The organism is Ottowia sp., from assembly GCF_035325765.1.
In the GTDB taxonomy this organism is placed as follows: Bacteria; Pseudomonadota; Gammaproteobacteria; order Burkholderiales; family Burkholderiaceae_C; genus Ottowia.
In genome coordinates, this window is record NZ_DAOKZG010000008.1 from 1 (window position 1) to 57,193 (window position 57,193).

47 protein-coding genes and 1 tRNA gene (1 of these 48 cut by a window edge) are annotated in these 57,193 nt (G+C 69.8%); 26 read left to right on the forward strand and 22 right to left on the reverse strand.

Annotated elements, in window-relative coordinates; genetic code table 11:
* Positions 1–566 precede the first annotated feature (566 nt).
* The 3 genes from guaA to PKA16_RS04665 all read right to left on the reverse strand — a co-directional run bounded on the left by guaA (position 567) and on the right by PKA16_RS04665 (position 4,665).
* Entirely contained in the window at positions 567–2,183 is a 1,617-nt protein-coding gene (guaA, locus tag PKA16_RS04655) for a glutamine-hydrolyzing GMP synthase (RefSeq protein ID WP_324400886.1), read from the reverse strand.
* Positions 2,184–2,260: 77 nt separating this feature from the next.
* The gene (gene guaB, locus PKA16_RS04660) at positions 2,261–3,730 is read right to left on the reverse strand and encodes an IMP dehydrogenase (RefSeq protein ID WP_324400888.1); all 1,470 of its coding nucleotides are present in this window, start codon (positions 3,728–3,730) and stop codon (positions 2,261–2,263) included.
* 107 nt (positions 3,731–3,837) lie between these two features.
* Entirely contained in the window at positions 3,838–4,665 is an 828-nt protein-coding gene (locus PKA16_RS04665) for an SDR family oxidoreductase (RefSeq protein WP_324400890.1), read from the reverse strand.
* Positions 4,666–4,925: 260 nt separating this feature from the next.
* Between PKA16_RS04665 and PKA16_RS04670 the strand changes: the two genes are divergently transcribed.
* The 9 genes from PKA16_RS04670 (at position 4,926) to PKA16_RS04710 (ending at position 19,302) form a co-directional block, all read left to right on the forward strand.
* Positions 4,926–5,438, forward strand: a complete 513-nt coding sequence (locus PKA16_RS04670; RefSeq protein ID WP_324400892.1) for a DUF4124 domain-containing protein — start codon at positions 4,926–4,928, stop codon at positions 5,436–5,438.
* Between the two features lie 339 nt (positions 5,439–5,777).
* Positions 5,778–7,193, forward strand: coding sequence for a type I glutamate--ammonia ligase (gene glnA, locus PKA16_RS04675; protein WP_324400894.1), 1,416 nt, complete (start codon positions 5,778–5,780; stop codon positions 7,191–7,193).
* 12 nt (positions 7,194–7,205) lie between these two features.
* Entirely contained in the window at positions 7,206–8,042 is an 837-nt protein-coding gene (dapF, locus tag PKA16_RS04680) for a diaminopimelate epimerase (protein ID WP_324400896.1), read from the forward strand.
* Position 8,043: 1 nt separating this feature from the next.
* Positions 8,044–9,261, forward strand: a complete 1,218-nt coding sequence (locus PKA16_RS04685; RefSeq protein ID WP_324400898.1) for an LL-diaminopimelate aminotransferase — start codon at positions 8,044–8,046, stop codon at positions 9,259–9,261.
* Positions 9,262–9,361: 100 nt separating this feature from the next.
* Positions 9,362–10,558, forward strand: a complete 1,197-nt coding sequence (gene glnL / locus PKA16_RS04690; RefSeq protein ID WP_324400900.1) for a nitrogen regulation protein NR(II) — start codon at positions 9,362–9,364, stop codon at positions 10,556–10,558.
* The gene (gene ntrC, locus PKA16_RS04695; protein ID WP_324400902.1) at positions 10,555–11,949 is read left to right on the forward strand and encodes a nitrogen regulation protein NR(I); all 1,395 of its coding nucleotides are present in this window, start codon (positions 10,555–10,557) and stop codon (positions 11,947–11,949) included. Before glnL ends, ntrC begins: the two co-directional genes overlap by 4 nt.
* A gap of 44 nt (positions 11,950–11,993) precedes the next feature.
* Complete coding sequence (locus PKA16_RS04700; protein WP_324400904.1) at positions 11,994–12,662, forward strand: transposase; 669 nt, start codon at positions 11,994–11,996, stop codon at positions 12,660–12,662.
* Positions 12,663–13,010: 348 nt separating this feature from the next.
* The gene (locus tag PKA16_RS04705; protein WP_324401020.1) at positions 13,011–17,777 is read left to right on the forward strand and encodes a glutamate synthase-related protein; all 4,767 of its coding nucleotides are present in this window, start codon (positions 13,011–13,013) and stop codon (positions 17,775–17,777) included.
* 49 nt (positions 17,778–17,826) lie between these two features.
* Entirely contained in the window at positions 17,827–19,302 is a 1,476-nt protein-coding gene (locus PKA16_RS04710) for a glutamate synthase subunit beta (protein WP_324400906.1), read from the forward strand.
* A 115-nt stretch (positions 19,303–19,417) separates the two neighbouring features.
* On the opposite strand, the gene PKA16_RS04715 is transcribed toward PKA16_RS04710, so the two are convergent.
* On the reverse strand, positions 19,418–19,747 hold the full coding sequence (locus PKA16_RS04715; RefSeq protein WP_324400908.1) for an RnfH family protein: 330 nt from the start codon (positions 19,745–19,747) through the stop codon (positions 19,418–19,420).
* A 12-nt stretch (positions 19,748–19,759) separates the two neighbouring features.
* Complete coding sequence (locus PKA16_RS04720; RefSeq protein ID WP_324400910.1) at positions 19,760–20,212, reverse strand: type II toxin-antitoxin system RatA family toxin; 453 nt, start codon at positions 20,210–20,212, stop codon at positions 19,760–19,762.
* An 83-nt stretch (positions 20,213–20,295) separates the two neighbouring features.
* Here PKA16_RS04720 and smpB point away from each other — a divergent pair, with 83 nt between their 5' ends.
* On the forward strand, positions 20,296–20,778 hold the full coding sequence (gene smpB, locus PKA16_RS04725) for an SsrA-binding protein SmpB (RefSeq protein ID WP_324400912.1): 483 nt from the start codon (positions 20,296–20,298) through the stop codon (positions 20,776–20,778).
* A gap of 9 nt (positions 20,779–20,787) precedes the next feature.
* On the opposite strand, the gene typA is transcribed toward smpB, so the two are convergent.
* The 8 genes from typA to PKA16_RS04765 all read right to left on the reverse strand — a co-directional run bounded on the left by typA (position 20,788) and on the right by PKA16_RS04765 (position 32,229).
* Complete coding sequence (gene typA, locus PKA16_RS04730) at positions 20,788–22,626, reverse strand: translational GTPase TypA (RefSeq protein ID WP_324400914.1); 1,839 nt, start codon at positions 22,624–22,626, stop codon at positions 20,788–20,790.
* Positions 22,623–23,609, reverse strand: coding sequence for a tRNA pseudouridine(55) synthase TruB (gene truB / locus PKA16_RS04735; protein WP_324401022.1), 987 nt, complete (start codon positions 23,607–23,609; stop codon positions 22,623–22,625). Before truB ends, typA begins: the two co-directional genes overlap by 4 nt.
* Positions 23,609–23,986 (reverse strand): 30S ribosome-binding factor RbfA, encoded by a 378-nt coding sequence (rbfA, locus tag PKA16_RS04740; protein ID WP_324400916.1) that lies wholly within the window; start codon positions 23,984–23,986, stop codon positions 23,609–23,611. The genes truB and rbfA overlap by 1 nt, the downstream gene beginning before the upstream one ends.
* Before the next feature lie 182 nt (positions 23,987–24,168).
* On the reverse strand, positions 24,169–26,949 hold the full coding sequence (gene infB / locus PKA16_RS04745) for a translation initiation factor IF-2 (protein WP_324400918.1): 2,781 nt from the start codon (positions 26,947–26,949) through the stop codon (positions 24,169–24,171).
* Between the two features lie 23 nt (positions 26,950–26,972).
* Positions 26,973–28,457, reverse strand: coding sequence for a transcription termination factor NusA (gene nusA / locus PKA16_RS04750; RefSeq protein ID WP_324400920.1), 1,485 nt, complete (start codon positions 28,455–28,457; stop codon positions 26,973–26,975).
* Between the two features lie 48 nt (positions 28,458–28,505).
* Positions 28,506–29,099: a ribosome maturation factor RimP gene (gene rimP / locus PKA16_RS04755; RefSeq protein ID WP_324400921.1), complete on the reverse strand. Its 594-nt coding sequence runs from the start codon at positions 29,097–29,099 to the stop codon at positions 28,506–28,508.
* Positions 29,100–29,387: 288 nt separating this feature from the next.
* Positions 29,388–31,007: a dipeptide ABC transporter ATP-binding protein gene (locus tag PKA16_RS04760; protein ID WP_324400923.1), complete on the reverse strand. Its 1,620-nt coding sequence runs from the start codon at positions 31,005–31,007 to the stop codon at positions 29,388–29,390.
* Positions 31,008–31,134: 127 nt separating this feature from the next.
* Entirely contained in the window at positions 31,135–32,229 is a 1,095-nt protein-coding gene (locus PKA16_RS04765; protein WP_324400925.1) for an ABC transporter permease, read from the reverse strand.
* A gap of 163 nt (positions 32,230–32,392) precedes the next feature.
* Here PKA16_RS04765 and PKA16_RS04770 point away from each other — a divergent pair, with 163 nt between their 5' ends.
* Positions 32,393–33,175 (forward strand): FAD-binding oxidoreductase, encoded by a 783-nt coding sequence (locus tag PKA16_RS04770; protein WP_324400927.1) that lies wholly within the window; start codon positions 32,393–32,395, stop codon positions 33,173–33,175.
* On the forward strand, positions 33,172–33,759 hold the full coding sequence (locus PKA16_RS04775) for a cob(I)yrinic acid a,c-diamide adenosyltransferase (protein WP_324400928.1): 588 nt from the start codon (positions 33,172–33,174) through the stop codon (positions 33,757–33,759). The genes PKA16_RS04770 and PKA16_RS04775 overlap by 4 nt, the downstream gene beginning before the upstream one ends.
* Before the next feature lie 9 nt (positions 33,760–33,768).
* Here PKA16_RS04775 and PKA16_RS04780 read toward each other — a convergent pair whose 3' ends face one another.
* A complete protein-coding gene (locus PKA16_RS04780) occupies positions 33,769–34,803 on the reverse strand; it encodes an ABC transporter permease subunit (protein WP_324400930.1) in 1,035 nt (344 codons plus the stop codon).
* A gap of 46 nt (positions 34,804–34,849) precedes the next feature.
* On the opposite strand from PKA16_RS04780, the gene PKA16_RS04785 reads away from it, so the two are divergent.
* Positions 34,850–35,614, forward strand: a complete 765-nt coding sequence (locus tag PKA16_RS04785; RefSeq protein WP_324400932.1) for a metallophosphoesterase — start codon at positions 34,850–34,852, stop codon at positions 35,612–35,614.
* 10 nt (positions 35,615–35,624) lie between these two features.
* Here the strand turns inward: PKA16_RS04785 and PKA16_RS04790 are convergent, their stop codons facing one another.
* Positions 35,625–37,442, reverse strand: a complete 1,818-nt coding sequence (locus PKA16_RS04790) for an extracellular solute-binding protein (RefSeq protein WP_324400934.1) — start codon at positions 37,440–37,442, stop codon at positions 35,625–35,627.
* Between the two features lie 37 nt (positions 37,443–37,479).
* On the opposite strand from PKA16_RS04790, the gene fabI reads away from it, so the two are divergent.
* Together fabI and PKA16_RS04800 are read left to right on the forward strand one after the other, a co-directional pair.
* Positions 37,480–38,283 carry an enoyl-ACP reductase FabI gene (gene fabI / locus PKA16_RS04795; protein WP_324400936.1) on the forward strand — a complete coding sequence of 268 codons (804 nt, stop codon included), beginning with the start codon at positions 37,480–37,482 and terminating at the stop codon, positions 38,281–38,283.
* Positions 38,284–38,511: 228 nt separating this feature from the next.
* Positions 38,512–39,732: a hypothetical protein gene (locus tag PKA16_RS04800; protein WP_324400938.1), complete on the forward strand. Its 1,221-nt coding sequence runs from the start codon at positions 38,512–38,514 to the stop codon at positions 39,730–39,732.
* A gap of 360 nt (positions 39,733–40,092) precedes the next feature.
* Here the strand turns inward: PKA16_RS04800 and pcaF are convergent, their stop codons facing one another.
* Positions 40,093–41,295 (reverse strand): 3-oxoadipyl-CoA thiolase, encoded by a 1,203-nt coding sequence (gene pcaF / locus PKA16_RS04805; RefSeq protein ID WP_324400940.1) that lies wholly within the window; start codon positions 41,293–41,295, stop codon positions 40,093–40,095.
* A 525-nt stretch (positions 41,296–41,820) separates the two neighbouring features.
* Entirely contained in the window at positions 41,821–42,603 is a 783-nt protein-coding gene (locus PKA16_RS04810; protein ID WP_324400942.1) for an alpha/beta fold hydrolase, read from the reverse strand.
* A 555-nt stretch (positions 42,604–43,158) separates the two neighbouring features.
* Here PKA16_RS04810 and egtB point away from each other — a divergent pair.
* From egtB to PKA16_RS04825, 3 genes are read left to right on the forward strand one after another with little or no spacing between them, the layout of a single operon-like run.
* Positions 43,159–44,346, forward strand: coding sequence for an ergothioneine biosynthesis protein EgtB (gene egtB, locus PKA16_RS04815; RefSeq protein ID WP_324400944.1), 1,188 nt, complete (start codon positions 43,159–43,161; stop codon positions 44,344–44,346).
* The gene (gene egtD / locus PKA16_RS04820; RefSeq protein WP_324400945.1) at positions 44,343–45,326 is read left to right on the forward strand and encodes an L-histidine N(alpha)-methyltransferase; all 984 of its coding nucleotides are present in this window, start codon (positions 44,343–44,345) and stop codon (positions 45,324–45,326) included. Before egtB ends, egtD begins: the two co-directional genes overlap by 4 nt.
* Positions 45,323–45,604, forward strand: coding sequence for a DUF427 domain-containing protein (locus PKA16_RS04825; RefSeq protein ID WP_324400947.1), 282 nt, complete (start codon positions 45,323–45,325; stop codon positions 45,602–45,604). The genes egtD and PKA16_RS04825 overlap by 4 nt, the downstream gene beginning before the upstream one ends.
* Before the next feature lie 79 nt (positions 45,605–45,683).
* Here the strand turns inward: PKA16_RS04825 and PKA16_RS04830 are convergent, their stop codons facing one another.
* Both PKA16_RS04830 and PKA16_RS04835 read right to left on the reverse strand, forming a co-directional pair.
* On the reverse strand, positions 45,684–45,917 hold the full coding sequence (locus tag PKA16_RS04830) for a DUF465 domain-containing protein (RefSeq protein WP_324400948.1): 234 nt from the start codon (positions 45,915–45,917) through the stop codon (positions 45,684–45,686).
* Positions 45,918–45,990: 73 nt separating this feature from the next.
* Positions 45,991–48,267 carry an arginine/lysine/ornithine decarboxylase gene (locus tag PKA16_RS04835; RefSeq protein ID WP_324400950.1) on the reverse strand — a complete coding sequence of 759 codons (2,277 nt, stop codon included), beginning with the start codon at positions 48,265–48,267 and terminating at the stop codon, positions 45,991–45,993.
* A gap of 141 nt (positions 48,268–48,408) precedes the next feature.
* Between PKA16_RS04835 and PKA16_RS04840 the strand changes: the two genes are divergently transcribed.
* The 3 genes from PKA16_RS04840 to PKA16_RS04850 all read left to right on the forward strand — a co-directional run bounded on the left by PKA16_RS04840 (position 48,409) and on the right by PKA16_RS04850 (position 49,939).
* Positions 48,409–48,834 carry an NfeD family protein gene (locus PKA16_RS04840; protein ID WP_324400952.1) on the forward strand — a complete coding sequence of 142 codons (426 nt, stop codon included), beginning with the start codon at positions 48,409–48,411 and terminating at the stop codon, positions 48,832–48,834.
* Between the two features lie 39 nt (positions 48,835–48,873).
* Positions 48,874–49,794 carry a slipin family protein gene (locus tag PKA16_RS04845; RefSeq protein ID WP_324400954.1) on the forward strand — a complete coding sequence of 307 codons (921 nt, stop codon included), beginning with the start codon at positions 48,874–48,876 and terminating at the stop codon, positions 49,792–49,794.
* Positions 49,795–49,848: 54 nt separating this feature from the next.
* Positions 49,849–49,939 (forward strand) — tRNA-Ser (locus tag PKA16_RS04850).
* Positions 49,940–49,975: 36 nt separating this feature from the next.
* Here PKA16_RS04850 and PKA16_RS04855 read toward each other — a convergent pair.
* Positions 49,976–50,221: a hypothetical protein gene (locus PKA16_RS04855; RefSeq protein WP_324400956.1), complete on the reverse strand. Its 246-nt coding sequence runs from the start codon at positions 50,219–50,221 to the stop codon at positions 49,976–49,978.
* Here PKA16_RS04855 and PKA16_RS04860 point away from each other — a divergent pair.
* Positions 50,220–50,666 (forward strand): hypothetical protein, encoded by a 447-nt coding sequence (locus tag PKA16_RS04860; RefSeq protein ID WP_324400958.1) that lies wholly within the window; start codon positions 50,220–50,222, stop codon positions 50,664–50,666. The genes PKA16_RS04855 and PKA16_RS04860 overlap by 2 nt on opposite strands.
* 154 nt (positions 50,667–50,820) lie before the next feature.
* Here the strand turns inward: PKA16_RS04860 and PKA16_RS04865 are convergent, their stop codons facing one another.
* Positions 50,821–52,002, reverse strand: coding sequence for an MFS transporter (locus tag PKA16_RS04865; RefSeq protein WP_324400960.1), 1,182 nt, complete (start codon positions 52,000–52,002; stop codon positions 50,821–50,823).
* A 37-nt stretch (positions 52,003–52,039) separates the two neighbouring features.
* Positions 52,040–53,539, reverse strand: a complete 1,500-nt coding sequence (gene rmuC / locus PKA16_RS04870) for a DNA recombination protein RmuC (RefSeq protein ID WP_324400962.1) — start codon at positions 53,537–53,539, stop codon at positions 52,040–52,042.
* Positions 53,540–53,799: 260 nt separating this feature from the next.
* Here rmuC and PKA16_RS04875 point away from each other — a divergent pair, with 260 nt between their 5' ends.
* The 4 genes in view from PKA16_RS04875 to PKA16_RS04890 are tightly spaced (at most 12 nt apart) and all read left to right on the forward strand, a layout consistent with a single transcriptional unit that may run on beyond the window.
* Positions 53,800–54,768 (forward strand): hypothetical protein, encoded by a 969-nt coding sequence (locus PKA16_RS04875; protein WP_324400963.1) that lies wholly within the window; start codon positions 53,800–53,802, stop codon positions 54,766–54,768.
* Positions 54,769–54,779: 11 nt separating this feature from the next.
* Entirely contained in the window at positions 54,780–56,045 is a 1,266-nt protein-coding gene (locus PKA16_RS04880) for a lysozyme inhibitor LprI family protein (RefSeq protein WP_324400965.1), read from the forward strand.
* Positions 56,042–56,938 (forward strand): hypothetical protein, encoded by an 897-nt coding sequence (locus tag PKA16_RS04885; RefSeq protein ID WP_324400967.1) that lies wholly within the window; start codon positions 56,042–56,044, stop codon positions 56,936–56,938. Before PKA16_RS04880 ends, PKA16_RS04885 begins: the two co-directional genes overlap by 4 nt.
* 12 nt (positions 56,939–56,950) lie before the next feature.
* Positions 56,951–57,193: the start of an SHOCT domain-containing protein gene (locus PKA16_RS04890; protein ID WP_324400969.1), read on the forward strand. Its footprint extends 591 nt past the window's final position; the window shows 243 of its 834 coding nt (coding positions 1–243); the start codon lies at positions 56,951–56,953; its stop codon lies beyond the right edge, outside the window.

Sequence of the window (57,193 nt, forward strand, 5' to 3'; positions counted from 1 at the left end):
GTGTCTCAAGCCTCTCCGGGCTGGGGACTTACACCACGCGATGGGACACGATCCCTTGACCATGTCCGTCCTCCGTCCAGCGGGCGTCGCACCCGTTTATTTCTCGATCAACGGATGAATAATAATGATGCTGTCATGGGTATTCAACAGTTTTCCGCAGCTTCCGTCACGCAATCCAGACCGTGTTGCGCAATGACCATGCGGGATCGAACCCAGACGCTGCACCTCTGGTTCAGGCAATGTTGAGCCGCCCTTTATCCCCTATTGGGGCCTGTTCGTTCGCGTATTGCGCCCAGCTGCCCCCAGGGGAGCGCGCGATCGGCCTTTGCGTCAGACCAGGTGGATCGAACCAATCACCTGGGACGTTTGCTGTCGACTTGCAACTGCTGGTCCGCGCTGACTGTTCCAGGCACGAATCCGTGTTCACGCACGACGGGCCAGCGGCGTGCCGGTATCCGCTCCAGACGGCGACGCCTGTTGATTGGCGATGAGACCCCGATCCGCCCGTGCCGGATCGCCGCTGCGGGAAGCGACCTGGCCGCGCTCCACCGGCGGGCGCCCCCCGGCTACTCCCACTCGATCGTCGCCGGCGGCTTGCTTGAGACGTCGTAGGTGACGCGGTTGATGCCGCGCACCTCGTTGATGATGCGGGTCGAGACCTTCTTCAGCAGGCTGTAGGGCAGCTCGGCCCAGTCGGCTGTCATGAAGTCGGTGGTCTGCACGGCGCGCAGGGCGACGACGTAGTCGTAGGTGCGGGCGTCGCCCATGACGCCGACGCTCTTCACGGGCAGGAAGACGACGAAGGCCTGGCTGGTCAGCTCGTACCAGCTCTTGCCGCTGGCCGGATCGCGGGTGGCGCGCAGTTCCTCGATGAAAATGGCGTCGGCCTGGCGCAGCAGGTCGGCGTATTCCTTCTTCACCTCGCCCAGGATGCGCACGCCCAGGCCGGGGCCCGGGAACGGGTGGCGCTGCACCATCTCGGGCGGCAGGCCCAGCGCCAGGCCGAGCTCGCGCACCTCGTCCTTGAACAGGTCGCGCAGCGGCTCCAGGAGCTTCAGGCCCAGCTGCTCGGGCAAGCCGCCGACGTTGTGGTGGCTCTTGATGGTGACGGCCTTCTTGTCCTTGCCGCCACCCGACTCGATGATGTCGGGGTAGATCGTGCCCTGGGCCAGCCATTGCACGCCCTGCCCCGCGGCATCCCCGGCGATCAGCTTGGCGGCCTCGGCCTTGAACACTTCGATGAACTCGCGGCCGATGGTCTTGCGCTTGGTCTCCGGGTCGCTGATGCCCTTGAGCTGGCCCAGGAACTGGGCGCCGGCGTCCACGTGCACGACCTTGGCATGCAGCCGGCCGGCAAACATCTCCATCACCATCCGGGCCTCGTTCAGGCGCAGCAGGCCGTGGTCGACGAAGACGCAGGTGAGCTGGTCGCCGATGGCGCGGTGGATCAGCGCCGCCGCCACGCTGGAATCGACGCCGCCCGACAGGCCCAGCAGCACGCGTTCGCCGCCGACCTGGTCGCGGATGGCCTGCACCGCTTCCTCGACGTGCTGGCGCATGTCCCAGTCGGCATGGGCTCCGCAGATGTCGCGCACGAAGCGCGCCAGGATGGCGCTGCCCTGCGGCGTGTGCGTGACCTCGGGGTGGAATTGCAGGCCGTAGAAGCGCCGCGTCTCGTCGGCCATGCCGGCGATCGGGCAGGACTCGGTGCTGGCCATCAGCTTGAAGCCCGGTGGCAGTTCGGTCACCTTGTCGCCATGGCTCATCCAGACCTTGAGCATGCCGTGGCCCTCGGCCGTGGTGAAGTCGGCAATGTCCTTGAGCAGAGCCGTGTGGCCGCGGGCGCGCACCTCGGCGTAGCCGAATTCGCGCGTCTGGCCGCCTTCCACCTTGCCGCCGAGCTGCTGCGCCATGGTCTGCATGCCGTAGCAGATGCCGAGCACCGGAACGCCCAGCTCGAACACCGCCGGCGGCGCACGGTCGTCGACCTCGTAGACGCTGGCGTGGCTGCCCGACAGGATCACGCCCTTGAGGCGGCCGTCGGCCGCGTATTGCCGCACCCACTCGTCGCTGACGTCGCAGGGGTGGATTTCGCAGTACACGCGCGCCTCGCGCACGCGGCGCGCGATGAGCTGGGTGACCTGCGAGCCGAAGTCGAGGATCAGGATCTTGTCGTGTGGCATGGATTTCGGGGCGGATTCGGTCGTTTGCGCCCGCGGCCCAGGCAAGGGCTGCGATTGCGGGCACGTGAGGCGGCGCGTCAATCAGCCCGGTAGTTGGGCGCTTCCTTGGTGATCTGCACGTCGTGCACGTGGGACTCGCGGATGCCGGCGGCGGTGATCTGCACGAACTCGGCGCGCTCGCGCATGTCCTCGATGGTGGCGCAGCCGCAGTAGCCCATGGCAGCGCGCAGGCCGCCCGACTGCTGGAAGATGATGGCGACGACGCTGCCCTTGTAGGGCACGCGGCCTTCGATGCCCTCGGGCACCAGCTTGTCGGCGTTCGGGTTGCCGGTGCTGCTTTCCTGGAAGTAGCGGTCGGCGCTGCCCTGCTGCATGGCGCCGATCGAGCCCATGCCGCGGTAGCTCTTGTAGCTGCGGCCCTGGAACAGCACGACCTCGCCCGGCGCCTCCTCGGTGCCGGCAAACATGCCGCCCATCATCACGCTGTGGGCGCCCGCCGCGATCGCCTTGGCGATGTCGCCCGAATAGCGCACGCCGCCGTCGGCAATCAGCGGCACGCCGCTGCCCTCGAGCGCGCGCGCGACATCATGGATGGCGGTGATCTGCGGCACGCCGACGCCGGCCACGATGCGCGTGGTGCAGATGCTGCCCGGGCCGATGCCGACCTTGACGCCGTCGGCGCCGGCATCGGCCAGAGCGCGCGCGGCCGCGCCGGTGGCGATGTTGCCGCCGATGACATCGACCTGCGGATAGTTCTTCTTGACCCAGCGCACGCGCTCGATCACGCCCTGGCTGTGGCCGTGCGCGGTATCGACCACGATGGCGTCGACGCCGACGCCGACCAAGGCCTCGACGCGCTCCTCGGTGCCGCCGCCCACGCCGACGGCGGCGCCGACGCGCAGGCGGCCGTGATCGTCGCGCGCGGCATTGGGAAAGGTGGTCTGCTTGGTGATGTCCTTGACGGTGATCAGGCCCTTCAGGCGATCCTGGCCGTCCAGGATCAGCAGGCGCTCGAGCTTGTGCTTGTTCAGCAGCTGTTTGGCCTCGGCGTGGCTGGTGCCCTCGGGCACGGTGACGAGGCGCTCGCGCGGCGTCATGATCTCGCGCACCGGCAGGTCGTAGCGCGTCTCGAAGCGCAGGTCGCGCCCGGTCACGATGCCGACCACACGGCCGTGGTCGATCACCGGAAAACCGCTGATGTCCAGCTCGTCCGACAGCTGCATCACCTGCAGCACGGTGTGCTCGGGCGTGATCACCACCGGGTCGCGCAGCACGCCGCTTTCATAGCGCTTGACCTTGGCCACCTGTGCCGCCTGTTCCTCGGCCGTGAGGTTCTTGTGCACGATGCCGATGCCGCCCTCCTGGGCCATCGCGATCGCCAGGCGCGCTTCGGTGACGGTGTCCATGGCTGCCGAAACCAGCGGCAGGTTGAGGCGGATGTTGCGGGTCAGCTGGGTGGCAAGCGAGGCGTCCTTGGGCAGGACTTGCGAATATGCGGGGACCAGCAGAACATCGTCGAAGGTCAGCGCATTGCCGATCAGGCGCATGTTTGGCTCCAAAAGGCGAATTGTATCGACGCGCTGCACGCCGCCCGGGCGCGGCACGGGTCGCGGATGCTGCCTGAAGGCGCCGGGCCGGCATGGCCCGGGCGCTGTCAGTTCGACAGCGCGGCGCGCTGGTGGATCACGCCGAGCAGGGCCTCTTCGCCCACCTCCCGGCGCAACTGCATGACGGCCAGGGCGTCGTCACCGACCACGTAGCGCACCTGCGGGCTGCCGTCAGTGGCGGCGCCGAACAGGGCTTGCCCCAGTTGCTCGGGCGTGGCGGTGGCCCCGGAGGCCCGGTTGGCCGCGAAGGCGGCGGCCGCTTGCCGGATCAGCCCGGCGTAGGCTCCGCCATCGCCCTCGAAGGTGCGCGCCATGGAGCGCCCCGAAAACGCGGTGGCCACGGCGCCACGGGCGAACACCTTGACCCGGATGCCCAGCGGCGCCAGCTCGTGGCTGAGCGACTCGGAAAAGCCGACCACGGCGAACTTGGATGCGGCGTACAGCGAATACAGGGGCATCGCCACCAGGCCCGACAGCGACGCCACGTTGATGATGACGCCGCTGCCCTGGGCGCGCAGGATCGGCAGCACCGCGCGCGTGACGTCGAACAGGCCGAACACATTGGTCTGGAACTGGCGCTCGATCGACTCGGGCGATGCCGTCTCGAAGGGACCGAACAGGCCGTAGCCGGCATTGTTGATGAGCACGTCGATGCGCCCGAAGCGGGCCATCACCTGCCCGATGGCGGCATCGATCGACGACCGGTCGGTCACGTCCAGCGCGAAGGCCTCGATCGTCCCGCGGTCGGACTCGAAATGCGTGGATTCGGGCCGGCGCAGCGTTGCCGCCACGTTCCAGCCCTCGGCGGCGAACGCCTGCACGGCCGCCGCGCCGATGCCCGAGGAGCAGCCGGTGATGAGAACAGTGGATGGCATGAGTGCCTGCCTCACCCACGGCCCGGCACGCGCCCCGCGGATGGGCCATGTCATGGTATGCCGATCCGGCGCGCGCTTCCAGTCGCGATCTTGCGGTGCGGCGCGCGGCGCTCGGGGCGCAACGCGCCAGTGCGATCCGTGCGCGCGAGCGCCCGCGCCGGCTGCGGGGACAGTGCAAGCGTGCGAAATCGGACGCTGAGTGTCGGTTTCTCGTCACATGTTGTCACAAAACCGCGAGGAGCGATTACACTGCCCTTCCCATGAAAGTCGCTCGTCTGCTCCTCATCGGCTGCGCGTTGACCGCGAGCTTCGCGGCCTGCGCCCAGTATCAGTGGATCGATGCCGACGGACGGCACGTGTTCAGCGATCGCGCGCCGCCCGCCGGCGTGCCCGCGGACAAGATCGTGTCGCAGCCGCGTGCCGGCAGCGTGCGCGCGCCCGCTGCGCCCGCGGCAGGCGACGCAGCGACGCCCGCACCCGCCACCGCCGAGGTCGCCCCCCGCCCGGCGGCCGAGACCGTGGACAAGACCCTGGAAGCACGCAAGAAGCAGGCCGAGGCAGACCAGGCCGCCCAGGAGCAGGCTGCGCAGGCACGCGAGGCGGCAGCGCGCGCCGACAACTGCAGGCGCGCACGCAACGCCAAGGCGGCGCTCGAGTCGGGCCAGCGCATGGCGCGCACCAATGACAAGGGCGAGCGCGAAGTGCTCGACGACACGCAGCGCGCGGCCGAGCTCAAGCGCGTCGAGCAGATCATCGCGTCGGACTGCCGCTGACCTCCGGCTGGGGGTCTCGTTCGCAGACTAGGATCGGCCCGCCAGCGGCCGGCCCAGGGCTGGCCCGCAGGTGGACGCGCGCCAGCCACCGGCGCACCGGGCGGCACCGCCCCGATCCGCCACCCCAGATCCCTGAAAGACCGGCGTCGATGCGCACGATCGCGGCGCATCGCCATGCCCCGACCTGGTGCACGGGCGGCGTCATATCGCACCGGATTGGTGCGGCCGATCACCTTCGACGGTGAAAACCACCCGCTCGCGCCATGGAGACGGGCGAACAACCGACCTGGCATGGTTTCTGCTGGATGAGGGCAACCCAATCGCAGATGGAGTGTGCAAATGACTCGAACCGTGGCAGACGTGATGAAGCTCGTGCAGGAAAGCGGCGTCCAGTTCGTCGACCTGCGTTTTACCGACACGCGCGGCAAGGAGCAGCACGTGACCGTGCCGGCGTCGGCCTTTGGCGAGGACCAGTTCCACGCCGGCCACCCGTTCGACGGCTCGTCGATCGCCGGCTGGAAGGGCATCGAGGCTTCGGACATGCTGCTGATGCCGGATCCCGCCACCGCCAACCTCGACCCGTTCTTCGAGGCGCCGACGCTGATCCTGACCTGCGACGTGCTGGAGCCCGGCGACGGCCTGCCCTATGAGCGCGACCCGCGCTCGCTGGCGCGGCGTGCCGAGGCCTACCTCAAGAGCAGCGGCGTCGGCGATACCGCGTATTTCGGACCCGAGCCGGAGTTCTTCGTGTTCGACAGCGTGCGCTGGCAGGCCGGGCTGTCGGGTTGCATGGTCGAGATCGAGTCGGAGGAAGGCGCCTGGAACAGCGACCGCGCCTATGCCCATGGCAACCGCGGGCACCGCCCGGGCGTCAAGGGCGGCTATTTTCCCGTGCCACCGGTGGACAGCTTCCAGGACCTGCGCTCGGAGATGTGCCTGCGCCTGGAGGCCCTGGGCGTGCCGGTCGAGCTGCACCACCACGAGGTCGGCACGGCCGGCCAGATGGAGCTGGGCACGCGCTTTTCCACCCTGGTGCAACGTGCCGACTGGCTGCAGCTGCAGAAGTACGTGATCCACAACGTCGCGCACGCGCACGGCAAGACGGCGACCTTCATGCCCAAGCCGATCGTCGGCGACAACGGCTCGGGGATGCACGTGCACCAGTCGGTCTGGAAGGACGGGCGCAACCTGTTCGCCGGCAACGGCTACGCCGGCCTGAGCGAATTCGCACGCCACTACATCGGCGGCATCATCAAGCACGCGCGCGCGCTCAACGCCATCACCAACCCGGGCACCAACAGCTACCGGCGCCTGGTGCCGCACTTCGAGGCGCCGGTCAAGCTGGCCTACTCCAGCCGCAACCGCTCGGCTTCGATCCGCATTCCCTACGTCACGACGCCCAAGGGCCGACGCGTCGAGGTGCGCTTTCCCGATCCGACCGCCAATCCCTACCTGGCGTTTGCCGCCCTGCTGATGGCGGGCCTGGACGGGGTGCAGAACCGCATCGACCCGGGCGAGCCGCTGGACAAGGACCTGTACCACCTGCCGCCCGAGGAGGACGCGCAGATTCCGACCGTATGCGCCAGCCTGGACCAGGCGCTGGAGCACCTGGACCGCGACCGCGGCTTCCTGACCCAGGGCGGTGTGTTCAGCGACGCCATGATCGACGCCTACATCGAACTCAAGATGGCCGAGGTGACGCGCCTGCGCATGACGACGCACCCGATCGAGTTCGACATGTACTACAGCCTCTGAAGGTCGGCCATCATGAAGTTCACCAAGATGCACGGCCTGGGCAACGACTACGTCTACGTCAACACCTTCGAGGAGGCGGTGGCCGATCCCCGGGCGCTGGCGGTGGCCCTGTCGCGCCCGCACTTCGGCGTGGGCTCCGACGGGCTGGTGCTGATCGGGCCGTCGGACGACGCCGATTTCGCGATGCGCATGTTCAACGCCGACGGCTCGGAGGGCGAGATGTGCGGCAATGCGGCGCGCTGCATCGGCAAATACGTGCACGACCGGGGCCTGACGCGCAAGACCCGCCTGACCCTGGCCACGGGGAGCGGCGTTCGCACGCTCGCGCTCGAGCTGCGCGCCGGCTCGGTCGACCGCGTCACGCTGGACCTGGGCGCGCCGACGCTGAATCCGGCGGAGATTCCGGTGGACCTGCCGGGCGAGCGCGTGCAGGCGCATCCGCTGCCGATCCAGGGGCACACCTGGCCCATCACCTGCGTCGGCATGGGCAACCCGCACGCCGTGACCTTCGTGGATGACCCGCAGGCCATCGACGTCGCCGGCGTCGGCACGCAGATCGAGCGGCACCCGCTGTTCCCGAATCGCACCAACGTCGAGTTCGTGCGCGTGGCCGGACCCGATCGCCTCGAAATGCGGGTGTGGGAGCGCGGCAGCGGCGAGACCCTGGCCTGCGGCACCGGCGCCGCCGCCAGCCTGGTGGCCGCGGTGCTGGAAGGCCGCTGCGCGCGCAACGCCACCGTGGCGCTGGCCGGCGGCGAGCTCCAGGTTGCCTGGGACGCGACGGACGGCCACGTCTACCAGACCGGGCCCGCCACCTTCGTCTTCGACGGCACCTGGCTCGGGGACTGACATGCGCCTGAACCCCCACCTCGCCGCCATGCCGGGCGGCTACCTGTTCGGCGAGATCGCACGCCGCGTCCAGGCCTACGAGCCGGCGGCGCCGCGGCCGATCATCCGCCTGGGCATCGGCGACGTGACCCAGCCGCTCGCGCCGGCGATCACGCAGGCCCTGGTCGACGCGGCGCGGGAGATGGGCACGCCCGAGGGTTTCCACGGCTATCCGCCGGACCAGGGCTACGCGTTCCTGCGGCGCGCCATCATCGATGCGGACTACGCGCCGCTGGGCGTCGGCCTCGAACTGGACGAAGTGTTCATCACGGATGGTGCCAAGACCGACACCTCGGCCCTGCCCGAGCTGCTCGCGGCCGACGCGCGCGTCGCGGTGACCGACCCGGTCTATCCGGCCTACGTCGACGCCAACGCCATGGCGGGCCGGCTGGGGCACTACGAGAAAGGCGCCTGGAGCCGCCTGGTCACCCTGCCCTGCCATGCCGACAACGCCTTCGTGCCCGAGCTGCCGCGCGAGCGCGTCGACCTGCTCTACCTGTGCTACCCGAACAACCCCACGGGCACCGTGCTGACCCAGGCCCAGCTGGCGCGTTTCGTGGCCTACGCGCTCGAAACCGACACGCTGATCCTGTTCGACGCCGCCTACAAGGCCTACATCACGGATCCCGCCATCCCGCGCTCGATCTACCAGATCCCGGGCGCCGAGCGCGTCGCGGTGGAGTGCTGCTCGTTCTCGAAATCCGCCGGCTTCACCGGCACGCGCTGCGCCTACACCGTGATTCCGAAGGCGCTGCAGGGCCGGGTGGACGGTCGCATGGTGTCGCTCAACGCGCTCTGGGCGCGCCGCGTGGCGTGCCGGCAGAACGGCGTGTCCTACCCGGTCCAGCGCGCCGCCGCGGCGGCGCTCTCGCCCGCCGGGCAGGCCCAGGTCGCGGCCCAGGTGCAGGCCTACATCGACAATGCGCACGCCATCGTGGCGGCGCTGCAGGGCGCCGGGCTGGAGGTGTTCGGCGGCATCCACGCACCCTACGTCTGGCTGCGCATTCCGGGCGGCCAGAGCGCCTGGGACTTCTTCGACCACCTGCTGCACCGGGCCCAGGTGGTGGGCACGCCCGGCTCGGGCTTCGGTCCCGCCGGCGAGGGCTACCTGCGCCTGACGGCCTTCAACACGGCCGAGCGCACGCGCGAGGCGCTGGCGCGCATCCTGGCCGTGCTGTGATGCCGGTGTCGGCTGGGTTTGATGGATGCACATTAAACTGACGCGCGGCACCCGTTGCCGCAGCACGCCACCGCCGAGCCGCCTCATGCCCGCTGTTCCCATGCGCGATCGCCCACCCGCCCGGCGCGCGCCGCCGCCCAGCACGCGACGTGCATCGACAGCGCCCGGCGCCGACGCGCAGGACCTCAGCTTCGCGCCGCAGGACCAGGAAGCCTACGACCGACTGGCGACGATGGTGGCGGTGGTGCGCGCCGACGGGCGCTGCCTGCTGGCCAATGCCGCGCTGGAGAACGCCATCCGCCAGTCGCGCCGCCGGCTGGTGCGCGGCCGGGTGACCGACTGGTTCGAGGACCCGGCGCCGCTGCAGGCGGCGCTGCAGCACGTGGCGGGGCGCCACCTGGTGGTGAGCCGCTTCGAGGCGCTGCTGCGCTGCCAGCCACCCGGGACGCACGCGCTGCCGGTGCGCGTGATTGCCAGCCCGATCGGCCGCGGCGGGCCGGACGCGGCGCTGATGCTGGAGATGATCGAAATCGAGCGCCAGGTGCAGCTCGATCGCGAAGCCCGCATGCACGACCTGGTGCAGGCCCATCGCGAGCTGCTGCGCAACCTCGCTCACGAGGTCCGCAACCCGCTGGGCGGCATCCGCGGCGCGGCCCAGTTGCTGGCGCTGGACGCCGTCTCGCGCGACCTGGCCGACTACACCGACGTCATCATCCGCGAGGCGGACCGGCTGCAGGCGCTGGTGGACCGGCTGCTGGCGCCACACCGCGGCGCGCCGGCGTGGCGCGCGGTCAACGTGCACGAAGTCTGCGAGCGCGTGCGGATCCTGGTGCTGGCCGAGTTTCCGGCCGGCCTCGAGGTGCGGCGAGACTACGACACCTCGCTGCCCGAGCTGCGCGGCGACCCCGAGCGCCTGATCCAGGCCCTGCTCAACATCGTGCGCAACGCCGCGCAGGCCCTAGCCGTGCGCATCGCCAGCGGCGACGCCTGCATCGTGCTGCGCACGCGCGTGGCGCGCCAGGTCACGCTGGACGGCCGGCGCCACCGGCTGGCAATCGAGCTGCAGGTCGAGGACAACGGGCCGGGCGTGCCGGCGGCCCTGCTCGAGCAGGTCTTCCAGCCCCTGGTGTCGGGCGACCCGGGCGGCCACGGGCTCGGGCTGACGCTGGCGCAGGCCCTGGTGCAGCAGCACGGCGGCACCATCGCCTGCGAAAGCCGCCCGGGGTGCACGCGCTTCACCCTGCTGTTCCCGCTGGCGCAGGACGCAGGCCCGCCGACCCGGGAGCCGGCACCATGAAGCCGGTCTGGATCGTCGACGACGACCCCTCGATCCGCTTCGTGCTGGAGCGTGCGCTGGCGCGCGCGGCGCTGCCGGTGCGGGCGTTTGCCGATCCGCACGCGGTGCTGGTGGCGCTCGACGCCGGCGAATCGGCGCAGGTGCTGGTGAGCGACATCCGCATGCCGGGCGCCAGCGGCATCGAGCTGCTGGCCGAGGTCCGGCGCCGCCAGCCGGAGCTGCCGGTGATCATCATGACCGCCTACACCGACCTGGACAGCGCGGTGGCGGCGTTCCAGGGCGGCGCCTTCGAATACCTGCCCAAGCCGTTCGACGTCGAGCAGGCGGTGGAGCTGGTGCGCCGCGCCGCGAGCGAGCACCCGGCGGCCGCGCCGGCCCTGGCGGCCGTCGCCGAGCTGCCGCCGATGCTGGGCCAGGCGCCGGCCATGCAGGAGGTGTTCCGCGCCATCGGACGCCTGAGCCAGAGCGAGGCGACGGTGCTCATCACCGGCGCCAGCGGCACCGGCAAGGAGCTGGTGGCGCACGCGCTGCACCGCCACAGCCCGCGCGCCGCAGGCCCGTTCGTCGCCATCAATACGGCAGCGATCCCGAAGGACCTGCTGGAAAGCGAGCTGTTCGGCCACGAGCGCGGTGCCTTCACCGGCGCCCAGGCCACGCGTCCGGGCCGCTTCGAGCAGGCCGCTGGCGGCACCCTGTTCCTGGACGAGATCGGCGACATGCCGCTGGAACTGCAGACGCGCCTGCTGCGCGTGCTGAGCGACGGCCGGTTCTACCGCGTCGGTGGCCAGCAGCCGCTGCGCGCCAGTGCGCGCGTGATCGCCGCCACGCACCAGGACCTGGAACAGCAGGTGCACGCCGGGCGCTTTCGCGAAGACCTCTACCACCGCCTGAACGTGATCCGCCTGCGCCTGCCGTCGCTGCGCGAGCGGCGCGCGGACATCCCGCTGCTGGCGCGCTTCTTCCTCGACCGCAGCGCGCGCGAACTGGGCGTCGAGGCCAAGCGCGTGAGCGACGCGACACTCGAGCGGCTGGCACGCGCCGACTTCCCCGGCAACGTGCGCCAGCTGGAGAACCTGTGCCGCTGGCTCACGCTGATGGCACCGGGGCGCAGCATCGAGCCCGAGGACCTGCCGCCGGAGCTTGCGCCCGCGCCCGCGCCGGAGCCCGCCGCCGGCGACTGGCTGGCGCCGCTGGCGCACGAGGTGCGCGCGCGCCTGCAGGCGGGCGAGGCCGATGTCTGGAAGCAGCTCGCCGACCGCTTCGAGCGCACCCTGATCGACACCGCTCTCGAACTCACCCAGGGCCAGCGCCAGCAGGCCGCGCAGCGGCTCGGCATCGGCCGCAACACCCTCACGCGCAAGGTGCAGGAGCGCGGCGATTCCGATGCCTGAGCGTCGCGCCAGCCCGGGCACACGGCCGCGCTGAGGCCCGCGCCATGGCACGCCTGCGCCGTCTCGTCCTGGCCGACCAGCCGCACCTGGTGCAGCTGCGCACGCTCGACGGCCGTGCCGCCTTCGCCGACGCGGCGGACCGCGCGGGCTTCATCGACATCCTGCGCGAAGGCCTGGCGGTGGAGCGGGTGCGCCTGCACGCCTACCTCCTGGGCACGGACGAAGTGCGCATGCTGGTCACGCCCGCGGCGGCGCCGGCGCTGGGGCGCCTGGTGCAGGCGCTCGGGCGGCGCTACGTGGTCGCCTACAACCGCCGGCACGGGCGCCGCGGCACGCTGTGGGAGGGCCGCTTTCGCGCCTGCCCGGTGGAGCCGGGCGCATTCGTGCTGGCGGCCATGGCCTGGATCGAGCAAGGCGGCGAAGCCAGCCCGGCGAGCAGCGCGGCGCACCACCTGGGCGTGCAGCACAACCGCCTGCTGAGCGACCCTCCGGCCTACTGGGCGCTCGGCAACACGCCGTTCGAACGCGAGGCGGCCTGGCGCCGGCGCCTGGAGGCCGGGCTGGCAGACGCCGTGCTGGCGCAACTGCAGCGTGCCCTGCGCGGCGGCTGGGCGCTGGGCGCGCCCGCCTTTGCCGCATCGATCGGACGCGCCGACCGCCCGGCAGCCCCGCGCCCGGCGGGTCGGCCGCCCCGCGCGCGCCCGGCAGCTTAGAACGACGCTGAATCACCATGGGCACCGTTCGCGCATTGCGGACGACGTTCCGCCCGCGCCTGACCGGTCCAGGATCAAAAAAATTCAGGCTACGGCCGGATCCGGAAAACCCCCGATCGGCCGCATGCAGTGTTCACGCGACTGCCGTTGGAATTGCCTTTTATGCACGAATTCACGCCACTTAGTGCTTCTGATTTGATATGTCCCTAATTTAATAAAACAATCAAATGAAAGATAAATAATAGGTTCCGACCCCGTTTTATTTTTCTTGCGACAGCCCGCGCACGGGCGTAATCTTCCTGCCCCGACGCACCTTCACCGAGGCTTCACTTGCACCGCCCCCTGCCCCTGCCGACCGCCGAAGAGATCCAGGTGGCCACCGAGCGTGGCCTTTATGACCCGCGCTTCGAGTACGACGCCTGCGGCGTCGGCTTCGTGGCCCACATCCAGGGCCACAAGAGCCACGCGATCGTCACCCAGGCGCTCGACATCCTGTGCCACCTGAACCACCGCGGCGCGGTCGGTGCCGACCCGCTGATGGGCGACGGCGCCGGCATCCTGATCCAGCTGCCGGACGCGCTCTACCGCGCCGAAATGGCGGCGCAGGGCGTGACGCTGCCGCCACCGGGCGAATACGGCGTCGGCATGCTGTTCCTGCCCAAGGAGCACGCCTCGCGCCTGGCCTGCGAGGAGGAACTCGAGCGCGCCATCCGCGCTGAGGGCCAGGTGCTGCTGGGCTGGCGCGACGTGCCGGTCGACCGCGAGCTGCCGATGTCGCCCACCGTGCGCGCCAAGGAGCCGGTGATGCGCCAGGTCTTCATCGGCCGCGGCACCGACGTGATCGTGCAGGATGCGCTGGAGCGCAAGCTCTACGTGATCCGCAAGACCGCCAGCGCCGCCATCGAGGGCCTGGGACTGAAGTACGGCAAGGAGTACTACGTCCCAAGCATGAGCAGCCGCACCGTGATCTACAAGGGCCTGCTGCTGGCGCACCAGGTCGGCGCCTACTACCGAGACCTGCAGGACGAGCGCTGCGTCTCGGCGCTGGGCCTGGTGCACCAGCGCTTCTCCACCAACACCTTTCCCGAGTGGCCGCTGGCCCACCCGTATCGCTACGTGGCGCACAACGGCGAGATCAACACCGTGCGCGGCAACTACAACTGGATGCGCGCGCGCGAGGGCGTGATGAGCTCGCCCGTGCTGGGCGCCGACCTGGTCAAGCTGTATCCGATCAGCTTCGCCCACCAGTCGGACACCGCCGTCTTCGACAACTGCCTGGAGCTGCTCACCATGGCCGGCTACCCGCTGGCGCAGGCCATGATGATGATGATCCCCGAGCCCTGGGAGCAGCACCGGGCAATGGACGAACGCCGCCGCGCGTTCTACCAGTACCACGCCTCGATGCTGGAGCCCTGGGACGGCCCGGCGGCGATCGTCTTCACCGACGGCCGCCAGATCGGCGCCACGCTGGACCGCAACGGCCTGCGGCCGGCGCGCTACTGCGTCACCGACGACGGCCTGGTGGTGATGGCGTCCGAGTCCGGCGTGCTGCCGATCCCCGAGCACAAGATCGTGCGCAAGTGGCGCCTGCAGCCGGGCCGGATGTTCCTGATCGACCTGGACCAGGGTCGCCTGGTGGACGACGACGAGATCAAGGCCAGCCTGGCCGGCGCCAAGCCCTACCGGCGCTGGATTGACAACCTGTGCGTGCGGCTGGACGACGTGATGCAGCCGGTGGCCGGCGCCGACGCGCACGAACTGCCGATGGCCGCGACCGAGCCCCAGAGCGCCGGCATCGAGGCCGCCTCGCCCGACCTGCTGGACCTGCAGCAGGCCTTCGGCTACACGCTGGAGGACATCAAGTTCCTGCTCAGCCCGATGGCCGTGCACGGCGAGGAAGCGATCGGCTCGATGGGCGACGACAGCCCGCTGGCCGTGCTGTCGGGCCAGGACAAGCCGCTCTACAACTACTTCCGCCAGATGTTCGCCCAGGTCACGAACCCGCCGATCGACCCGATCCGCGAGGCCATCGTGATGAGCCTGGTGACCCACATCGGCCCGAACCCCAACCTGCTCGACATCAACCAGGTCAACCCGCCGATGCGGCTGCAGGTCAGCCAGCCGATCCTCGACGCGACCGACATGGACAAGCTGCGCGACATCGAGCGGCGCACGCACGGCAAGTTCCGCTCACAGGTGATCGACATCACCTACCCGCTGGCCTGGGGCGCCGAAGGCGTCGAGGCGCGCCTGGCCAGCCTGTGCGCGCAGGCGGTGGATGCCATCCGCGGCGGCCACAACGTGCTGATCCTGAGCGACCGCGGCGTCGGCCGCGAGCGCGTCGCGATTCCCGCGCTGCTGGCGCTCTCGGCCGTGCACCAGCACCTGGTGCGCAGCGGCCTGCGCACCAGCGCCGGCCTGGTGGTCGAGACCGGCAGCGCGCGCGAGGTGCACCACTTCGCCGTGCTGGGCGGCTACGGCGCCGAGGCGATCCACCCCTGGCTGGCGCTGGAGACGCTGCGCGCCATGCACCACGGCCTGCCCGGCACGCTCGGCACCGACGAGGCGATCCAGCACTACATCAAGGCGATCGACAAGGGGCTCTCGAAGGTGATGTCCAAGATGGGCGTTTCCACCTACATGAGCTACTGCGGCGCCCAGCTGTTCGAGGCGGTGGGCATCGACAGCACCACCATCGACCGGTATTTCACCGGCACCTCCAGCCGCGTCGAAGGCATCGGCGTGTTCGAGATCGCCGAGGAAGCGCTGCGCTGCCACCGCGCCGCCTTCGGCGACGACCCGGTGCTGGCGCGCAGCCTGGCCACCGGCGGCGCCTACGCCTGGCGCGTGCGCGGCGACGAGCACATGTGGACGCCCGACGCCATCGCCAAGCTGCAGCACGCCACGCGCGCCGGCAATTTCGCCACCTACAAGGAATACGCCCAGCTCATCAACGACCAGTCCGAGCGCCTGATGACGCTGCGCGGCCTGTTCGCCTTCAGGGTCGACCCGGCGCGCGCGATCGCGGTGGACGAGGTCGAGCCGGCCAGCGAGATCGTCAAGCGCTTCGCCACCGGCGCCATGTCGCTGGGCTCGATCTCGACCGAGGCGCATGCCTCGCTGGCGATCGCCATGAACCGCCTGGGCGGCAAGAGCAACACCGGCGAAGGCGGCGAGGACCCGCGCCGCCACCGCGAGCCGATCACGGTGCACCGGCGCAAGACGCTGGCCGGCGTGATCGGCGCCGACGTGGTCGAGGTGGACCAGCCGCTGGAGGCCGGCGACAGCCTGCGCAGCCGCATCAAGCAGGTGGCCTCGGGGCGCTTCGGCGTCACCACCGAATACCTGGTCAATGCCGACCAGATCCAGATCAAGATGGCGCAGGGCGCCAAGCCGGGCGAAGGCGGCCAGCTGCCCGGCGGCAAGGTCACCGACTACATCGCCCGCCTGCGCCACAGCGTGCCCGGCGTCGGCCTGATCAGCCCGCCGCCGCACCACGACATCTACTCGATCGAGGACCTGGCCCAGCTCATCCACGACCTGAAGAACGTGGCGCCGCACGCCAGCATCAGCGTCAAGCTGGTGAGCGAGGTCGGCGTCGGCACCGTGGCCGCGGGCGTGGCCAAGTGCAAGGCCGACCACGTCGTGATCGCCGGCCACGACGGCGGCACCGGCGCCTCGCCCTGGTCGTCCATCAAGCACGCCGGCAGCCCCTGGGAAATCGGCCTGGCCGAGACCCAGCAGACCCTGGTGCTCAACCGCCTGCGCGGGCGCATCCGGGTGCAGGCCGACGGCCAGATGAAGACCGGCCGCGACGTCGTCATCGGCGCCCTGCTCGGCGCCGACGAGTTCGGCTTCGCCACCGCGCCGCTGGTGGTGCAGGGCTGCATCCAGATGCGCAAGGGCCAGCTCAACACCTGCCCGGTCGGCATCGCCACGCAGGATCCGGTGCTGCGCCGCCGCTTCACGGGCAAGCCCGAGCACCTGATCCACTACTTCCTGTTCGTCGCCGAGGAAGTCCGCCAGATCATGGCGCAGCTGGGCGTGCGCCGCTTCGACGAGCTGGTCGGCCGCGCCGACCTGCTCGACCTGCGCCGCGGCATCGCCCACTGGAAGGCCCAGGGGCTGGATTTCTCGCGCCTGTTCGCGCAGCCGCCGGTGCCGGCCGAAGTGCCGCGCCGCCATTGCGAGCAGCAGGACCACAGCCTGGCGCAGGCCTTCGACCACCGCCTGCTGGCGCAGGCGCGCCCGGCCATCGAGTCCGGCCAGCGCGTGCGCATCCTGGACAGCACGCGCGGCGGCAACCGCTCGGTCGGCGCCCTGCTCTCGGGCGCCGTGACCCAGGCCCATCCCGACGGCCTGGCCGACGACAGCATCCGCATCCAGCTCGAGGGCACGGGCGGCCAGAGTTTCGGCGCCTTCCTGTGCCGCGGCATCACCCTGGTGCTGGTCGGCGACGCCAACGACTACACGGGCAAGAGCCTGTCGGGCGGCCGCATCGCGGTGCGGCCCAGCCTGGACTTCCGCGGTGCCTGGCACGACAACATCATCGTCGGCAACACCGTGCTGTACGGCGCCACCAGCGGCGAGGCCTACTTCGCCGGCGTCGCCGGCGAGCGCTTCGCGGTGCGCCTGTCGGGCGCCACCACGGTAGTCGAAGGCACCGGCGACCACGGCTGCGAATACATGACCGGCGGCACCGTGCTGGTGCTGGGCACCACCGGCCGCAACTTCGCCGCCGGCATGTCGGGCGGCATCGCCTACGTCTACGACGAGGACGGCCAGTTCGCCAGCCGCTGCAACCACGCCATGGTGCAGCTCGAGGCGGTGCTGCCGGCAGCCGAGCAACTGGCAGGCGAGAGCGTCGCCAGCCTGCACCGCGGCCGCAGCGACGAGGAGCAGATTCGGGCCCTGCTGGACGAGCACCTGCGCTGGACCGGCAGCCGCCGCGCGCGCGAGCTGCTCGACCACTGGCACGCCGCGCGCGGGCGCTTCGTCAAGGTGTTCCCGAACGAATACCGGCGCGCTCTGGCCGAGCTGGCGACGCGTGCGGCGGCGCCCGCGGCAGCCGCAGCCGGCACCGGCACCGAAAAGCCGGTTTCATCCCATTCCTGATACGGCCCGCCCGGCAAGCAGCCCCACACCCTGAAGCAGACCTCGCACCATGGGCAAGATCACCGGTTTCCTGGAATTCGACCGCATCGAGGAGCCGCACGCGCCGGTCGCCGAGCGCGTCGGGCACTTTCGCGAATTCGTCAGCACGCTGACAGCCGACGCGGCGCGCCAGCAGGCGGCGCGCTGCATGGACTGCGGCGTCCCGTTCTGCAGCCACGGCTGTCCGGTCAACAACATCATCCCGGACTTCAACGATCTCGTGTACCGGGACGACTGGAAGAACGCCTTCCACGTGCTCGACTCGACCAACAACTTCCCCGAGTTCACCGGCCGCATCTGCCCGGCGCCGTGCGAGGCGGCCTGCACGCTCAACATCAACAGCGCGCCGGTCGGCATCAAGTCGCTCGAGCGCGCCATCATCGACCGCGCCTGGGCCGAGGGCTGGGTGCTGCCGCGGCCGGCCCCGCGGCAGACCGGCAGAGCCGTCGCGGTGGTCGGCTCCGGACCCGCCGGCCTGGCGGCGGCGCAGCAGCTCGCGCGCGCCGGCCATGCGGTCACGGTGTTCGAGAAGAACGACCGCCTGGGTGGCCTGCTGCGCTACGGCATCCCCGACTTCAAGCTGGACAAGTCGCACATCGACCGGCGCATCGCGCAGATGCAGGGCGAAGGCGTGGTGTTCCGCCCCGGCGTGCTGGTGGGCGACTGGCCGGCCGAGGGCGCCGCCAGCAGGGTCACCAACCTGGCGCGCGAAACCATCCTCCCCGACCAGCTGCTGCAGAACTTCGACGCCGTGCTGCTGGCCGGCGGCTGCGAGCAGTCGCGCGACCTGCCGGTGCCTGGGCGGTCGCTGCGCGGCATCCACTTCGCCATGGAAATGCTGCCGCAGCAGAACCGCATCGACGCCGGCGACCGTGTCCGGGACGCGATCTCGGCCAAGGGCAGGCACGTCATCGTGATCGGCGGCGGCGACACCGGCAGCGACTGCGTCGGCACCTGCAACCGCCAGGGCGCCGCCAGCGTGACGCAGTTCGAGCTCATGCCCATGCCGCCGCTGCACGAGGACAAGCTGCTCACCTGGCCCTACTGGCCGATCAAGTTGCGCACCAGCGACAGCCACGACGAGGGCGTGCAGCGCGAGTTCGCCATCGCCACGCAGGGGTTCATCGGCCGCAGCGGCCGCGTGCGAGCCCTGAAGACCGTGCAGATCGAGATGCAGGGCGGCCAGCCCACCGAACGGCCCGGCACCGAGCGCGAATGGCCGGCGGACCTGGTGCTGCTGGCCATGGGATTCACCAACCCGGTCGCCGCCGTGCTGGCGGGCTTCGGGGTCGACACCGACCGCCGCGGCAACGCCAGGGCCGGCACCTCCGAGGCCAGCGGCTACCGGACCAATGCGCGCGCCGTGTTCGCGGCGGGCGACATGCGGCGGGGACAGAGCCTGGTGGTGTGGGCGATTCGTGAGGGCCGTCAGGTGGCGCGGGCCATCGACCAATATTTGATGAGTCGCAGCGACCTGCCGCGCTGATCACTGATGCGAAGTTGCGCTCAAACCAATGACGAATGACCTCGCTGCGCTTCGATGACAAATGACAGGCACAGTCATTTGTCATGCCGGCTGCAGCCGGCGGTCATTTGTCATTTCAATACCCGGGCTTGGCGCCCGGTCGGCGCTGCGCAAACAGGCCGGCGCTGCGCGCGCCCTGGCGGCCGAAGCGCTCGCGCCGTGCGCGTTTGGGATCGACACGCAGCGGCCGGTAGAGCTCGACGCGATCGCCGTCGCGCAGCACCTGCCCGACTTCGGCCTTGCGGCCCCACACGCCCAGCAGGCCCGGCGCCGGCTCGTCAAGCCCGGCGGCCACGAGCGCGGCGGCCAGCGTGCTGCCGGCCGGCAGTTGCAACTGACGCGATTCGACCTGGCGCGGCCCGGGCGACCAGGCCACGGTGACGGTGATGCCGGGGCCCGTCGCCATCGTCGAAGCGACTCAGGCAGCCGCCGCGCCGTAGACCTGCTCGGCGCGCTGGACGAAGGCATCGACCAGGCTGCCCGCGATGCGGTCGAACACGGGACCCACCACGGTGGCCAGCATGGTGCTGGAGAAGCCGTAGTCGAGCACCAGGTCGACCCGGCAGGCGCGCTCGCCCTCGGCACCGACCGGGGCGAACGTCCACGTGCCCTCGAGCGTGGAAAACGGCCCCTTCACCAGGTGCAGCCGCACCTCGCGCCCCGCCACGTGCTGGTTGTGCGTGGTGAAGCTCTGGCGCACGCCCTTGAAGGCGATGCCGACCTCGGCCGTCATGCCGTCCTCGCCTTGCTCCAGCACCCGCGCATGGTCGCACCAGGGCAGGAACTCGGGATAGCGCGCGACATCCGTCACCAGCGCGTACATCTCGGGTGCGCTGTACCAGATCAGGACGGACTTGTGGACGGATTTCATAGAATGCCCGTTTGCCCTGGATTGTAGGCAAGGCCCCGGCGCCTGCAGCTTGCATCCGCCGCGGCGCGCCTCATATTGCCAGAATGGCCACGAAAAAGCCCAAACCCGCCAGCAACCCGGTCATCGCGCAGAACAAGAAGGCCGCGTTCAACTATTTCTTCGAGGAGCGCTTCGAGGCCGGCATGGTGCTGCAGGGGTGGGAGGTGAAGGCGCTGCGCGCCGGCAAGGCGCAATTGACCGACGGCTACGTCGTGATCCGCGGCGGCGAACTGTTCGTGATCGGCTGCCAGATCAACCCGCTGGGCACCGCCAGTTCGCACGTGCAGCCCGACGCCGTGCGCACCAAGAAGCTGCTGATGAAGAAGGACGAGATCCAGCGCCTGATCGGCAAGGTCGAGCAAAAGGGCTATACCCTGGTGCCGCTGAGGCTCTACTGGAAGAGCGGCCGCGTCAAGTGCGAGATCGCACTGGCCAAGGGCAAGGCCACGCACGACAAGCGCGAGACGATCAGGGAGCGCGAGGGCAAGCGCGAGGTCGAGCGCGCCCTGAAGCAGCGCGTGCGCTGAGCGGCGGCCTCAGCCGGTCGCTGCCACGCGGCTGGCGCGCTTGCGCTCGTGCTCGCTCAGGTGGCGCTTGCGCAGGCGAATGCTTTTGGGCGTGATCTCGACCAGTTCGTCGTCCTCGATGAACTCCACGCCGTACTCCAGCGTCAGCTCGATCGGCGGCGTGATCTTGATCGCGTCCTCCTTGCCGCTGACGCGGAAGTTGGTGAGCTGCTTGGTGCGCGTGGCGTTCACCACGATGTCGTTGTCGCGGCTGTGGATGCCGACGATCATGCCCTCGTACACCGGGTCGCCCGGCCGCACGAACATGCGCCCGCGGTCGTCCAGCTTGCCCAGCGCGTAGGTGATGATCTCGCCGTTGTCCATGCTGATCAGCACGCCGTTCTTGCGCCCGCCGATCTCGCCCTTGTAGGGTTCGTAGCCGTCGAACAGGTTGCTGATCAGGCCGGTGCCGCGCGTCAGATTGAGGAATTCGTTGGAGAAGCCGATCAGGCCGCGCGCCGGGATGCGGTACTCCAGCCGCACGCGGCCGCGTCCGTCGGGCTGCATGTCCAGCAGCTCGCCCTTGCGCTCGCCCAGCGCCTGCATCACGCTGCCCTGGTGCTGCTCCTCGATGTCGGCGGTGACCAGCTCGATCGGCTCGCACTGCACGCCGTCGACCTCGCGCAGCACCACGCGCGGCTTGGAGACGGCCAGCTCGTAGCCCTCGCGCCGCATTTCCTCCAGCAGGATGGTCAGGTGCAGCTCGCCGCGCCCGGAGACCTCGAACACGCCGTCCTCGCTGGTTTCCTTCACGCGCAGGGCGACGTTGGAGCGCAGCTCGCGCTGCAGCCGGTCCCAGATCTGTCGGCTGGTGACGTACTTGCCCTCGCGCCCGGCCAGCGGCGAGGTGTTGACGCAGAAGTTCATGGTCAGCGTCGGCTCGTCGATCTTCAGCATCGGCAGCGGCTGCGGGCTGGCCGGGTCGGTCAGCGTCTCGCCGATGTTGATGTCCTCGATGCCGCTCGCCAGCACGATGTCGCCCGGCCCGGCCTCGGCCACCTTGATGCGGTCCAGGCCCTGGAAGGTGAGCACCTCGCCGACGCGCGCCTTGTAGCTGGCGCCATCGGGCCCGGCCATCACCAGCACGTCCTGCCCAGGCCGCAGGGTGCCGGTGTTGATGCGGCCGACGCCGATGCGGCCGACGAAGGTGGAAAAGTCCAGCGCCGACACCTGCAGCTGCAGCGGCGCCGCCGGATCGCCCTCGTGCGGTGGCACGTGCTGCAGGATGGTCTCGAACAGCGCCGACATGTCGGGCCCCCACTGCTCGCCCGGCTCGCCCTCGGTGAGCGAGCTCCAGCCGTTGATGCCCGAGGCATAGACCACCGGGAAGTCGAGCTGCTCGTCGCTCGCGCCCAGCTTGTCGAACAGGTCGAAGGCGGCGTTGATCACCTTGTCGGGGTTGGCGCCCGGCTTGTCGACCTTGTTCACCACCACGATGGGCCGCAGGCCCAGCGCCAGCGCCTTCTTGGTGACGAAGCGCGTCTGCGGCATCGGGCCTTCCTGCGCGTCGATCAGCAGCAGCACGCCGTCGACCATCGACAGCGCGCGCTCGACCTCGCCGCCGAAGTCGGCGTGGCCGGGCGTGTCGACGATGTTGATGTGGGTGCCGTTCCAGCTCACGGCGCAGTTCTTGGCCAGGATGGTGATACCGCGCTCGCGCTCGATGGCGTTGCTGTCCATCACGGTGTCGACCACCTTCTGGTGCGCGGCAAAGGTGCCGGACTGGCGCAGCAGCTGATCGACCATGGTGGTCTTGCCGTGGTCGACGTGGGCGATGATGGCGATGTTGCGGATCTGTCTTGCGGTCATGATGGCTGTTGCGGCACGGCGGCCGCGTTCGAGAGTGGGATTTGCAGGATCTGCCCGATTTCCAGCGGGCTCAGCAGGCGGCCGGGAATCAGCTCGCCGGCCTTGACGTGGGCGGTGCCCAGCAGGGCGCGCGGCTCGCTGCCGAACACGGCCACGCGCGCGCTGTCGGGCCAGGGGCCGCGGCGCCGCTGTCCGCTCAGGAAGCGGCCGGCGTCATCTGGCGCCAGGGTGACGGCCTCGTGGTCAGCCAGCAGAGCCTCGGGCGGCAGCAGCCGCGCCAGGCGTTGCGGCTCGTCCAGCGCCTCCAGGGCATCGAGCGTGATGCATCGATCGATGCCGAAGGGCCCGGTGGCGACGCGGCGCAGCGCGCTCAGGTGGCCGCCGCAGCCCAGCGCCGCCCCCAGGTCCTCGCCCAGGGTGCGGATATAGGTGCCCTTGCTGCAGGTCACACGGATGTCGAGCGCGACGCGCCCCGACGCGTCGCGCGTGAGTGCCAGCGCCAGCGCCAGGATGTCGACTTCGCGCGGTGCTCGCTCGACCTCGACGCCGGCGCGCGCGTATTCATACAGGGCCTTGCCGTCCTTCTTCAGCGCGCTGTGCATGGGCGGCAGCTGGGTGATGCGGCCCAGGAACTGCTGGCGCAGCGCCTGCAGCTCGGCTGGCCCGATGGGCGGCACCGGACGCTGCGCGATGCATTCGCCCTCGGCGTCGCCAGTACTGGTCGTGAGGCCCAGGGTCAGCGTGGCGTGGTAGCTCTTGTGGGCGTCCAGGTGCAGGCCGCTGAACTTGGTGGCGGCGCCGAAGCACAGCGGCAGTACGCCGGTGGCGAGCGGGTCCAGCGTGCCGGTGTGGCCGGCCTTCTCGGCGCGCAGCAGCCACCTGGCCCGCTGCAGCGCCTGGTTGCTGGAGAGGCCCAGCGGCTTGTCCAGCAGCAGCACCCCGTGCACCGGGCGCCGCTGCACCCTGGTGCGTGGGGCAGCCATCATGCTCCGTCGGCCTCCTTGGATCGCGACGCGACGGCACGCGCGATCAGGGCATTCATGTCGGCGGCGCGCTCGGTGGTGCGGTCGAACACGAAATGCAGCGTCGGCACGGTGTGGATGTGCAGGCGCTTGAACAGGCCGTTGCGCAGGTGGCCGGCGGCGTGGTTGAGTGCCTCCTCGGTCTCGCGCGGGTCGCCCTTGAGCAGGCTGAAGAACACCTTGGCATGCGCGTAATCGGGCGAGACCTCGACCGCGTTCAGCGTCACCATGCCGACGCGCGGGTCCTTCAGCTCGCGCGCGATCAGCTCCGCCAGGTCGCGCTGGATCTGGCCGGCAATCTGGTAGCTGCGGTTGGGCTTGCTGCTGCGTCTGGGCATGGAAAAGGCGGAGTCAGGACGCGAAGATTACGCAAAAGACGCGCAAGGCAGAAAGAAGTTGAAAGACATTGCAGATTCTGCAGGCCTGCACAAACTGCAGGCTTGCCGAGATCCATTCAACGCATTCCTTTGCGTCCTTCGCGTCACTTTCGCGTCCTTCGCGTCCGGCTGTTCTGCAATCCTCACAGGGTCCGCGCGATCTCCTTGATTTCGAAGAACTCGAGCTGGTCGCCTTCCTTGATGTCGTTGTAGTTCTTCAGCTTGATGCCGCACTCGAAGCCTTCCTTGACCTCTCGCACGTCGTCCTTCAGGCGCTTGAGCGACTCCAGCTCGCCGGTGTAGATCACCACGTGGTCGCGCAGCAGGCGGAAGTGGGCGTCGCGGCGCACCACGCCACTGGTGACGTAGGAGCCGGCCACGGTGCCGATCTTGCTGGCCACGAACACGGTGCGGATCTCGGCCATGCCGATCACCTCTTCCTTCTGCTCGGGCGCCAGCATGCCGCTCATCGCCGCCTTCAGCTCGTCGACGGCGTCGTAGATCACGTTGTAGTAGCGGATCTCGATGTCGTTGGCGTCGGCCAGCTTGCGCGCGCCGGCGTCGGCACGCGTGTTGAAGCCGATGATCAGCGCCTTGGAGGCGATCGCCAGGTTGACGTCGCTTTCGCTGATGCCGCCGACGCCGGAATACACCATCTCGACCTTGACCTCTTCCGTGGACAGCTTCAGCAGCGACGCGGCCAGGGCCTCCTGCGAGCCCTGCACGTCGGCCTTGATGATCAGCGGCAGCGACTTGACCTCGCCCGCCGTCATGTCGGAGAACATGTTCTCCAGCTTGGCGGCCTGCTGACGGGCCAGCTTGGTGTTGCGGAACTTGCCGGCGCGATAGGTGGCGATCTCGCGCGCGCGGCGCTCGTCGGCCATCACCATGAAGTCGTCGCCGGCCTGCGGCACCTCCGACAGGCCCTGGATTTCCACCGGGATCGAGGGACCGGCCGACTTGGTGGGGCGGCCGTCCTCGTCCAGCATGGCACGCACACGGCCCGAGGTCTGGCCCGCCAGCACCACGTCGCCGACGCTCAGGGTGCCCGACTGCACCAGCACGGTGGCGACCGGGCCGCGGCCCTTGTCCAGGCTGGCCTCGATCACGAGGCCCTTGGCCGCAGCTTCCACTGGCGCCTTCAGCTCCAGCACCTCGGCCTGCAGCAGCACGTTCTCCAGCAGCTCGTCGATACCCTGGCCGGTCTTGCTGGAGACCGAGATGAACGGCGCGTCGCCGCCGAATTCCTCGGGCACGACCTCCTCGCCGGCCAGTTCGCCCTTGATCTTCTCGGGGTTGGCCTCGGGCTTGTCGGACTTGGTGATCGCCACCACGATCGGCACGCCGGCCGCCTTGGCGTGCTTGATGGCCTCGCGCGTCTGCGGCATCACGCCGTCGTCGGCGGCCACCACCAGGATCACGATGTCGGTCGCCTGGGCGCCACGCGCGCGCATCGCCGTGAAGGCCTCGTGGCCCGGCGTGTCGAGGAAGGAGATCACGCCGCGCGGCGTCTCCACGTGGTAGGCGCCGATGTGCTGCGTGATGCCGCCGGCCTCGCCCGCCGCCACCTTGGCGCGACGGATGTAGTCCAGCAGCGAGGTCTTGCCGTGGTCGACGTGACCCATCACGGTGACCACCGGCGGGCGCGGCAGCGCCTCGGCGTCCTGCGCCTGCACTTCCTCGTCGGTGAAGGCTTCCGGATCATCCAGTGCCGCCACCAGCGCCTTGTGGCCCATTTCTTCGACCACGATCATGGCCGTGTCCTGGTCCAGCGGCTGGTTGATGGTGACCATCTGGCCCATCTTCATCAGCGCCTTGATCACCTCCGAGGCCTTCACCGCCATCTTGTGCGCCAGTTCGGCCACGGTGATGGTCTCGGGCACGTGCACCTCGAGCACGCGCTGCTCGGCCGGTGCCGCCGCCTCCTGGCGCTCGCCGCGGTCGCGCTCGCCGCGCCGCCCGCGCGGGCCGCCGCGCCAGCCGCCCCGACCGACGCCGCCACTGGAGTCGCCGCGCGTGGGAATGCCCTTCTTCTTCGCCGTCTCGCCAGCCCAGCTGGAAGACAGCTTCGCCGACTTCACCTCCTTGTTGGCGATGGGGGCGGCCGTCTTGGCCGCCGCGCCGGCCTTGCGGGTCGCCGCCTTGTCGCCGACCTTGGCCTCGTCGGGCTTCTTGGCCACCAGCACCTTGCGCGGGGCGGCCATCATTTCGCGGATGGCCTGCGCCTCGGCCAGCGCCTTGCGCCGGCGCTCTTCCTGTTCGCGCGCCTGGGCAGCCTCGTCCTCCGCGCTCGGCGCGGCCACGGCTGGTTCGCTGGCCGGCTCGGGCGCCGCTGCCGGCGCTGGTGCCTCGGCCTCGATGCTGACGGGTGTCGGCTCCGGCGGCGCTTCCTGCGTACGGACCGGGGCCTCGGCCGCGGCCTGCTCGGCCAGCGCCGCCTGCTGCGCCTGCTCCCGTTCGCGGCGCTTCTGCTCCTGCAATTCGGCCTGCAGCTCCAGCAGGCGGGCCTGGCGCCGCGCCTCCTCGTCCCGGCGTGCCTGCTCGGCCGCATCGATGATCGGTGCCGGGGCTGCCGCGGGCGCGCTCGGCTCCGGCATGGCCGGCGCCGGGGCCGGGCTCACGTCGTCCTCGCGCTTGATGAAGGTGCGCTTCTTGCGCACCTCGACCTGGATCGTGCGTGCCTTGCCGGTCGCGTCGGCCTGCTTGATCTCGCTGGTGGTCTTCTTGGTCAGCGTGATCTTCTTGCGTGCCACGCCCGTGCCATGGCTGGTCTGCAGGTAGTGCAGCAGCTGCTGCTTGTCGGCGTCGGTCAGCGCGTCGGAGACCGAGCGCTTGCTCACGCCAGCGGCCTGCAACTGCTCGAGCAGCGCGTCAGCGGGGCGTTTGAGTTCGCTTGCGAATTCGGCAACGGTAATGTTCGTCATAGGTGGTGCAGGTCTCCATGTCCTTACTCTTGGCCGGCGAACCAGTGTTCGCGCGCCTTCAGGATCAGGGCGCTGGCGTCCTCGTCGGACTGCCCGGTGATTTCGGTGAGTTCATCGATGGCCAGGTCGGCCAGGTCGTCACGCGTGCGCACGCCGGCACGCGCCAGCTTGTGGATCAGCTCGGCCGTCAGGCCCGGCAGCTCGCGCAGGTCTTCCGCCACCGACTCCATGCTTTCCTCGCGCGCGATGGCGAGCGTCAGCAGGGCGTCCTTGGCCCGGTTGCGCAGTTCCTCCACGGTTTCCTCGTCGAAGGCCTCGATGTCCAGCATCTCCTGGATCGGCACGTAGGCCACTTCCTCCAGGTTGGTGAAGCCTTCCTCGATCAGGATGTCGGCGATCTCTTCGTCGACGTCGAGCTTCTCCATGAACAGCTTGCGCAGCGTGCCGGTTTCCTCGGCCTCCTTCTGCGCCGACTCGGCCGCGTCCATGATGTTGATCTTCCAGCCCGTGAGCTCGGATGCCAGGCGCACGTTCTGGCCGCCGCGGCCGATCGCGATGGCGAGGTTCTCCTCGTCCACCACCACGTCCATGGCGTGGCGCTCCTCGTCGACCACGATCGACTCGACGTTGGCCGGCGCCAGCGCGCCGATCACGAACTGCGCCGGATCGTCGCTCCACAGCACGATGTCGACGCGCTCGCCCGCCAGCTCGTTGGTGACGGCGTTGACGCGCGTGCCGCGCACGCCGACGCAGGTGCCGATCGGATCGACCCGCCTGTCGTGGCTCAGCACCGCGATCTTGGCGCGGCTGCCCGGGTCGCGCGCGCAGCTCTTGATCTCCAGCAGGCCCTGCTCGATCTCGGGCACCTCGTTGCGGAACAGCTCGATCATGAACTCGGGCGCCGCGCGCGAAAGCAGGATCGCCGCCCCGCGCAGCGTCGGATCGACCTCCATGATCATGGCGCGCACGCGGTCGCCGCTGCGCAGGTTCTCCTTCGGGATCATCTCGCCGCGGCGCAGCCGGCCCTCCACGCGGCCGCTCTCGATGATCAGGTCGCCCTTGTCCATGCGCTTGACGGTGCCGCTGAAGATGCGCTCGCCACGGCTCATGAAGTCGTTCAGCAGCATCTCGCGCTCGGCGTCGCGGATCTTCTGCAGGATCACCTGCTTGGCCGCCATCGCGCCGATGCGGCCGATCGGCACGGATTCGATCGGCTCCTCGATGTATTCGCCCTCCTGGATGTCCGGGATCTGCTCGCGCGCCTCGAACAGCAGGATCTCCTGGTCCGGCAGCTGCAGGCCGGCCTCGTCGGGCACCACGTGCCAGCGGCGGAAGCTCTCGTAGTCCCCGCTCTCGCGGTCGATGGCGACGCGGATGTCCACGTCGCCCTGGTACAGCTTCTTGGTCGCCTGCGCGAGCGCCGCCTCGACGGCACCGAACACCACGTCGCGTTCGACGCTCTTGTCGCGCGAAATGGCCTCAACCAGCATCAACAGTTCGCGATTCATGATTCCACCTGTTCCAAAGCTTGCGGCCTCGGGGCGCCCGGCACCCCGTCAGCCTGCTCCATCCACCCTTTGTTCCGGGTTGCCGGCGCGTGGCCGGCGGCCCTTGAAGTCCACCACCGGCGCCAGCCGCGCCGACGCCAGTTCATCCAGTTCGAAGTCCAGCACCTGCTCGGGCGCCGGAGCGCGCTTGCTGCTCACGCGCTGGCCGGGCTTGAGCCGGGGTTCATCACGCCACACCAGTTGCCAGCCACCGGCGGCCGACTTGCGCAGCTCGCCGCGAAACTTCTTGCGGTTGGGGCTCACCTGCCCGGCCGCGGCCGCGCCGATCGGTGCCTTCAGGGTCACATCGACCCATTCGCCCTGGAAACGTTCAAAATCCAGCGCATGGCGCAGCACGCGATCGATCCCGGGCGAGGACACCTCCAGCCGCGTGTAATCGACCTGCTCGACCTCGAGCACGTATTGCAACTGACGCGTCACGCGTTCGCAATCGTCCACGCCGATCAGCCGCTCCCCGTCAGCGCCGGGCACCCAGGGCCAGTCGATCGTGACGCGCAGCAGCCCGCCGGCGGAACGCTCGAGTTCCACCAGTTCGAATCCGAGCCCGCGCACGGTGCCTTCGATCGTCTGTTGCAGTGTCACCTGATCCTACGGTCCGCGGCTGGCGTCCCGCAAGGAAGCGCCCAGCCAAAAAAAAAGGGCCGGTGAATACCCGCCCGTCTGGTCGTGTGAACCGATGGATTTTACATCAAAAAGACAGCGTTGTCAGCGACTTGCGCGCCCGCGCCGGGGTCTGCCCGGCCACGAAGCGTGTCTCGCCTCGGGGCATCGCGGCACACGGCGCCGGGCCTTCCTGGGCGGGGCCCGAGCAGTGAAAGCACCCACACGGGCGGCGAGCGCGCGGCGCGCGACGACACACAGCCCGGTCTGTCACGCGGCGGCCAGCAGGCTGCGCGTGTAGGGATGGCGCGGCTGCTGCATCACCTGCAGCACCGGACCCTCCTCGACCACCTGGCCGTCCTTCAGCACGATCACCGTGTGTGCCATGGCGCGCACCACGGCGACGTCGTGCGTGATCAGCAGGTAGGCCAGGCCGCGCTCGCGCTGCAGTTGCTGCAGCAGGGCCAGCACCTGCTTCTGGATCGTGACGTCGAGCGCACTGGTGGGTTCGTCCAGCACCAGCAGCTCGGGATCGACGATCAGCGCGCGCGCCAGCGCGATGCGCTGACGCTGGCCACCCGAGAACTCGTGCGGATAGCGCGCCAGCAGGCCCGGAAACTGCGCCGGCGTGAGCCCCACGTCGGCCAGCGCGTTCAGCACCCGGTCGCGGCGCGCGTCGGCGGTCACCTCGGGCGCGTGCACGCGCAAGCCCTCGCCGACGATTTCCTCCACCGTCAGCCGGGGCGACAGCGAGGAGAACGGATCCTGGAACACCACCTGCACGACACGCCGCAGCGGCCGGTCAGCGGTCGCCCGCAGCTTCCAGGCCTGGCCCGCCACCTGCAGCCGGCCGCCGACCTGGCGGCGCGGCAGCAAGCCCAGCGCGGCCTGCGCCAGCGTCGACTTGCCCGAGCCCGATTCGCCGATGACCCCCAGGGTCTGGCCGGGGGCGATGGAAAAATCGGCACCGTGGAGCGCGACGAACTCGCCCTTGCGAAACCAGCCCCGGATGCCGGGCAGGGACGTCGGATACACCACGCGCAGGCCCTGGGCCGCCAGCATCGGTGCACGCGCCACGCCCGGTGGCTGTTCGAGCACGTCACGCACGGGCCGGCTCGCCATCAGCTTGCGTGTGTAGGGATGGCGGGCGGCGGTGAAGATCGCCTCGGTCTCGCCCTGCTCCACCAGGCGGCCGTGCTGCAGCACCGCCACGCGGTCGGCAAAGCGCCGCACCAGGTTGAGGTCGTGCGTGATCAGCAGCACCGCCATGCCGCTTTCGCGCCGCAGCGTCTCCAGCAATTCGAGGATCTGGCCACGCAGGCTGACGTCGAGCGCCGTCGTCGGCTCGTCGGCCAGCAGCAGCCTGGGGGCGCAGGCCAGCGCCATGGCGATCATGGCGCGCTGGCGCTGGCCGCCCGAGAGCTGGTGCGGATAGGCACCGGCGCGGCGCTCCGGCTCCGGGATGCCGGTCTTCGCCAGCAGTTCGATGGCGGCCTGCGCCGCCCGGGCCGGCGCCAGCGCACGCTTGAGCCGCAGCACCTCGGCGATCTGCTCGCCCACGGCCATGAGCGGGTTGAGCGCCGTCATCGGCTCCTGGAAGATCATGGCGATCTGGTCGCCGCGCAGCGCGCGCATCTGGCGTTCCGGCAGGGCCAGCAGCTCGCGCCGCTGTCGTCCGTCGTCGAAGCGCACCTGGCCGCTGACCTGCGCGTCATGGAGCAGACGCAGCAGGGCCAGCGCCGTCACCGTCTTGCCCGAGCCCGACTCGCCCACCAGCGCCAGCTTTTCGCCGGGTGCGATCGAGAACGAAACATCATCGACCACGGTCTTGGCGCCGAAGGCAACACGCAGGCCGTGAATCTGGAGCAGCGCAGAGCTCGTGTCGGTCATGATGAGCATCCGTACGCAGAGGACGCAGAAATCGCGCAGAGGACGCAAAAGATGCGCCTTGGGACTTGCCTGTTCTGCGTCCTCTGCGAATCCTTCGCGTCCTCTGCGTATGGGAGTCCCTTCCCCATCACTGCGCCTTCCTCGGGTCCAGCGCGTCGCGCAGGGCGTCGCCCATGAAGGTGAGCAGCAGCAGCGTCAGCACCAGCACACCAAAGGTCGAGATCGAGATCCACCAGGCGTCGATGTTGTTCTTGCCCTGGGCCAGCAGCTCGCCCAGGCTCGGGGTGCCCGGCGGCACGCCCAGGCCCAGGAAGTCGAGCGAGGTCAGCGCCAGGATGGCGGCGCTCATGCGAAACGGCAGGAAGGTGACCACCGGTACCATGCTGTTGGGCAGGATGTGGCGCCGGATGATCTGCAGGTTGGGCACGCCCAGCGCGCGCGCGCTCTTCACGTAGTCGAGCTGGCGGTTGCGCAGGAACTCCGCGCGCACGTAGTCCGACAGCCCCATCCAGCCGAACAGGCTGAGCAGCACCAGCAGCAGGCCGATGCTGGGCGCCAGGATGGCCGAGAAGATGATCAGCAGGTAGAGCTCGGGCATGGAGCCCCAGATCTCGATGAAGCGCTGGAAGGCCAGGTCGGTCACGCCGCCGAAGAAGCCCTGGATGGCGCCCGCGACCACCCCCAGCAGCACGCCCACCGCCGTCAGCGCCAGGCCGAACAGCACGCTGACGCGAAAGCCGTAGATCAGCTGCGCCAGCAGGTCGCGCCCGCGGTCGTCGGTGCCGAGCCAGTTGTCGCGGCTCGGCGCGCTGGGGTTGGGCGCCTGGGCGAAATAGTTGATGGTCTTGGCCCCATAAGGGTTGGGCGGGTAGATGGCCCAGTTGCCTGGCTTCCCGAGCTGCGCGCGGATATAGGGGTCCAGGTAGTCCGTCTCGGTCTCGAAGTCGCCGCCGAACACCTTCTCCGGGTAGGCCTTGACCAGCGGGAAGTACCACTGGCCCTGGTAGTGCACCAGCAGCGGCTTGTCGTTGGACACCACTTCGGCGAACAGGCTCAGCAGCACCAGCACGCAGAACAGCACCAGGCTGCCGGTGCCCAGGCGATTGCGCCGGAAGCGCAGCCAGGCGCGACGCGCCGGCGACACGCTGGGCGGCGCCGGCGCTGCTGGTGCTGCCTCGGCCTGCTGGCCGCCGATGTCCGGCTCCTGACTTGGCAAGGGCATCACCCGGTGGTTACCATGGCCCTGCTCGAAGCCGGGCTGCTCATTGCCGCGCAAGATCGCGGGTGCGGCCCGCCACGCACCCAGCCGGCCGGCTCCGGCTGGTTCTGGTGCTGCCGATGTTGCGGCGCTCTCAAGGCCATGTTCCCAGTCCACCATCAACGACGTGAGCGAATCTACCACCTGGAGCCAGCACCCCTATCGCGTGCGCAGCAGCACCCTGGTCACCCCCGTGATCAGCGAGCTCTGGCTGAGCCCGAGCGCCGAACCGCTGGCGCACCGCGCGGGCCAGTACGTGCTGCTCGGTGACACCGACTGGCGCGTGCCGCAGCGCTCCTACTCGGTCGCCAATGCGCCGCGGCCGGACGGCGGGATCAGCGTGCTCGTGACCCGGGTCGAAGGCGGGCCGACCAGCACCTGGGCGCACCGGCTGCAACCCGGCGACGAGGTCCTGCTGGAAGGTCCCTACGGCCTGTTCACGACCGCGCCGGACCGCCAGGGGCCGCTGCTGCTGCTCGGCGCCGGCTCGGGCCTGGCGCCGCTGCGGGCCCTGGCGGAGGCCGTCCTGCACGAAGCACCCGGCCGGCCCGTGACGCTGTTCTTTTCCTGCCGCAGTGCCGCCGACCGCATCGGCGCGGCGGAATTCGAGCGCTGGCAGGCCGAGCACCCGCAGTTCCGCTACCTGGACACGCTCACGCGCGAGCCGACGGCGCCGCGTCACGGGCGCCTGCCGCCGCAGCTGGCCGAGGCCGTCGGCGACCTGAGGGGCTGGGAGGTGTTTGCCTCCGGCCCTTCCGGTTTCGTCGTTGCCTGTGCCGAGGCCGCACAGGCCCTGGGCGCCGCGGCCACCGACATCCACACCGAGGAATTCTTCACCGACCCGCAGCCCTGGCTGGGCGACAAGCCCGCCCTGCCCGGCGCATCGAACCCATCAGGAGACCCGGCATGAACGGCAGCCGCATCTACACCAAGCTCGGCGACGACGGCAGCACCGGCCTGCTCTACGGCGGGCGCACCTCGAAGGCGGACCCGCTGATGGAGGCCGTCGGCAGCATCGACGAAACCGTCTCCACGCTCGGCCTGGCGCGCGCCAGCGGCAGCGACGCGGAGCTGAACGCGGCCATTCTGAGCGTGCAGCGTGACCTGTTCGTCGCCGCCGCAGACCTGGTGACCAACCCGCACGCGCGCGAACGCCTGGTACCGGGCATCTCGCTGCTCACGCCCGAAATGGTGGTGCAGCTGGAACGCTTGATCGACGCCCGCATGGCGGCCAAGCCGCTGCGGCCGGTGTTCGTGGTGCCAGGCGCCAACCTCGCCTCGGCCGCGCTCGACATGGCCCGCACCCAGGTGCGGCGCGCCGAGCGCCGCCTGGTGGCCTACGCGCGCAGCGCCCAGCCAGCCGTCGCGGACACTCTCAACCCGCAGGTCGGCATCTACCTGAACCGCGTTTCCGACCTGCTCTACGTGCTGGCGCGCCAGGCCGCCGGCGACGCGGAGGAGCCGGCCAGCCACGATGGCGTGCCGAAAGGGTGAAGGCCACCGTCAGTCGAATTTCACGCGCGGATCGACCCAGACGTAGGTCAGGTCGCTGATCAGCTTGGTCACGAGGCCAATCAGGGTGAACAGGTAGAGCGTGCCCAGCACCACCGGATAATCGCGCCGGATCACGCTCTCATAAGACAGCAGCCCCAGGCCGTCGAGCGAGAACAGCGTCTCGATCAGCAGGGAGCCGGCAAAGAAGGCGCCGATGAAGGCCGCGGGAAAGCCCGTGACGATCGGGATCAGGGCGTTGCGAAACACGTGGCCCCACAGCACCTGGCGCTCGGTCAGGCCCTTGGCACGCGCCGTCAGCACGTACTGCTTGCGGATTTCCTCGAGCATGGAGTTCTTGGTCAGCATGGCGGTGACGGCAAAGCTGCCCAGCACCATCGACGTCACGGGCAGCGTGATGTGCCAGAGGTAGTCGGTGACCTTGCCGACGAGGCTCAGCTCCTCCCAGTTGGCCGAGGTCAGCCCGCGCAGCGGGAACCACTGGAGCTGGCCCCCGAAGACCACCAGCAGCGCCACGCCGAGCACGAAGCCCGGGATGGCGTAGCCGACCAGCACCAGCAGCGTGGTGACGAGGTCGAAGCGGCTGCCGGCGCGCACCGCCTTGGCCACGCCCAGCGGCACGCTGATGCCGTAGCTGATGAAGAAGGTCCACAGGCCGAGGCTGATCGAGACCGGCAGCTTTTCCTGGATCAGCTCCCACACCGCCTTGTTCTGGAAGAAGCTGCGCCCCAGGTCGAAGCGCGCGAACTGGCCCAGCATCTGCAGGAAGCGCTCGGGCGCCGGCTTGTCGAAGCCGTACAGCGCCTTGATCTGCGCAAGCCGCTGCGGGTCGACGCCCTGCGCGCCGCGATAGGCCAGGCCCCCACTCTCGGCGCCGCCGGCGCCACCCACGCCCGCCTTGGCTTCGGCCAGGTACTGCTCCACCGGACCGCCCGGCACGAACTGGATCACCACGAAGGTGAGCAGCAACACCCCCAGCAGGGTCGGCAGCATCAGCAGAAGGCGCTTCAGGATGTAGGCATACACGATGCGCTATAGGATAGCCGGCAAAACGACACGCGCGAGACCCTGCATGAAGCTGAACGTCATTTCGGACCTGCACCTGAGCGTGGGCGGCATGGAGCAGCCCCGCACCGACGCCGACGTGGTGGTGCTGGCGGGCGACATCAGCCGCCCTGCGGCGGCGGTCGACTGGGCGCTGGCCTTCGAGCAGCCGGTGCTCTACGTGATCGGCAACCACGAGTTCTACGGCTCCAGCCTGCCCGAGGTGCGCGCCGAATTTCGCCACCGCTTCGCCGGCACCCACGTGCATCTGCTGGACAACGACGTGCTGGAGCTGGGCGGCGTGCGCTTCATCGGCTCGACCCTGTGGACCGATTTCAGGGCCAATGGCGACGGCGAGAAGCAGGCCGAGGCCATGGCCAAGGCAGCCGGTTTCATGTACGACTTCAAGCGCGTGCGCGTGGACGCGGCGCCCGACGCGCCCATCCTCACGCCCAAGGACACGACACGGCTGTTCGCCGACAACGTGCGCTGGCTCGGCGAGCAGATCGCCCGCCCCTTTGCCGGGCCCACGGTGGTGATCACGCACCACGCGCCCTCGCTCGGCAGCATTCATCCGCGCTTTGCCGGCTCGCCGTTCAACGCCGCCTTCGTCTCCGACGTGGAGTCGCTGATGGATGGCCGGCGCGTGCCGCTGTGGATCCACGGCCACACGCACGACAGCTACGACTACCTGGTCCACGGCACGCGGGTGCTGTGCAACCCGCGCGGCTACGCCAAGGATGGCAGGGTCGAGAACGCGGCCTTCAACCCCGAGCTGGTGGTCGAGGTCTGAGCCGGCGGCTTCACGGCTGGCGCGACCACCAGGTTTCCATGGCCCAGGCCTCGCCCTGGAAATACGGCGGCACCACGTTCGGCATGGCCAGGCGCCAGGCGTTGTAGGCGAGACGATGCACGGGCGAGTACCACTGCGGCAGCAGGTAGTGGCTGTGGCTCACCACGCGCTCGAGCGCGCGGCAGGCGGCCAGGTATTCCGCATGGGTGGCGGCGCCTACCATGTGGCTGATGAGGCTGTCGATGGCCGGACTCCTGACGCCGGCCAGGTTGCCCGAGTCCTCGGTGTCCGCCGCCTGGCTGCCGAACAGGTCGGCGTATTCCTGGCCCGGGTTGGGTGTGCCCTGGTAGGCAATGGTGGTGATGTCGAAGTCGAACTTCTGCAGGCGCTGCTGGTAGAGCGCGAAGTCGACCGGCCGATAGGTGAGCGCAATGCCGAGCTTCTCGAGGTTGCGCTGCCAGGGCGCGATCACGCGCGCCCCGCCCTCGTTGCTGTCCAGGTATTCCAGCACCATCGGCGTGCCGGCGGCGTTCTTCAGCACGCCGTCCTCCACCGTCCAGCCCGCCGAAGCCAGCAGCTGCTGCGCGCGCCGCAGGTTTTCGCGCAGGCCGCCCACCCGCGGATCGTGCGGCTGGTCGGTGCGTGGCGGCTCGAACGCCGGCCCGAAGGCCGCCGGCGGGATCTCGGCGCGAAACGGCTCCATCAGCGCCAGTTCAGCCGCGCTCGGCGTGCCGGTGGCAGCACACTGGGTGTTGCCGAACAGGCCATGCACGCGCCGGTAGGCGTTGTAGAACATCTGCCGGTTCATCCATTCGTAGTCGATTGCCAGGCCCAGCGCCTCGCGCACCCGCAGGTCGGCGAGCAGCGGACGACGCGTGTTCAGCACGTAGCTCTGGAAGCCCGTGGGCAGCTTGTGCCGGAACTCGCCCTTGACCAGTTCCCCGCTCCTGAACTTCGGGCCGTTCACGCGCCGTGCCCAGTCGCCGGCCGAGTAGAACGCCATGAGGTCGAACTCCCCCGCCTTCAGCGCCTCCAGCCGCGCCGTGTTGTCGCGGTAGATCTTGACCAGCACGCGGTCGAAGTTGAAGGTGCCGCGCTTGACGTTGAGATTCCGCGCCCAGTAGTCCGGGTCGCGCTCGTAGGTGATGTCCTTGCCGAATTTCACGGTCCCGATGCGGTAGGGACCGCTGCCGATCGGCGGATCCATCACGACCTGGTCGAACGGCTTGCCCGCGCCCCACTTGTGGCTGAACACCGGCAGCCCCCCCACGGTGAGCGGCAGTTCGCGGTTGGGGCGCCTGAAGCGGTAGCGCAGGGTGCGCTCGTCCAGCACGTCGAGGCCGGCGATGTCAACCAGCAGCGTCTTGTAGGCGGGCGAGGTGTAGGGGCCGACCAGGGTCTCGTAGCTGTACTTCACGTCCTCGGCCAGCACCGGGCTGCCGTCGTGGAAGCGCGCCTCGGGACGCAGGCGAAAGGTCACCGACAGGCGATCGGGCGCCACGCTGACGTCTTCGGCCAGCAGGCCGTAGGCCGCGCCCTCCTCGTCCAGCGAACCGGTCAGCAGGGTGTCGAACATCAGCGTCGCCAGGTAGGTCGGCGCGTTGCCGCGGATCGTGAACGGGTTGTACTTGTCAAAGGTCGAGGCGCGCGAGTTGCCGACCAGGCGGATCTCGCCGCCCTTGGGCGCATCGGGGTTGACGTAGTCGAAGTGGACGAACCCGGGTGGGTACTTCAGGTCGTCCCACAACGCATAGCCGTGCCCGGCCCAGGCGGGCAGGCCGGCGACGCCGGTGAGCACGGCCAGCAGCGGAATCAGCAGGGCACGCATGCGACAATTCTGCCGCTGTTTACCGAGGAGCCAACGCATGACCATCCCAACCGGCTTTCTGACGGGCAAGAAGCTGCTGATCACCGGCGTGCTGTCCAACCGATCGATTGCCTACGGCATCGCCCGCGCCTGCCACCAGCAGGGCGCGCAGCTCGCCTTCAGCTACGTGGGCGAGCGCTTCCGGGACCGCATCACCGAATTCGCGGCCGAGTTCGGCTCCACGCTGGTGTTCGATTGCGACGTCGGCAATGACGCGCAGATCGAGCGGTTGTTCGCCGACCTGGCGCAGGCCTGGCCGAAGTTCGACGGCTTCGTGCACGCCATCGGCTTCGCCCCGCGCGAGGCGATTGCCGGCAACTTCTTCGACGGCCTGTCGCGCGAGAATTACCGCATCGCGCACGACATCAGCGCCTACAGCTTTGCCGGCATGGCCAAGGCGGCCCTGCCCTACCTGAGCGACAAGGCCGCGCTGCTGACGCTGACCTATCTCGGGGCGCTGCGCAGCATCCCGAACTACAACACCATGGGCCTGGCCAAGGCCAGCCTGGAGGCCAGCGTGCGCTACATGGCCGAGGCCCTGGGCGGGCGTGGCGTGCGCGTGAATGGCATCAGCGCCGGCCCGATCAAGACGCTGGCCGCCAGCGGCATCAAGGATTTCGGCAAGCTGCTCGGCTATGTGGCGAGCGCCTCGCCCCTGCGGCGCAACGTGACGATCGAGGACGTGGGCAACGTTGCGGCCTTCCTGCTCTCCGACCTGGCTGCCGGCGTCACCGCCGAGATCACCTATGTCGACGGCGGCTTCAGCCAGACGGCGGGGCTGTCGGCCGATATGGTCGGTTGACGCGCGGCCCGGCGCACGTGGGTCGCGTCAGCGATTCCCACCGCATCACCCGCCACGGCCACGCCAGTGCATGCGGTTGAACCCGCTGCCCCGTGCTGCGCAGCCGCTCGGGCGCCATCCACGCGGCGGCGGGGCGTACCCGACCGCCGCGCGTCCGGCCGGTGCAGGCGAATCCGCTGCAATTCTCCCGTGATCGGCGAGGCGCGGAAAAGTTAATACAATTTTTGTATGCCATTGTCCGAATCCCTGATCTGGTCGGCCCTGCTCGGCTCGCTGCTGAGCGTGACCATCTTCACCGCCGCCCGGGTCGTCATGGCACCACACAGTGCGGGAGCGTGGCGCGGCCTCACCTATGTATTGCTGATCAGCGCCGTGCTGGCGATCCACAGCAATCTCACGCACGGACTCTGGCACCTGCCGTCGTCCCGGAAGACACAAGCCTGGCTGCAGGCCTTCATGGGCCCGCTCGCGGCCGGCGTGACGCTGTTCTACCTGGGCAAATGGATGGGGGCGCTGCGCTCGGACCGCCTGCTGCGCTACGCGACCCAGGGCGGCGGCCTGCTGCTGTGCGTGTGCGCACTGGTGCTGGCCGCATTCGGCCTGGCGCAGACGCCGGCGTCGCTGGCGCGGTGGCTCTGGCTGGTGGCGGCGATCTCGCTCGTCGGCGCGCTGCTGGGCGTGCTGGCCTGCCTGCGTGCCCTGGTGCTCGGCGACCGACTGGCGCGCTGGATGCTCGTGGCCTGCAGCATCCTCACGGTAATGACGGCCAGCATGTACGCCTATTCGCTCCAGCTGTTCGATGCCGGGGCCTTCCTCGCCGGGCTGACCAGCCTGACCGCGCTTGCATTCTTCGTCATGGCCACGGTCCTGGTGGAGGAGCGCAACCGCGACACCCGGCGCCTGGCGCGGCTGGCGGGCGCGGATTTCTCGATCGAACCGGCGACCGGCCTGTCGATCGGCGCCAGTTTCGTGTCCCAGGTGGAGCACGAGTTCTGGCGCATGCGGCGGCGCAACGGCCAATGCGCGGTCCTGTGCGCCTACCTGCACAACCTGCGCGAAGTCGGCAGTGTGATGGACGCCACCTCCGAGTACCAGGTCCTGGTGGCGATGGCGGCCCGCGTGAGCCGCGCGGCCGGCGTTCGCCCCACGGTGGGCCTCTACCATCCGCAGTGTTTCGTGGTGGTGATCGACGTGGATCGCAATCGCGAGCTGCCCGATCTGGTACAGCAGCGCCTGCATACGCTGGCCTGCGAGCCGATGATGGTGCAGCAGGCCGATGGCACCGCCTGCCAGCTCGCGCCCCAGGTCAGCCTGGCCATGACCGTGACCGATGCCAGCCGCCAGAACGCCCTGCAGGTGCTCAACGCCACCGAGGCGGCCGCACAACGCGCGCGCCCGCTCGCGCCCCAGTCGGAAATCGACACCCTGCCCGGTGTTCCATTCAGCTGACGTGAAACACCCCCCATGTCGCTGCGCTCCTTCCCCCAGGGGGGACGCACCCAGTGGCCAGGGAAACCCCGACCACGGGTGCCCGCGCCTGGCCGGCTCCGCGGCCATCGGAGTGGTGTCGTTTCATGCGCTGCGGTTGGCGCATCGCGTCATGGACAACTGATATGAATTGACAGGGGACTTGGGTTCGATTGACGACTTGGGTTCAGTTGACAAATGACAGATGACTTCACTGCGCCTCGATGACCGGGAAAGTCATTTCGTCATTGCATCATGCCGGCAGGAGCCGGCACCATCTTTCACCCTTCTGAACGCTGCGCAGCAAGGGTTGCCCGTGCGACCCGACCCACCGCGCCGCACTCACACCCGCTCCAGCACCAGCGCGATGCCCTGACCCACGCCGATGCACATGGTGCACAGCGCGTAGCGCCCGCCCAGCACCTGCAACTGGCTGACAGCCGTGGTCGCGAGGCGCGCACCGGACGCGCCCAGCGGGTGGCCCAGCGCGATGGCGCCGCCCCAGGGGTTGACGCGCGGATCGTCATCGGCCACGCCCAGGTCGCGCAGCACCGCGAGGCCCTGGGCCGCGAAGGCCTCGTTCAGCTCGATCACGTCGATCTGCCCGAGCGACAGGCCGGTGAGCTGCAGCACCTTGCGCACCGCCGGTGCCGGACCGAAGCCCATGATGCGGGGCGCCACGCCCGCCACCGCCATGCCGAGCACGCGTGCGCGCGGCGTCAGGCCGTATTGCCGGGCGGCCGCCTCGCTCGCCAGCAACAGCGCGCAGGCACCGTCGTTGACGCCACTGGCATTGCCGGCCGTGACCGTGCCACCTTCGCGCACGATCGGCTTGAGCGCGGCCAGCGCCTCCAGCGACGTGCTGCGCGGGTGCTCGTCCTGGCTCACGACGGTCGCGTCGCCCTTCTTGCGCGGGATCGTCACCGGCACGATCTCATGGGCAAGATGCCCAGCCGCGATGGCGGCGGCGGCCTTCTGCTGGCTCGCCAGCGCCATGCGGTCCTGCGCCACGCGCTCGATCTTGAAGTCATCGGCCACGTTCTCGGCTGTCTCGGGCATGGAATCGATGCCGTACTGGGCCTTCATCAGCCGGTTGACGAAGCGCCAGCCGATGGTGGTGTCGTAGACGGCATTGGCGCGGCTGAAGGCGCTCTCCGCCTTGGGCATGACGAAGGGCGCGCGGCTCATGCTCTCGACCCCGCCGGCCAGCACCAGGCGCGCCTCGCCGGACTTGATGGCGCGCGCCGCGGAGCCCACCGCATCCAGCCCCGAGCCGCACAGGCGGTTGATGGTGGCGCCCGGCACCTCGGTCGGCAGGCCCGCCAGCAGCGCCGCCATGCGCGCCACGTTGCGGTTGTCCTCGCCCGCCTGGTTGGCGCAGCCGTACAGCACATCATCCAGCGCGGTCCAGTCGACGCCCGGGTTGCGCTGCACCAGCGCGCGGATCGGCACGGCACCGAGATCGTCGGTGCGCACGCTGGCAAGCGCGCCGCCATAGCGGCCAAAGGGCGTGCGGACGGCGTCGCAGATGAAGGCTTCTGGCATCGGATACTCCTCGCAAGGGTTAACGAAACGGTTCGTGCAGGGCCGGTTTCCAGGTGGCCGACCCGACGCCCGCGACCGGCGCGGCCAACGCCGCATGCCGGAGGCCGGGCACGGTGTCGGCCCGGCTCAGGCACTGGACATGCACCCGAGCGTACACAGTTCGGTGTGGATGCGCTTGATGCGGGCCAGACCCTCGCGCGCGTCGCTGCAGCATGCCACGCCCCTGGGCTCGCCCGACCGGGTGAGCCGGTCCATCCGCACCCAGGGCTGGTGCGCACGGATCGCCAGGTGCATGGTCCCGCCCCCGGCCCGGATGGAACCTGGCGCGCCCGAGCTCCAGTGGGCCGGGTCGCCCGCGCCCGACACCCGGAGCCCACCCGGCCACTCGCCAGCCGCACCGCCCGCCCGTGTTCGCCACTGCCCGCGTGTTGCTGGCCGCCGTGGGCTCGGGTGCGGCGTGGGGCATCCGGCCCTCGCGCAGCGGGAGCGAAACGTCCGCCTTGCCGAAGCCACCGGTGCACCCGCTCAACCGGGCACCTGCACTGCCTGCGTGATCCACGCCACATAGGCGTCATAGGCCTCCGCTGGCGTCTGCAGGTGCCCTCCGGCCACCTCGAGGTAACGCTTGTGGGGGTTGTCCGGCAGTCTGTCGAAGAAATAGCTCCGGATGTGCTTGAACAGCGGGTCCTTCTCGCCCACGGCGATGAAGACCGGCAGGCCGGGAGGCAGCTTCGGCGCCGTGACGGACATTTCGGCGTCCGAGGCCGGATCGAAGTACGAGAGGTAATTGCGCGCCGACATGATCAGCCGCTGCTGTCGCCCCTGGTTGATGTCCCAGAAGCGCTGCGTCTCCTCGCCCTTGCCTGCCGCCACCAGGTCCCGCGCCTCGGCGATGCTGTCGTGCACGGCGGACAGTGCCGGGGCGGTGTCGTACAGAAGCGGCACATGGCCGGGCGCCAGCCCCACGAGCGCCTGCACGTCACCGCCGCGGGCGGCATGCGCCATGGCGATGGGCACGCCCATGCTGTGGCCCAGCAGCACGATCTGCGTCGCCCCCTGGCTGCGCAAGGCTCGGACATGCCCGGCCACCTCCTCCAGGGCCTGGTCCAGGTCGCCCTGCAGATAACGGTTGCGCGACCAGGGCATGTCCGGCAGCAAGGCCAGCCACCCCAGCGACTCGAACTTCTGCTGGAACGGCCGGAAGTTGGGGTCGTCCGGACTGCCCGGGCTCTTGCCATGCAGCATCAGCACGCCGATGCGCTGTCCCTGCGCCTGCGCGCGCATGCCCCAGGTCAGGGCCGAAGTCATGGCGACCGCCGTCCGGGTGAACGCCCTGCGGGAATACCTCGCCACCTGCACCTCCTTCGTTGTGGGCCGAGGATTATTGCCGCAACCCGGTGCGCCACGCCAATCGTGCGCCCGGCGCTCGGCAGTCCACCGTGTCGGCCAGTTCGATCCTGGACTCCCCCTCCCCGAGGCACTCTCGATGCCCCAGCTGCTCCCTGGGGTCGTCGGGGTTGATCTTGACGGGCCTGGAGCTGACCACCACCCGCTCGCGCTGCAGCGCGAGCGGGTCATCGCACTGGCCTGGAGCGGCCCGCGCCGAATCCCGACACTGTCAGGCACGCGGCGCGTCGCGTGCCCGGCAGCCGGCGGCGCCGCGCCGTGCAAGAAGTGCCCTGCCTGTCGGACTTTTGCATTGTGCTGTAATGCAAGCGCCGTGCCCCGCAATGGACGCACGAAGCAGGATCCGGTGGGCGCTGGATGCAGGTGCCTTTTTCGCCGGACACCGCACGCATGGAAAACGTCGCCTCGCCCCGCGCTGACATGCCGGCAGCCGCCGGCACGGAGGCACGCGAGCGAATGCAACACGCCTATGCCAGGGTACGCAGCGATACCCTGGCACTGGCGGCGCCGCTGACCGCGGAAGACCAGTGCATCCAGTCGATGCCCGATGCCAGCCCGACCAAGTGGCATCTCGGGCACACCACCTGGTTCTTCGAGGCGGTGGTGCTGCAGCAGCACGCAGCGGGCTACCAGCCGTTTCACCCGCGCTACGGCTTCCTGTTCAATTCATACTACAACGCGCTCGGTGCCCGCCATCCACGCCCGCAGCGCGGTCTGCTGAGCCGCCCGGCGCTTGCCGAGGTCCAGGCCTACCGCAGGCATGTCGACGCCGCAGTGCTGGCCTTCATCGCGCAGGTCGACCGGGCGCGCTGGCAGGCGGCGGCCCCCTTGCTGGAGCTGGGGTTGCAGCACGAGCAACAGCACCAAGAGCTGATCCTCACCGATATCCTGCACCTGCTGTCGTGCAATCCCCTGCTGCCGGCCTATCGGAGCGAGCCACCGGCCGGAGCGGCCGCGCCGCCGCTGCACTGGCTGGAACGGGACGGCGGCGTGGCCGAGGTCGGCCATGCGGGAAACGGCTACGCCTACGACAACGAGCGGCCGCGCCATCGCGTGCTGCTGGCGCCGCATGCCATCGCCAGCCGCCTCGTCACCTGCGGCGAATACCTGGCCTTCATCGAGGACGGCGGCTACCGGCGACCGGAGCTGTGGCTCTCCGACGGCTGGACGACCGTGCAGGAGGCCGGCTGGACGCATCCGCTCTACTGGATCGCTCCCGACGACGCGCGCGCGCCTGCATCCGGCTGGCAGGTATTTGGCCTGGGCGGCGTGGCGGCGCTCGATGCGCAGGCGCCGGTCAGCCAGCTCAGCTTCTACGAGGCCGCCGCGTATGCCGCCTGGGCCGGCGCGCGCCTGCCGACCGAATTCGAATGGGAGGCCGCCAGCGCCGACCCGGCATTGCGTCAGGCCACAGGCCATGTCTGGCAGTGGACGCGCTCGTCCTACGACCCCTACCCCGGCTTCCGGCCGCTGGCGGGCGCCGTCGCTGAATACAACGGCAAGTTCATGGTCGGGCAGCTGGTGCTGCGCGGCGGCAGCCGGGCCACGCCACCGGGCCACACGCGGTCGAGCTACCGCAACTTCTTTCCGCCGGGGGCGCGCTGGCAGTTCGCCGGCCTGCGACTGGCGCGGGACCTCGCATGAACGCCGTCACGCCCGAGCCGACGGCGCCGCCGGTCGCCGCGGCCTGCGACGCCTTTGCGCGCGACCTGTTGGCGGCCCTGGCGACCCGGCCGCGCCGCATCGCGCCGAAGTACTTCTACGATGCCGCGGGCTCGCGCCTGTTCGACCGCATCTGCGAGCTGCCGGAGTACTACCTCACCCGCACCGAGCTGACGCTGCTGCAGGCCCGTCGGACCGAAATCGCCGAACGCATCGGGCCGCAGGCCGAAATCATCGAGTTTGGCGCCGGTTCGCTGCACAAGGTGCGGTTGCTGCTTGCCGCGCTGGACGGCCCGGCCGCCTACCGACCGATCGACATTTCAGGCCCCTTCCTGCGCGATGCCGCCAGTGCGCTGCAGCGCGACTGGCCCCACCTGCCCGTGCAGCCGATCGTGGCGGACTACACGCAGGCGCTGCAGCTGCCGCCGCACCGCGGCCCGGGGCGCCGGCTCGGCTTCTTTCCCGGCTCGACCATCGGCAACCTGGCGCCCGAGGCCGCGCTGGATTTCCTGCGCCGCGCGGCCGCCGTGCTGCGCGGTGGTGCGCTGCTGCTCGGCGTCGACCTGGTGAAGGATCCGAGCGTCCTGCACGCGGCGTACAACGACGCCGAGGGGGTCACCGCGGCCTTCAACCGCAACCTGCTGGTGCGCGCCAACCGCGAGCTGGGCGCCGATTTCCAGCCCGACCAGTTTGCCCACAGCGCCTTCTACAATGCGCCGCTGCAGCGCATCGAGATGCACCTGATGAGCCGCCGGCGCCAGCAGGTCCAGGTTTGTGGCGAGCGCTTCGAGTTTGCCGCGGGCGAGACGCTGCATACCGAGAATTCCCACAAGTACACGATCGAGGGCATGCAGGCGCTGGCGCGGCGCGCGGGCTTCACGCCGCTGGCCGCCTGGACCGATGCCAACCGCTGGTTCGGCCTGCACTGGCTGCAGGCTCCCGCAATGGAGACCTCCGCATGAAAGCCATCTGGAACGGCGCCGTGATCGCCGAAAGCGACGACATCGTCCTGGTCGAGGGCAACCACTACTTCCCGGCCGAGTCGCTGAACCGCGACTACGTCAGCTTCAGCAACCACCGCAGCACCTGCGCCTGGAAGGGCGAGGCGAGCTACTACTCGCTGCTGGTGGATGGCGAACTGAACCGCGACGCCGCCTGGTACTACCCCGACCCCAAGCCCGAGGCCGAGATGGTGCGCGGCCGCGTGGCGTTCTGGAAGGGCGTCGACATCGTGCCCTGAGGAGCCACCGCACGGCAGCAAAAAACCCGCCTCGCGAGGCGGGTTGCGGGATGGCGGCGCCGCAACGGGCGCGCGCGGCTCACTTGGCGGCGGTCGCCGCCTCCTGGCGCAACAAGGCGTAGAGTTCGTCCTTCAGGCGCAGCTTCTCCCGCTTCAGCGTCTCGATCTCGGTATGGATGCCGCCGGCGTCCCGGTTCCCCATTTCGGCAATCTGCTGGTCCAGCTGATTGTGCTTTTCAAACAGGCTCAGGAAGCGCTGGTGCGTGCCTTCGCCCTTCAGGCGCTCGATCAGGTCGCGATACTCAGGAAACATCGGTTCTCCTTGCTGGGTGAGTTGGCACCCTGATGGTAACTCCAGACCCGGCCCCGGTCGACGCTCCGCCATTTCAGCGCGATTCGACCACGCAGTCGGCGAAGTAGCGCACGCGCCCGGGCTCGTCCGCGACCTCGACCAGGCCGTGGATGTCGGTCTCGAAGCCGGGGCACAGCAGCGCCAGCTCGCGCGCGAACTTCAGGTAGTCGACGATCCGGCGGTTGAACACCTCGCCCGGGATCAGCAGGGGAATGCCCGGCGGATACGGCGTGATCAGGCTGGTGGCCACACGCCCCTCCAAGTGGTCGATCTCGACGCGCTCGACCTGGCGGCGCGCGATGCAGGCATAGGCGTCGGCCGGGATCATGGCGGGCTTGAGCTCCGACAGGTACATCTCGGTCGTCAGCCGGGCGATGTCGAAGCGCGCGTAGAGCTCGTGCACGTGCTGGCACAGGTCGCGCAGGCCCATCTTCTCGTAGCGCCGGTGCTGGGCGCAGAACTCCGGCATGATGCGCCACATCGGCTGGTTGCGGTCGTAGTCGTCCTTGAACTGCTGCAGCGCCGTCACCAGCGTGTTCCAGCGGCCCTTGGTGATGCCGATGGTGAACATGATGAAGAAGCTGTAGAGCCCCGTCTTCTCCACCACCACGCCGTGCTCGGCCAGGAACTTGGTGACGATGCTGGCCGGGATGCCGGTCTTGTCGAACTTGCCGTCCAGGTTCAGGCCGGGCGTGACGATGGTGGCCTTGATCGGGTCCAGCATGTTGAAGCCCGAGGCCAGGCGCCCGAAGCCGTGCCAGCTCTTGGCCTTGGCCGTGCCGTTCTTGATGATCCAGTCGTCGGCGCGGCCGATGCCGTGCTCGACCAGCTGCTCCGGCCCCCAGACCTTGAACCACCAGTCGCTGGCGCCGTAGTCGGCCTCGACCTTGCGCATGGCGCGGCGGAAGTCCAGCGCCTCGGCAATGCTCTCCTCGACCATCGCCGTGCCGCCGGGCGGCTCCATCATCGCCGCCGCCACGTCGCAGCTCGCGATGATGCTGTATTGCGGGCTGGTCGAGGTGTGCATCAGGTAGGCCTCGTTGAACAGGTAGCGGTCCAGCTTGACCTGCTGCGAGTCCTGCACCAGCACGTGGCTGGCCTGGCTGATGCCGGCCAGCAGCTTGTGCACCGACTGTGTCGAGTAGACCACCGAGTGGCGCGGCCGCGGGCGCTTCTTGCCCATCGCGTGGTAGCTGCCATAGAAGGGGTGGAAGGCCGCGTGCGGCAGCCAGGCCTCGTCGAAGTGCAGGTTCTCGACGTAGCCGTCGAGCTGGCGCTTGATGGTCTCGGTGTCGTAGAGCACGCCGTCGTAGGTCGACTGGGTGAGCGTCAGGATGCGCGGCTTGACCGCGTCGGCGTCGACGTGCTGCAGCAGCGGGTTGGCGCGGATCTTGGCCTTGATCGCCTTGGGTTCGAACTCGCTTTGCGGGATCGGGCCGATGATGCCGTAGTGGTTGCGCGTCGGCCGCAGGAACACCGGGATGGCCCCGGTCATGATGATCGCGTGCAGGTTGCTCTTGTGGCAGTTGCGGTCCACCACCACCACGTCGCCCGGCGCCACCGTGTGATGCCAGACGATCTTGTTGCTGGTGCTGGTGCCGTTGGTGACGAAGAAGCAGTGGTCGGCGTTGAAGATGCGCGCGGCGTTGCGCTCGCTGTCGCCGATGGCACCATCATGGTCGAGCAGCTGGCCCAGCTCCTCCACCGCGTTGCAGACGTCGGCGCGCAGCATGTTCTCGCCATAGAACTGGTGGTACATCTGGCCGATCGGCGATTTCAGGAAGGCCACGCCGCCGGAATGCCCCGGGCAGTGCCACGAATACGAGCCGTCCTCGGCGTAGTCGAGCAGCGCCTTGAAGAACGGCGGCTGGATGCCCTCCAGGTAGTTCTTGGCCTCGCGCACGATGTGCTTGGCCACGAACTCGGGCGTGTCCTCGAACATGTGGATGAAGCCGTGCAGCTCGCGCAGCACGTCGTTGGGCAGGTGCTGGCTGGTCTTGGTCTCGCCGTGCAGGTAGATCGGCACGTCGGCGTTCTTGCGCCGCACCTCGGCGATGAAGTGGCGCAGGTTGCGCACGGCGGTATCCGTCTCGGGGTCGCCCCCGAGCTCCTCGTCGTCGATCGACAGGATGAAGGCGCTGGCACGGCTCTGCTGCTGCGCGAACTGGCTCAGGTCGCCGTAGCTGGTCACGCCCAGGATCTCGAAGCCCTCGTCCTCGATCGCCTTGGCCAGCGCGCGAATCCCCAGCCCCGAGGTATTCTCGGCGCGGTAGTCTTCGTCGATGATGAAGATGGGAAAGCGAAACTTCATGGCTTGCGGCCTCCGGCGCCGAAACGATGGGCAACCCGTTAGTGTACGAAAAGCAGGGCATGCGATGGAGCTGAGGCACGGATCGCCGACAATCGGCCCCGCAGGGGCGCCGAGGCAGCGCATCCACGCAAAGGAGGACACATGGCGGATTCGACGATCTGGTGGGTGATCACCGGCGTGCTGGTGGCGCTGGAACTGGCCAGCGGCACCTTCTACCTGCTGATGCTGGCGATCGGCTCGGCGGCCGGCGCCGTGGTCGCGCACAGCAGCCTGGGGCCCACGGGCCAGATGGCGATCGCCGCCGTGGTCGGCGGCGTGGCGGTGTTCGCCTGCTACCTGGTGCGCCGCCGCCGCCCGGGCGACCCCTCGCCGCGCGCCGACCGCAGCGTCAACCTGGACGTGGGCGAAATCGTCCGGGTCGAGGAATGGGATGTGAACGGCGCCGCCCAGATTCGTTATCGGGGCGCGTCCTGGACCGCGGTGTATCGCGGCAGCGGCACGCCGCAGCCCGGGCGCTTCCGCGTGGCGGAACTGCAGGGCAACCGCCTGGTGCTGGAATCCGCCTGAGCGCCCGCCGACCGTCTTCGTCACAAGGAAAGGATCCTCATGGAAATCGCACTCGTCCTCGTCGTCATCGCGGTGATCTTCATCACGCGCTCGATCAAGGTCGTGCCGCAGCAGACCGCCTGGGTGGTCGAGCGCCTGGGCAAGTACCAGTCCACGCTGGCCCCGGGCCTGAACTTTCTCGTCCCCTTCATCGACCGCGTGGCCTACAAGCACAGCCTGAAGGAAATCCCGATGGACGTGCCCAGCCAGGTCTGCATCACGCGCGACAACACCCAGCTGCAGGTCGACGGCATCCTCTACTTCCAGGTCACCGATCCGATGCGCGCCAGCTACGGCTCGTCCAACTACGTCACCGCCGTGACGCAGCTGGCCCAGACCACGCTGCGCAGCGTGATCGGCAAGCTGGAGCTGGACAAGACCTTCGAGGAGCGCGAGATCATCAACGCGCGCGTGGTCGAGGCGATCGACGAAGCGGCCTTGAACTGGGGCGTCAAGGTGCTGCGCTACGAGATCAAGGACCTGACGCCGCCGGCCGAGATCCTGCGCGCCATGCAGGCCCAGATCACGGCCGAGCGCGAGAAGCGCGCCGTCATCGCCACCTCCGAGGGCAAGCGCCAGGAAGAGATCAACCTGGCCGAAGGTCAGAAGCAGGCCGTGATCGCCAAGTCCGAGGGCGAGAAGCAGTCGGCCATCAACCTCGCCCAGGGCCAGGCCGCGGCGATCACCGAAGTGGCCAACGCCACGGCGGTGGCGCTGGCGCGCGTCGGCACCGCCATCCGCCAGCCGGGCGGCGGCGAGGCGGTGCAGCTCAAGGTGGCCGAACTCGCCGTCAATGCCTACAGCAAGCTCGCGACGGAATCGACCACCACCCTGGTCGTGCCCAGCAACATGACCGAAGTCGCCACCCTGATCAGCTCGGCCATGAAGATGGTGCAGGCGCAGCAGCCGAGCCAGCCCTGAGCCCGCACCCGCCGCGCGCGGGCGGCCCTCGCCCGCTACAATGCGCGGTTCCACGGAGAGGTGGATGAGCGGTTTAAGTCGCACGCCTGGAAAGCGTGTGTGGGTTAACAGCCCACCGCGGGTTCGAATCCCGCCCTCTCCGCCAGTACGCAAGCGCAAGTCGTTGAATCGACTAACTAATTCAGGAGGCTGGAAATGACAGCCCCACATCTAGCCCCTCATCCTTGTGATGTTTGGGGCTTTTTTGTGAGATGAATCGCTCCGATAGCTGATGTCCCAGCAAGTGGTGTAAGTCTTTTGCGGCGGCAAGCAACCTGAACGCCAGCCGGCAGGGGCCGCCACAGATCGCCTTGCCGCCACGGAAACCAGGGTCATGGCGGACCGATACACTCGCCCGCAGGCCAGCAACTGAAAGGACGACATTCATGTATTGGCGACTCCCGGGTCTCGCCACCGCACTGCTGCTGGCCTGCACGGCCCAGGCGGCCGACGCCTACAACGGCCGCGTGCACGGCAGCTTTGCCGGCCAGGCGATCGACGTGCCGGTGCTCTGCGAGTCGCCCCTGCTGGCGGGCCAGAGGGGCAACTGGTTCTATGCGCAGTCCGACCCGCCCACGCACGAATACGCCGAGGACCGCAACGGCGACGGCGTCGCGGTGACGGTCTCGTTTGCCGGCAACGAGGCGAAGTTCATGCTGTTCCTGGGCGGCCAGGACCACAACTTCGGCAACACCCGCAAGGACCAGATCGCCGTCACCGACACCGGCTTCATTCTCACCATGACGGCCTCGCGCTATGAAGGCCGGGGCACGAAACGCCAGAAGGTCGGCGAAGACGAGATTCGCCTCGTGGTCGATTGCCCGCGGCCGTAAACCGGCACACCCCCTGGGCCGCCGCGCCCCACGTGCCGGCAGGCACCGGCCCCTCGGGGATTCTGCGGGTCATGCGTCGTGCGCGAGGCAACCGATCGTGACGAAATGACGCGGCCTCGCGTTCAGGAAGGCGCCGGTCGGTGTCGCAGTCGCGCTACTGCAGGCGCCGAGGCAGGCGTGCCAGGCCCGGCACCGTGCGCGCGCCCAGGCCGAGCACGGCGGCCACCAGGAAGAACAGCCCGGCCGTGCCGGTGACGGCGCCGATCGAGCCGAACAGCATCGGCAGCGCGAAGCTGGATGAATTCATGGTGAGCGAGCGCAGGGCCATCGCCTCGCCCTGGCGCGCCGGCGGCGCGGCGTCATGCAGCAGGCTGAGCACCATGGGCTGCACCGCGCCCAGGGTGGCGCCGAGGATGGCCGAGCACGCGCCCATGCCGAGCGCACCAGGCATCCACGGATAGGCCAGCAGCACGGCCCCGGCCATCAGGGTGGTCGCGTAGATCACCTGCCACTCGGCAAAGCGGCGCGCCAGCAGGGGCAGCGCCATGCGCACCAGTGCGGCGGCCAAGGCAAACGCACCCATCATCGCGCCGATGGCCGAGGCCTCGAGGCCGCGCTCGTGACCCAGCAGCGGCAGCACGAAGGTATGGGCGTCCCAGGCCGCGCTCTGCAGCCAGTTGGCGATCAGCAGGCGGCGCATCGCATCCTGCCCGAGCAGGTCCCACACCGACTGGCGTGCCGGTGCCTGGACCGGCGCCGCCTGCAGCGCCTCGGGTGCGCGCCGCAGCAGGGCCCAGCAGACCAGCGGCAGCAGCGCCAGCAAGCCGAACGCGGCGCGGTAGCCGAGCAGGTCTCCGGGCTGTGGCCCGGCGTGGTCGATCAACAGGCCAGCCGCCAGCGGACCGACGAAATTGGCCGTGGCCGGGGCGATGGCGATCCAGCTGAAGGCCAGCTTGCGCTCGGCCACGTCGGCGGCCGAGCGCCCGACGTGGCGCTGCAGCGCGATCTGCGCCGTGTTGGCGGCCGCGCCGAGCAACAGGGCCGAGGCGCACAGGACCCAGAAGACCGGCCACAGCGCAGCCATGCCGGCGCCCAGCACGGCGGCGGCGACGGCGATCGCGAGTGGTCGATGCAGGCCGTGGCGATCGGCCAGCCGTCCCGCGGGCAACGCCAGGAACACTGCGGACAGCGCGTAACAGGCGAGCAGCACGCCCACGGCCGCCGCGCTGTGGCCGAGCTTGAGCGCCAGCAGCGGCGCCGCCAGGCGCGCGCCGGTCATGGCGCTGTGCACGCACACCTGCGCCAGCACCAGGCGCAGCAGCTGGCGTCCGGTCACCGCGCGCTCCCGCACGCCATCGCAGGATCAGCAGCGGTCAAGCGTCGGCATCCCCGGCGGCGTCGGCCGGCAGCAAGGCCTGCGCCTCGGCGCCGGGCAAGGCCTCGACCTGCCGGAGCGCGCGGTTCATCGCGTTGCTGCGCGTGCGCGCCTTGTCCAGCGTGTTGAGCACCGTCTGGGTCTGGTCGCGCACCTTGGCCAGCACTTCGCCGAACTTGCCGAATTCGGTCTTCACCGCGCCCAGCACCTGCCAGACCTCGCTGCTGCGCTGCTCCAGCGCCAGCGTGCGAAAACCCATCTGCAGGCTGCCCAGCATGGCCAGCAGCGTGGTCGGGCCGGCCAGCGTGACGTGGTGCTCGCGCTGCAGCGATTCCATCAGCCCGGGACGGCGCAGCACCTCGGCGTACAGGCCCTCGCTGGGCAGGAACAATAGGGCGAAATCGGTGGTGTGCGGCGGCTCGACATACTTGTCGGCAATGCTGCGTGCCTCCAGCCGCACGCGCTGCTCGAGCGCCCGGCCCGCCGCCTCGGCACCGGCCACGTCGGCCCGCTGCTGGGCGTCGAGCAGGCGCTGGTAGTCCTCGGTCGGGAACTTGGCATCGATCGGCAGCCAGACCGGCGCGCCGTCTTCCCCGCGGCCCGGCAGTCGAATGGCGAAGTCGACCCGCTCACGGCTGCCTGGGCGCGTGGCGACCTGCGGCGCGTACTGGCCTGGCGCGAATACCTGCTCGAGCAGCTGGCCGAGCTGCGCCTCCCCAAAGCCGCCGCGCGTCTTGACGTTGGCCAGCAGGTGCTTGAGGTCGCCCACGCCCTGTGCCAGCGCCTGCATTTCGCCCAACCCCTTGTGGACCTGCTCCAGCCGCTCGGCCACCTGCTTGAAGCGCTCGCCCAGGCGCTGCTCGAGCGTGGCGTGCAGCTTCTCGTCCACGGTCTGGCGCATCTCGTCGAGCTTCGCGCTGTTGCTGGCCTGCAGGGCGCCAAGCTGCTGCTCCAGCGTGGCGCGCAACTCGGCCAGGCGGCGCGCGTTGGCTTCGCTGAGCTGCTGCAGCTGCTGGCTCAGGGTCTCCGACAGGCTGCCGCGCAGATGCGCGAGCTGCTGCGCAAAGGCGTCGATCTGGGCGTTCTGGGTACGCGTGGTTTCCTGCGCCTGCTGATTCAGGTTGAGGCCGAGCGCCTGCAACTGCGCCACCAGGGTATCGCCCAAGGTGCCCCGCAGTTGCAGCAGCTGCGCGGCCAGCGCGTCGACCTGGGCGTTCTGCGTGCGCACCGCCTCGGCGCCCTGGGCCGTGACGGCGGCCTGGAAGCTGGCCAGCGCCTGCGCCAGCTCCTGCCGACTGGCGCGCGCGCCCTCGCCCAGCTCCTGCCGCAAGTCGCGTTCGAGACGCGCGGTCGCCTGCTCCATGAGGCGCGCGCACTCGTCGCGCGAGGGCGCGTCGCCGGCCCGGCGTGGACGCCGCAACAGCAGGACCAGCAGCAGCAGGAGACTGATCAGCCCGACCACCAGGCCAAGCCAGGGCAGCGCTTGCGTCAGCGTCATCGGAGGCGTCCCGCCACACGCGGAGCGGCCAAGCCGAACCCGGGCTGCGCGCGCAGCCACGCACCGCCGCCACAAGACACCCGGGCCATCATGGCCGTCATTGTAGGAGTGCGGGCCGGATGCATGGCACGCGCCCCGCCCGCCGCAGCCCCAGCGTCCGACTCCCGCCAAGCCGGCAAGGCGGGGTAGGCAGAACGGCCGATGGTGCGTGCCGGTCGTCAATTGTTAAGATTTGCGACAAAACCGAGAACAAGAGATTCATGTCGCCCCCGTCCAATCGTTTCGGGCGCCATGCCGCCCTGGCCATGGCCAGCCTGTGCGTGGCCGCTTGCAGCCCGCGCGGCGAAGGCCCGCCGCCTGCCCCGGCAACCGTGGCCTCGGCGCCTGCCGGCGCCGCGGCGCCAGCCTGCCAGAGCCTGCGCGCCTTCCACGCCGGCACGCCGACGCGTCTGGATATCACCACCGATGGCAACGACGAAGCCTACACGGTGCGATTCGAGCTGACCGAGGGTGAGCGCAGCCTCGCCACGGCTGGCCTGAACCTGCCGCTGGACACGCCCGAGAGCATCGCCATCGGCACCGAGCAGTTTCCCGAATTCACCACGGTCTGCGCCGGCCATGTGTTCGTCCTTAACCTGCCGGCCGAACGCGGCGGCACCCTGGTGATCGCCAACCTGCGCGAGGGCGAGCTGGCGCTGACGCAGGACCGCTACATGAGCGGCGACGAAGACACGGCGCGGCTCGCCTGGCGCGACGGCGCGCTGCTGGTGACGACCTCGACCGACGGCACGCGGCGCCTGCTGGAGGACGCGCGCGGCGACGCGGCGGTGCCGCGTGGCTTCGTGCCCGAAGTCCTGGCTTGCACCGCCAGGGACGATGGCGGGACACCCTGGCTCAGCCTCGGCGTCGACATCGACGGCGGCGTGCGCGAGATCGAGTATGCCGCCGTCATGCCGGGTAGCACCGGCTGCAACCTGAGTGCCGCGCGCAACGATGGCGAAAGCCGCTGGCAGGACCAGGGCAGCGCCACCCTGATCGACTTCGGGGACGAGAGCGAACCCGAGGCACCCTCGCGCCTGCGCATCGAGCGCGACGGACCACGCTACCACATCGACGCCAGCCAGTTGCTGGCGCACCCGCAGTTCTGCGGCCAGAGTGCCCAGTTGCCCGAACACCTGACGCTGGAGCGCGCCGGAGGGCCGTGCACCGACCTTCGGTGGCCGCAATGATGAGCGTCCGGGTGACGTGGACGCTGCCCCGGGTGGCACGCTGGGGTGCGCTGCTGGTGCTGGCGGGCACCATCGGAGCAGCCCGGGGCGCGCCGCTGGCCCCGCCCGAGCCGGGTTTCCGCTGCGCCGAGGCGCGCAGCGTCGCCGAACGCCTGGTCTGCGCCCGCCGCCTGCTGGCGCTGGCCGACGGACAACTGGCCCAGCTCTATCGCCAGGCTCAGCAGGCCGCGCCCGAACGCGACGCGCTGCGCACCGAGCAGCTCGCCTGGCTGAAGCGCCGCGATAGCGCATGCATCGGCCAGCGCACGCTGGCCCAGGCCGAGGCGGATTCGCGGGTGCACGCCTGCCTGCTGGACACCTACGTGGCGCGCCGGCGCGCCCTGCGCGACATCGTCCAGCCGCCGCTGCTGCCTTCGGGCCTGATGGCGCTGCCGGATGCCGCGCGCCGCCAGATCGCGCTGGATCGGCGCGGCTGCGCGGCGACGCAGGGCCGCCTCTCCGGCGACGGGCGCGTGCTGGCGCTCGAGGTCGGCTGCGAGGCGCCGCGGCCGGGACGGCGCATCTGGTTGCTGCAGCCGCGCGGTGCCCAGGAATTCGACGTCCAGGCCGGCACGCCGGAACTGGGCGCCAGCGACCCGCACGGCGAGCAGGTGGTGGGCACCGGCACCGAGCTGCTGTGGGATCGCGACCAGCTCTACATCTTCAGCTCGATGGAGGCGCCAGGCAGTGCCGCCAGCGGTGCCGTTCACTGGGCGCCCGTCACCTTCGTCGCCTCGATGGCCAACGGCCCGGCGCGCCTGGCCACCGTACCCGAGCGCCTGACCGTGCTGCTGGAGTTGCAGCGCCAGGTGGGGCGCGGCATCGGCGATGCGGCGCCGGCCGACGAGGATCCGGACCTGGTCGGCGGCAGTCCGGTCGCGCTGGCGCGCCAGCTGTTCTGGCTGAGCGACGCCGCGCGCGGGACGATCTCCCTGGCAACCCAGGCCCAGGGCCAGCGTACCAGCCGGATCCTGGCCATGGGGAGCTGGGAGCTGGCGCGGCTGGCGTGGGATGCCCGGCGCCTGATCTACCCGGGCGGCGCCGAAGGCCTGCTGCTGCTGGACACGGACACCGGCATCACCCGCCGCATCGCCGGCACCGGGGCCGGCGACGTGCCGCTGGCCTGGCAGCCGGACGCGCGCCGCCTGGCTTGGCTCAGCCCCCGCCCCTGCGGCGGCCTGCCCGCCAGCGCCGGCTCGCACGTCTGCGTGGCGACACTCACGGAGCTGGGCCGATGACCGTCTTGTCAGCCTGGGTTGGCGTCCGGGCGCGGCGCTTTTTCAGCCTGCTGGCGCTGCCCGCGCTCGCCGTCCACGGCGCGGCCGCGGGCCCGATTCAGCCTGAAACCGTCGAAACCCTACCGATCGCACCGATCACCCAGGTTCACGGCAACACCCCGTGGCCCGAAGCCAGCCTGTCGCCCGGTGGCCAGATGCTGGGCCTGAGCGACGGCCGGCAGGTCTGGCTCTATCGGCGCGACAACCGCCGCCGCGTTGCCGTCACACCGCCGCAGGCCGTGCGCAGTGCGCCGTTCGACCCCGCCGCGCTGAACGCGCTGGAAGGCCTGGCCTGGAGCGGCGACGCCGTGCTGTACGCCTGGGCCCGCATGCTGGGCGGCAGCCAGCAGGCCTTTGCCGCCGACCGCGACGGCGCCCTGGGCCCGGTGCTGGCGACGCCCGAGCGCTGGCCACACGACGATGCGCTGCCGGCCGAGTCCTACCCGATCCCGGACCCCGACAACGCCTACGAAATCCGGGCCAATGCGCACCATGTGGTGTGGCGGCGCAACCGCGGCCACGGCAGCATGGATCTGATGGCGGCGCGGGCGGACGACCCGCCGCGCGTGCTGGCAAGCGGCGGCTGGGAGCTGGAGGACGCCGTGTTCGACCGCCCGGGCTCGCGCGTCATTTTTCCCACCGACTCGGGACTCGTGGTCCACGCCCTGGACACGGACACGGCGCGGACGGTAGCCGGCACGTCGGCGGGCGACGTGCCGCGCGCCTACGATCCCGCCAGCCGCTGGCTCGCGTTGCTGCGGCCCGAAGGGGGCTGCGCGACAGATTCGCCCGACGCCAAGGCGGGCGGCTGGCGCATCTGCCTGCTGCGCCTGCCGCCGGACGCGGCCGACTGAACACGCGTTCTCATGACCCTGGAACAGATCCTGAACCTGGGCCTGCTGGCCCTGCCGGCGGTCATCCCGATCGTGGTGCTGCTGCTGGTCTGGCGCAAGCTGGCCACCGCGCTCCAGTTGCAGCGGGCCCTGCTGCCGCGTGCGGGCTGGAAGCTGCGGCTCATCGTGCTGGCCGGCGTGAGCCTGTTCATCGGCCTGATGATCGCCACCGCCGCCGGCGCCATCCACCCGCCCATCGTGGCCCCGGGCGCGCGC

What these genes read in the sequence shown, in the direction of transcription:
- guaA (WP_324400886.1), bottom strand. Translation starts at nt 2,183, where the DNA reads ATGCCACACGACAAGATCCTGATCCTCGACTTCGGCTCGCAGGTCACC.
- guaB (WP_324400888.1), bottom strand. Translation starts at nt 3,730, where the DNA reads ATGCGCCTGATCGGCAATGCGCTGACCTTCGACGATGTTCTGCTGGTC.
- PKA16_RS04665 (WP_324400890.1), bottom strand. Translation starts at nt 4,665, where the DNA reads ATGCCATCCACTGTTCTCATCACCGGCTGCTCCTCGGGCATCGGCGCG.
- PKA16_RS04670 (WP_324400892.1), top strand. Translation starts at nt 4,926, where the DNA reads ATGAAAGTCGCTCGTCTGCTCCTCATCGGCTGCGCGTTGACCGCGAGC.
- glnA (WP_324400894.1), top strand. Translation starts at nt 5,778, where the DNA reads ATGACTCGAACCGTGGCAGACGTGATGAAGCTCGTGCAGGAAAGCGGC.
- dapF (WP_324400896.1), top strand. Translation starts at nt 7,206, where the DNA reads ATGAAGTTCACCAAGATGCACGGCCTGGGCAACGACTACGTCTACGTC.
- PKA16_RS04685 (WP_324400898.1), top strand. Translation starts at nt 8,044, where the DNA reads ATGCGCCTGAACCCCCACCTCGCCGCCATGCCGGGCGGCTACCTGTTC.
- glnL (WP_324400900.1), top strand. Translation starts at nt 9,362, where the DNA reads ATGCGCGATCGCCCACCCGCCCGGCGCGCGCCGCCGCCCAGCACGCGA.
- ntrC (WP_324400902.1), top strand. Translation starts at nt 10,555, where the DNA reads ATGAAGCCGGTCTGGATCGTCGACGACGACCCCTCGATCCGCTTCGTG.
- PKA16_RS04700 (WP_324400904.1), top strand. Translation starts at nt 11,994, where the DNA reads ATGGCACGCCTGCGCCGTCTCGTCCTGGCCGACCAGCCGCACCTGGTG.
- PKA16_RS04710 (WP_324400906.1), top strand. Translation starts at nt 17,827, where the DNA reads ATGGGCAAGATCACCGGTTTCCTGGAATTCGACCGCATCGAGGAGCCG.
- PKA16_RS04715 (WP_324400908.1), bottom strand. Translation starts at nt 19,747, where the DNA reads ATGGCGACGGGCCCCGGCATCACCGTCACCGTGGCCTGGTCGCCCGGG.
- PKA16_RS04720 (WP_324400910.1), bottom strand. Translation starts at nt 20,212, where the DNA reads ATGAAATCCGTCCACAAGTCCGTCCTGATCTGGTACAGCGCACCCGAG.
- smpB (WP_324400912.1), top strand. Translation starts at nt 20,296, where the DNA reads ATGGCCACGAAAAAGCCCAAACCCGCCAGCAACCCGGTCATCGCGCAG.
- typA (WP_324400914.1), bottom strand. Translation starts at nt 22,626, where the DNA reads ATGACCGCAAGACAGATCCGCAACATCGCCATCATCGCCCACGTCGAC.
- truB (WP_324401022.1), bottom strand. Translation starts at nt 23,609, where the DNA reads ATGGCTGCCCCACGCACCAGGGTGCAGCGGCGCCCGGTGCACGGGGTG.
- rbfA (WP_324400916.1), bottom strand. Translation starts at nt 23,986, where the DNA reads ATGCCCAGACGCAGCAGCAAGCCCAACCGCAGCTACCAGATTGCCGGC.
- infB (WP_324400918.1), bottom strand. Translation starts at nt 26,949, where the DNA reads ATGACGAACATTACCGTTGCCGAATTCGCAAGCGAACTCAAACGCCCC.
- nusA (WP_324400920.1), bottom strand. Translation starts at nt 28,457, where the DNA reads ATGAATCGCGAACTGTTGATGCTGGTTGAGGCCATTTCGCGCGACAAG.
- PKA16_RS04760 (WP_324400923.1), bottom strand. Translation starts at nt 31,007, where the DNA reads ATGACCGACACGAGCTCTGCGCTGCTCCAGATTCACGGCCTGCGTGTT.
- PKA16_RS04765 (WP_324400925.1), bottom strand. Translation starts at nt 32,229, where the DNA reads ATGCCCTTGCCAAGTCAGGAGCCGGACATCGGCGGCCAGCAGGCCGAG.
- PKA16_RS04775 (WP_324400928.1), top strand. Translation starts at nt 33,172, where the DNA reads ATGAACGGCAGCCGCATCTACACCAAGCTCGGCGACGACGGCAGCACC.
- PKA16_RS04785 (WP_324400932.1), top strand. Translation starts at nt 34,850, where the DNA reads ATGAAGCTGAACGTCATTTCGGACCTGCACCTGAGCGTGGGCGGCATG.
- PKA16_RS04790 (WP_324400934.1), bottom strand. Translation starts at nt 37,442, where the DNA reads ATGCGTGCCCTGCTGATTCCGCTGCTGGCCGTGCTCACCGGCGTCGCC.
- fabI (WP_324400936.1), top strand. Translation starts at nt 37,480, where the DNA reads ATGACCATCCCAACCGGCTTTCTGACGGGCAAGAAGCTGCTGATCACC.
- PKA16_RS04800 (WP_324400938.1), top strand. Translation starts at nt 38,512, where the DNA reads ATGCCATTGTCCGAATCCCTGATCTGGTCGGCCCTGCTCGGCTCGCTG.
- pcaF (WP_324400940.1), bottom strand. Translation starts at nt 41,295, where the DNA reads ATGCCAGAAGCCTTCATCTGCGACGCCGTCCGCACGCCCTTTGGCCGC.
- PKA16_RS04810 (WP_324400942.1), bottom strand. Translation starts at nt 42,603, where the DNA reads ATGACTTCGGCCCTGACCTGGGGCATGCGCGCGCAGGCGCAGGGACAG.
- egtB (WP_324400944.1), top strand. Translation starts at nt 43,159, where the DNA reads ATGCAACACGCCTATGCCAGGGTACGCAGCGATACCCTGGCACTGGCG.
- egtD (WP_324400945.1), top strand. Translation starts at nt 44,343, where the DNA reads ATGAACGCCGTCACGCCCGAGCCGACGGCGCCGCCGGTCGCCGCGGCC.
- PKA16_RS04825 (WP_324400947.1), top strand. Translation starts at nt 45,323, where the DNA reads ATGAAAGCCATCTGGAACGGCGCCGTGATCGCCGAAAGCGACGACATC.
- PKA16_RS04830 (WP_324400948.1), bottom strand. Translation starts at nt 45,917, where the DNA reads ATGTTTCCTGAGTATCGCGACCTGATCGAGCGCCTGAAGGGCGAAGGC.
- PKA16_RS04835 (WP_324400950.1), bottom strand. Translation starts at nt 48,267, where the DNA reads ATGAAGTTTCGCTTTCCCATCTTCATCATCGACGAAGACTACCGCGCC.
- PKA16_RS04840 (WP_324400952.1), top strand. Translation starts at nt 48,409, where the DNA reads ATGGCGGATTCGACGATCTGGTGGGTGATCACCGGCGTGCTGGTGGCG.
- PKA16_RS04845 (WP_324400954.1), top strand. Translation starts at nt 48,874, where the DNA reads ATGGAAATCGCACTCGTCCTCGTCGTCATCGCGGTGATCTTCATCACG.
- PKA16_RS04860 (WP_324400958.1), top strand. Translation starts at nt 50,220, where the DNA reads ATGTATTGGCGACTCCCGGGTCTCGCCACCGCACTGCTGCTGGCCTGC.
- PKA16_RS04855 (WP_324400956.1), bottom strand. Translation starts at nt 50,221, where the DNA reads ATGAATGTCGTCCTTTCAGTTGCTGGCCTGCGGGCGAGTGTATCGGTC.
- rmuC (WP_324400962.1), bottom strand. Translation starts at nt 53,539, where the DNA reads ATGACGCTGACGCAAGCGCTGCCCTGGCTTGGCCTGGTGGTCGGGCTG.
- PKA16_RS04875 (WP_324400963.1), top strand. Translation starts at nt 53,800, where the DNA reads ATGTCGCCCCCGTCCAATCGTTTCGGGCGCCATGCCGCCCTGGCCATG.
- PKA16_RS04885 (WP_324400967.1), top strand. Translation starts at nt 56,042, where the DNA reads ATGACCGTCTTGTCAGCCTGGGTTGGCGTCCGGGCGCGGCGCTTTTTC.